Below are 57,671 nucleotides of genomic sequence, written 5' to 3' on the forward strand. Positions count from 1 at the left end.
TATTCAACCGTTCTTAAAAATGTAAAGAATTTTCGAGAATCGTATGTGTTTCACTGTTTAGTTATCAAGGTTGTCTGTCTTGCGACAGCTTGTTTACTTTATCACATCTCTTTTTCTTTGTCAAGCACTTTTTCAAGTTTTTTCAAAGTTTTTCGAACTCTTCCGGATTTCCGAACTGTTCTTCTGATCTGTGATTGTCGGCTCTGTTCAAGCGGCTTGATTACTTTAACATATTTGCTTCAAGTTGTCAAGCACTTTTTCAAGTTTCTTTTTTCTTTCAGAAATCATATTAAATTGTCTCCATTTAGGAAACAATTATTTCCGACAGCTCAACTAATATAACACCGAAAGTTCACCATGTCAACAGTTAATTTCATAATTTGACAAACTTTTTTATTTTCATCCCAGGATCCACCAATCCCACATCAGACATTCATCTCATCTGACACCTGAATTCCAACCATCCTCCCTATCTATCCTTTCTATGATTGTGCAGCATCCATATACCACATATACACAGCTCCCCGGCTTTTCCGTCCCCTTCATACTATATATAGGAAACTTTTCTATTCCACCAAACTAACAGACCACCATCCCACTTCTCCCTCAGCCACCTCGGTCACAGCCAACAGCCAGCAGCCCCAAACAATTCTCTTCGGCGACATTTGCAGGGTCTTTAGAAAATCTTAGTCCGGGAAGATCAGCGTTATTCGCAGATCACTCACTGTCTGAGCCGCTTCGCGGCGAGTTTGAGTAATCTGCGAATGCTTTTAGCTGATCTTCCCGGGCTTAGTTTTTCTTAAGACCCGAAACCGAGCCGAAGAGAATTGTTTGGGGCTGCGTCCCCCTTTTAGCAGACTTCCCGGACTCAACTTTTCTTAAGACCCGAAACCGAGCCGAAGAGAATGATTTGAACTTGCGTCCCCTTAGCTCTCCTTACAAAAACTTCACTATCTCTTCTGTATCTTTCCTTTTCGGCCGTCCAGGCTCTTCCCCCGGAACTCCTACCGCAATAACCGCAACAACAGTCTCCGTCTCCGGAACAGAACAAAATTCTCTGATCTTATCCGCATCCCTAATCCCCATAATAAGAGTTCCATATCCCAGTTCTTCTGCCTTTAATATCAGGTTCTCATTCTGCAGTCCGAGATCATAGCATCCCCATCCATTTCCAAGTTCATTATCCGCAGTTCCATCTTTCTGAAAACCAGCTCTGTTATGTACAAAAGTGCTGACCAGCAACACTGCATTCTCACATTTACCTGCATTCATTTCCGGCAGACATTCCCGTCTGAACTGCTTCACATCCTTTTCATTCATAATACAGTAATAACGTCCTGTCTGAGAATTTTTCCATGAGGGTGCCTCCTGAGCCGCCTTTATCATAGTAAAAATATCCTCTTTGCTTACCCTATTCCCTTCTGCATATTTACGAACTGTTCTTCTCTTCTCAATCAGATTCTGAAATTCCATATTTGCATCCTCCTCGTTCCGTCTCATCTGTGTTACTTTCACTCTGAAATCAGTATACCATACCTTTTTTTAAAAAACTCTCTCTTTCTGTCAAACGGATAAAATCATCCGCTTCGCTACACAGCTCTACACCGAATAACTGCATTCTAATAGATAAGGATCGGATAGCCCCCATCAATCGTATTATAAATCAGCGCTGCCTGATCCTCCGGCAGATTAATACATCCATGACTGCCGTGTCCTGTTTTATAACGATTACCACCAAAAGCTGACTGCCATGATGCATCATGAAGTCCCTGACCATATACAAATGGCATCCAGTATTTCACAGTTGTTGCATATCCATATTCTTCACTGCTCAAAGTAAACGGACTCGCCTTATACGCAATCGGCCAGGCTCCTCTGTATGTTTCACGCTCTGCAGTCGGTGCTCCGCTGACAATATCAGTTTCCGTAACCAGTGCCCCGTCCTTATACAGCCATAAATGCTGAGCATCCAGGCTGACTTCTATATAGCTGCCTGCCAGATCATCCGTACCATTTCTCTGCATTCCACTGCTGCTGTATATCGGTTCTCTTGATATATCTTCGCCACTTTTCAGATCTTCAAGAAGCTGTGCAATTTCCCCGTCCTGATCAATTCTGTAACCATACTCATTATCAGAGACTGTTACCTCGGAGCCTGTGGATGTGTGAAATGTGCGAGGTACATAAATCGTATTATACTTATTTGCCATATCTGATATGTAAGCAGCAGCCGCTTTCTGGTCAACACTGATACCACTGTTCTTAATATTCAGCCAGGAACTGATCGTATCAGAATCCAGTACCTGTGTTTCTGAACCAAAAACATATGTGACTGTCGTACTGCGGTATTTTTTCAGCTGAGAATTCAGCTTCTTCACCTGCTGTTTCATTTCCCCTGACGCTTCAATATCCGGCTGCCTGTAAACTTCTTCATTCAACATGATCTGTACGTCCGAAGCAAGCAGTTCTGTCCTGAATTTCTCATCCAGAGTTTCATCTACATAACTTAACAGCCTGCTTTCATCTATCTGATTTCCTACAACCTGCTTCACTAAAACATATTTCTGTTTCTTCTTACTGTATCGGATATGAGCATCTGTGGAATCTGTTCTTTCTTTGTTATCAAAATTCTCATCTGCAAGTGCATTCTTCTCCTGTGCCTCATCCCTGATAATCTGATAATCTATCGCATAGTCTTTCTGCGATGCAAGTAACTGAAACTTCTGGCTTCTCTGTTGCTGAAGTGCTTTCAGCGCATCCTTCAAAATATCCTGATCCAGACTATATCCCATCTGTGCCAGGGAAATACTGTAAATATCCTCGCCATCTTCATTCAGCGTTACTACTTTGTTCTGAAACGTCTCCGATATCTTCTGCTGCGCTTCCCCTACAGTAAGCTTCGATACATCCAGACCATACACACTGATTTTTCTTCCAAGTGTAGTAGTATCTATATGATGTATATAAGCCAGCAATCCGATTCCTGCTGTCACAGCTACTACAATGCACAAGGCAAGAAATACCTTCAGTTTCTTTTTGTTAAAAGCTTTTTTCTGCTCCATCGTTTGTTCTCCTGCTGCTTTCTGCTATTCTTATTTTTCAACATTATTCTATTATATAGAAACTAAAAAAGCAATTTGTAAAATCCGCTTCGCTACTTGTTTGATTTGATAAAAAAACGTGCAGACACATTTTTTATCGTGACAATACTCAGATTGAGCACTATCTGCCGATTTCAATGTTTCTGCACGTTTTCTATATTTTTCTATATACTATTACATCGTTTTCGAAATAACTATACCACTCGCTTGTCTGCGAATCCGGCTGCACAGGTATAAAAGTCTTGATGTAGCCCGTCGCATCCTACAAGATTAGTATAATTATTTACGAAACGATATACAAGTGAATATTCTTTCTCAATCTATATTCGCCATTACTCAAATCAACAGCTATTCTTTACAAAGCCTTATGATACAATTCCACAATATCCTGTTTCCTGGAGGATCTTGGATTTACTGCAATATTTCCACTCTTTATAGCGTCATCTGCCATGGCATCGATCTTGCTTTCAATCTCCTCATCAGAAATCTCTTCTCCCTTCTTTGCCTGGCGGATGGCTGTGGTCAGGTCTTCCGGGATTCCGATATCTTCGTTTAATTCCCTGATGGCATCCACCAGCATCAGTGGTTCGAATTCATCCTCATATGCAGGGATCGGACTGATATAGTTATAAATCTTCAGATATCTGCCATGATCTGCCAGCGCATTATATTCTACAATTACAGGGAGAAGAACTGCATTTGCCACTCCATGTGCCACATTAAAGAAAGCACTTACCGGATGGCTCATGGCATGGACATTTCCAAGCCTTGCAAAGGAAAAGGCGATTCCCGCAAAGAGAGAGCCTGTAAGCATTGCTTCTGCAGCCTCCAGATCTGTACGTCTTGCCACAAAACGGCGGATATTTCCACCGATCAGTTCCATTGCTTTTTCTGCCATTGCATCAGAAAAAGGAGATGCTGCTGTGGAAACATAAGCCTCCTCCGCATGAATAAATGCATCGATTCCGCAGGCTGCTGCCACAGATGCCGGAGCAGAGGTGAGAAGCTCAGGATCCAGGATCGCATACGCAGGAAGAAGTTCATAACTAAATACAGTCAGCTTATAATCTCTGCTGTGATCAGTGATAACAGAAAATGCCGTAACCTCTGAGCCGGTTCCCGCAGTAGTCGGGATTGCGATCAGCGGAACAATTTTTCCGGGAACCTTATGCGCTCCCTCATATTCTGTAATGCTTCCGCCATATTTAGCCGTAACTCCCACTGCCTTTGCCACATCCATAGGAGAACCACCGCCCAGCGCAACGATAAAATCTGCGCCTGAATCCTTATACGCTTCTGTCGCTTTTTCCACTGTGGTAACAGACGGATTGGCTTCTACATCTGTAAAAATATCCACTTCCATTCCGGCGTCTTTCAGATAATCTGCCGCCTTATCCACAACTCCCATTTTCCGGAGAGTTGGTCCGGAGATCAGCATTGCATGAGAGCCCCCAAGCTTTTTGGCACATTCCGGAAGCTTTGCCAGAGTACCTGCACCGACTGTAATATTCTGAGGAATAAAAAATTCAAATTGATTCATTAATTTTTGCCTCTTTTCCTGTATTTTTTCAATAATTTTTTCAATATTGCAATGTGCAGGGCATCTACCCTGCACAAATTCAAAACTCTGTTACCCAAAACAATTCCAAGCAATAATTGTCATGTCATTTATAGCGTTATGCCATAGAGGAAAGCACCCTGTCAATAGCCGCATCGATTACCACATCAAGCTCTTCATCATCAGCCTCCGGCATAAGACTTGCTGCATCCTCATCAGAGATCAGTTCAATAAGTTTACCAAAGTCTTCTTTATATTTACGTTTACAAATCGCATAAAATACAACTCCAAGTAAGCTCCAGCCGCCTACCATGATCCATTCCTGAAATACCAGACTTCCACCGGAACCCGGAATACAGTAAACCAGAAGCATCAGCCCTGACATGACTACTGCCATAAAGCCTACAAATTTGTAGTGACCTACTTTGTAAGGTCTTGCCATATCCGGTTCCTTTTTACGAAGGATCAGGAAAGATATAGAGACCATACAGTATGCAAGGCAGCATCCGAAGTTACCTGCATCACAGATCCAGACCATCATCGTCCTTCCTGCAAAAGGAGCCAGCATAGTCAGGGCACCGATCAGATACAGAGAATTAACCGGAGTTTTGTGCTTCGGATGAAGCTTTGCAAAAAACGGAGGAATCATGTAGGATTCTGCCATAGAGTACATGGCACGGGAACCGCCAAGGAGGAAGGAGTTCCATGATGTAATAATACCACACATTCCGCCTACAATGATAACCTTGGCCATAACCTTTGTCCCGAAAGCCTTGGCCATGGCATTTGCTGTTACAAGTCCTGTTCCCTGCTGAGACTCAATGATCTCTGCCGGATTCAGGATATAACCTACTGCAAGAATCACCAGTGAGTAAAATACAACTGCCAGCACAACAGAGAGAATCATCATTTTACCGATTTTTTTCAGCGGAACATTGATTTCCTCTGCTGCCTGTGGGATAACGTCAAAACCAATAAAGAAAAACGGAGTGATGACTGCAACCTTAATAATACTTTTCATTGCTTCGCCGGTACCGTTTCCAACAAACATCTGTCCCTGAAGGTTATCCACACTTCCTGTAACCACAGAAGCCACGATCAGAATAATTCCGGCACTGCCGATAATACAGGTAAGAACAGTCTGCAGAACTGCCGCAGTCTTTGCTCCATTAATGTTAATTATCATAATAAGAAAAGCAATCACAATCGCCACGATCAGCCAGGATGCATAAACATCAAAGCCTGCAACTGTATAGAGATATCCTTTCAGGAACCCCGGCCACAGATAAGTGATGATTGTGGGAAATGCACATGCCTCAAAGCAGGCAACACTTACATATCCAAGAATGATCGCCCAAGTACAGATAAAAGAACCTGTAGAACCCATTGCCCTGTAGCTGAATACGTGCTCACCACCACACTGAGGCATGGCTGCTGTAAGCTCTGCGTAAGTCAGACCTACGAAGAAGATCATGATTCCACCGATTGCAAATGCAATAGCTGCACCAAGCACACCACCGGATTCAATCCAGTTACCGGAAGAAACTACCCAGCCCCAGCCGATCATGGCACCAAATGCAATTACAAGTATGTCCCATGCACCAAGTACTTTGTCAAATTCTGATGTTTTCTGTTCCATAGGTCAGGCCTCCTTTTTTCCGTATTTTTTTGCGATCAGGTCTTCCAGATATTCTGCCGTTCCCTGAATTCCCAGAAAATCACTGTTAATAAGAATGTCCCTGTTATGTCTGTCACCACGGTTACTTCCTGTCAGTGCCAGATGTCTCTTATGATAACGCTTGTCTTTCTCATCCAGCAGAAGCTTTGCATCCTTTTCCGAGAGATTATGACTTTCCATAATGTTGTGGACGCGAACATCATTAGGTGCATAAATAAATGCTCTCACCAGTTGGATTCCTTCTGTATCTTTCAGAATATAATCTGCAGACCGTCCGATGATCACGCAGGCTTCTTTCTGCGCCAGCTTCCGGATAATCTGCTTCTGCACATGAATGGCGCGGTCTGTCAGATCCGCATATTTGGAAAAGGAACCTCTCACATCTCCCTGTGCACCTTTACCTGCGATGGTTCCGCCTTCCTCTACTCTGTCCATAATGTCTGTAGGGATGCCTACTTCTTTGATAATTTCATCTACAAGATCACGGTCATAGAATTTAATGCCCAAATCCTGTGCGATCTTCTTACCGATGGCATTGCCCTTGGCTCCATATTCGCAGCCAATCGTAATTACCAGATGCTTCATGCTCTTCCCTCTCACATTCAAATTTTTATAAGATTCTCATATCATAAAAGGGCGCACGAATATAATTCGTGACGCCCTTGTCCTTTTACTGTATCACTCCGTTGCCGGATTTTTATTTTTCCAGTGATTTAATTGTATCTTCGATGATTGCTACAGCTTTATCACACTCTTCTTCTGTAACAATAAGCGGTGGGATCATACGGATGATATGCGCTCCGATGGCTGTGATCAGAAGATGTCTGTCCAGGCAGCCATGTTTCACATCCACTCCGCCGATCGTATCATCAAATTCCACACCTACCAGAAGTCCCTGATGTCTTACTTCTTTTACATGAGGAAGCTTCTCAAGCTTAGCTGCAAAGTAGTCACCCACCTTCTTTGCATTTCCTGCCAGGTCTCTGTCCAGAAGCTCATTCACCTCAGCCAGTGCAGCTGCACAGCTTACCGGATGTCCGCCGAATGTAGTTCCATGGGAACCTGCTGTGAAAGCTTTTGCAACCTCTGCTGTTGCACAGATGGCACCGATCGGCATTCCACCGCCCAGAGCCTTTGCCATAGATACGATATCCGGTTTGATACCATAATTCATATAGGACATAACAGCACCTGTTCTGCACCATCCTGTCTGTACTTCATCGATCAGAAGAAGCATATCGTTCTCATCACAGAATTTACGAAGTCCCTGCATGAATTCCATTGTTGCAGGATGTACACCACCCTCACCCTGTACAGGCTCAACCATAATGGCAATTGTGTTCTCTGTACATGCATCCTTGAAAGCCTGAAGGTCATTGTACGGTGCATAGGAGAAACCATAAGTCATAGGTCCGAATCCAACCTGGCATCCATTACCCGGCTGACCTGTTGCAGACATGGCACCAAAGGTTCTTCCATGGAATCCCATCTTTGCAGTTACGATATGATAACGGTTTGGACCATACTTTTCAATACCATATTTACGGGCCATTTTGATCATTGCTTCGTTAGCCTCTGTACCGGAGTTCTGATAGAAAATCTTGTCCATTCCGATTGTCTCACAGACCTTCTCAGCAAGCAACGCCTGCGGGATTGTATATGGATAGTTAAATGTATGCATGATATCATCTAACTGATCCTTTGCAGCAGCCACAACCTTCGGATTACAGTTTCCTGCGCTGTTTACTGCAATACCGGCGTAAAAATCAAGATATGGAGTTTTATTCTCATCATAAATGTACATGCCCTCCGCTGTCTCTGCAAGGAAATCAAATCTCTCATAAGTCTCGATCATGTACTTGTTTACTTTGTCCTTAATGTCCTGAAAAGTTAATCCTGTGTCTTTTAATTTCATAGCTGTGTCCTCCTGCATCCTTAAGATAATAAAAAAAGCAAAGACAAACTGACCCGTATGGGTAAGCGCCTTTGCTTAACTTTTTCTGTGTATTATTTTGTACATCCTTACAATATCACTGCCCTTATGATTTGTCAACATGTTTTTTTAATCATTTACATTTTTTTACAGAAAGCTCTGTATTTTCATTATTGTATATCCAATATTTCCTGCATATTTGCACGATATCATAAGAGTTTCTTAACAATTCATAACAACACAGCCTCTTCATGAAATGGCAGACTGACAATCCATTTCATATATTCTGTATCTTCAAATGTTCATTTTCTAATATTTTTCGTGCATTATATCGTACATTTTATATCTATAACCTGCATAATCAGGCGGATAAAATCATCTACTTCGCTACTTACTTGATCCTATCAATCCCAGAACATCAATGATAATCCAGAAAGAAGCAGGTACAACAGGCTTTCTCCTTCCCTGTGTTTTGATAAACATGCTCCTGATCCGTTTCAAACTTAAACACCTGATTTCTGTGGATTTCATACTTCTCACCATGACATTCCATAGTAAGCACCCCCTCCATAACAGCCAGATATTCTCTTGTCTTCTCCCCATGACTGCCACTGATATAAACGCCACCTGGTTCCACCTCGATCCGGTACACCTCCACCAGACGGGTATCCTCATAAGGCAGACAGGTCCATACCCTGTACTGTCCTGCTACCTCCTTGGTGGGAACCAGTTCTGCCGGCGTCACCAGACAACAGTCCACCCTCGGTGGCTGAATCAGCTCCTGAAACTCAATCCGCAGACCACTGGTAATCTTCCCCAGCACACCCAGAGAAGGATTGGCAGTCCCCCTCTCAATCTGAGCCAGCATACTCTTACTCACCCCTGTTTGTTCAGACACCTGATCCAGACTCATACTCTTGGATTTCCGGATTCTTTTCAGATTCACCGCCACATTATTTGATAAATAATCCATAAATATCTCCTCCATCCGACACTGTTCTTATATCTTATAGCATATTAAAAAATCATTTCCACAATCTGCAGCCTGTCAGAAAACTACGTTATTTCTTCTTTATATCAGCAATAAAGAAATCTGTCAATTATATAAATACATCTTCTTATCCGGATTTTCTTTTTAGATTACCGAAAAACTAACCAGACTTGAAAGAAATGATGATGCAGACTGATAGCAGCACTGTAAGTAAAAAAAATCTCACACCACAAAGGATGTGAGATTTTTTTTTGCTTATGAGGTTATCATCAAGCTTTGTTAACTGATCCGAATAATTCCATTTTTTCTTTAACAGTAGCTTTGATTGCTTCGAAACCAGGTGCAAGAAGTTTACGTGGATCGTATCCTTTACCCTGCTGGTCTTTGCCTTCTTCAATGTATTTACGTGTAGCTGCTGCAAAAGAAAGCTGGCACTCTGTATTAACATTGATCTTGGATACACCAAGGTCGATAGCTTTCTTGATCATGTCTGCAGGGATACCTGTGCCGCCGTGAAGAACGAGTGGCATATCACCTGTTAACTGCTGGATAGCGTCAAGAGTTTCAAAGCTTAAGCCTTTCCAGTTTGCCGGATATTTTCCGTGGATATTACCGATACCTGCTGCAAGGAAGTCAATGCCAAGGTCAGCGATCATTTTGCATTCCTGAGGGTCTGCACATTCACCCATACCTACAACACCATCTTCTTCACCACCGATGGAACCAACTTCTGCTTCCAGAGACATTCCGTGTTCAGCAACGATCTTAACCAGTTCTTTAGTTTTTGCAACGTTCTCTTCGATCGGATAGTGAGATCCGTCGAACATGATGGATGAGAAACCTGCCTCTACACATTTCAGACATCCTTCATAGCTGCCGTGGTCAAGGTGAAGAGCTACCGGAACTGTGATGTTCAGCTCTTCCATCATTCCATTAACCATGCCAACAACTGTTTTATAACCAGTCATGTATTTACCGGCACCTTCGGACACACCAAGGATCACCGGAGAGTTCAGTTCCTGAGCTGTTAAAAGGATAGCCTTTGTCCACTCAAGGTTGTTGATGTTGAACTGTCCAACTGCATAATGACCAGCTTTTGCTTTTTTCAGCATTTCTGTTGCGCTTACTAACATGATAAATTCCTCCTAATCTGTAGTAACTGTTGTTCTTTCCCAGTCACTCTAATCAATCTTTGATATGGAAGTAAATCTATATCCAGATATGGTTATCTTACCAGATTTCTGCTTTTTCGTCTACTATTTTGCTAAAAAAATGACAAACAAAATTAGACGGATATAATTTTTATTTTTGTAAAAAAAGTTCTTGCATTCTTTGTCTGTTTCATATATAATAAATTTCGGTTCAAGGATGGATTCCCGAGTGGCCAAAGGGGGCAGACTGTAAATCTGTTAGCAACGCTTTCGAAGGTTCGAATCCTTCTCCATCCACTAAGGTTCAGACAATTGTCTGAACCTTTTTTGTATTTATTTTAAAAATTTTATCCCGCAAGCAAGCATCACCTCCAAAAGATTAGTGTTCACCCGCTATTATCGCCAAGACACGCTACACCGCTTTATATAAATCACATACATATTATCCAACACGAAAGATAATATTGAAAACAGAAAGAACAATAACAGCAGCAAAGGCAGTCTCTTATCAAAAAAGAAACTGCCTTTGCTGCTATTCTATATCTTCACTGTTTTTTCTATTGATTCTTATGATGCAATACCATCGCGCCAAATGCCGGCATAGTAATCTTTAATATTCCGGCGGTGGCTGTATATTCTTCCGGCTCTTCCGTGAATCCCTCTGCAGATGTCACAACAATCCTCTTAAGCTTCGTATCTGTAAGACGGCTGATGCCTGCCTGCCATAACTGGATTTCCACATCACGGCTCTCTGCCTGGTTATTTATGATCACGATCACCTGCTCTTTTCTTGAAAATCTTGCATAGCAGAGTCCCTGATAATCATTCCAGAGGAATCCCAGCGAACCTGTCTTTAATACTTCATAGTTCTTATGAATACGGATCATCACTCTGTGGAAATCAATCATCTGATAATCTTCACGTCCCCATGGATACGTACGTCTGTTATCCGGATCTGTAAATCCGCAAAGTCCTGCTTCATCTCCATAATATACTGTCGGTGCACCCGGCCATGTCATCTGGATGGCAACCGCTTCACGCATAACTGCCGGATTTACACCCTCTGATGCAGCTTCTGCGCCTGCATAAGAAATTCGTCCGACTTTGTGATTCGTTCTGGTCAGGAATCTGGAATGGTCATGGTTTGATAACTCGTTCATCGCAGTCTGAAGAGCTGACATATGAAGGGATCTCATATGAGTTTTCATGGCTCCGATAAATGCCTCACTGTTTCCAAGCAGATCCTCACGATATTCATCACTATGTTTCTCCATACCTGTCAGAAACCATGTCAGCGGTTCCATAAACGCATCATAGTTCATGACTGTATCCCATTCATCACCCTGCAGCCATCCTTCCGGATTTCCATAATGTTCAGCCAGAATAATCGCATTTGGATTTGCAGCCTTCACTGCTTTTCGGAAATCCTTCCAGAACTGATGGTTGAAATCATTACTGTGTCCTAAATCTGCTGCCACATCCAGTCTCCATCCATCTACATTGTAAGGTGCTGATACCCATTTCTGTCCAATACGCAGGATGTAATCATACAATTCCCTGGAACCTTCATAATTTAACTTAGGCAGCGTATCATGTGCCCACCAGCCATCATATGTGGTATTATACGGCCAGGCATTCTGATCATTAAAAGAAAAGAAGTTACGGTACGGACTGTCTGCTGAGATATAAGCTCCTTTCGGATATCCTTCCTGATTCTCGTAAATACGCTCTCTGTCCAGCCACTTATTGAAGGAACCACAATGGTTAAATACACCATCCAGGATAATCTTCATTCCTCTTCTGTGAATCTCTGCTGTCAGCTTGGCAAACAGCTCATTGCTGGCTTCCAGATTCTTCTTGTCGGTTACACGCTTAATATATTTCCATGCATGGGAATTATCACTGTCATCGCCGATAAGGATTCCTTCATCACAGTCTTCTACAATCCTGCCATAATGAGGATCTACATAGTCATAATCCTGGCAGTCATATTTATGATTACTTGGAGAGACAAAGATTGGGTTCAGGTAAATAACCTCAACACCCAGATCCTGCAGATAATCAAGTTTATTCATAATTCCCTGCAGGTCACCGCCGTAAAATTCACGCACACCCATCACTGCCGGAATCTTATTCCACTGTTCTACCTGTACACTCTTATCTCCAATATAATGATATTCTCCGGTTACAACATCATTGGTAGGATCTCCGTTTAGGAAGCGGTCTACATAAATCTGGTACATAACCGCACCTTTTGCCCACTTCGGTGTATCAAATCCCGGATAGATTTCGAAATCCATTCTGCCTTCGTGCTTCGTACAGATTCCAAGGTTATTATAATAGCAGGTTACCCATCCATACTGTATCTCAAAATAATAACGGAAGATGTCCTCTCCAATCGTCACCTGGGCAGAATAATAATCAAATCCGTTCTCTGTCTCGCAAATCTCCATCTGCACACGCTGCTCCTGGCTTACCAGATATACAGAATCTACATTATTTCTCTGGGTACGGAATTTGATCGTTACTGTATCTCCTGCCTTTGGTTCTGCAGGTGTTCTGTAATATTCTGTTCCGTCACTGAAAAGCGCCTCTTTATTAAACACAGGACGCATATTCAGGATATACTGCATTCTTTTTTTTATATCTGCTTTTTCATGTTCCATTTCCGTCCAGTCCTCTCTGTCATTTATCATTTTATTATTTTATCCTAAAATAAACCATCTGACAACCATCTGTTTTTCCCAAAAACGCTTATATATTCAGTGATTCTGCACAAGTATATCTTCATTCCTTTCTTTGATTATATATTTTTTCTCTCCGATATTCCATGAAAATCCACATGTTTTATATTTTTCGCAGTTTATCTTTGTGATATTTTTACAAATCCGATATAATGCAGCTATAATTAATTATTATTTTCGGTACAAAAACCTGTTTCCGAAAGTGAGGACATCGTATGAAAAAGATTATTTCAGGAATTTATTTTTCATTTGTGTTTATACTGCTTATATTTCCATGCAGCAGACCTGTTTATGCCGCTGAATCATACAAACGGGTTCTGTTTATCAGTTCCTATTCCTATGCATGGGAAACTGTTTCCCTGCAGATAGACGGGATTCTGGGAATCTGCCTATGTATATTTTATCATAATCTTTCTGGTAATATCTGTCCTGTTGTTTATCATTTACCGGCTTTTCGTTGATGTAAAGAAAGAATCCCAGACTAATCTGCGAATTTCCGAGACAAACCAGAAACTGAAACTGGACTCACATTACGACGCTCTTACCTCTATTTATAACCGGAGAGCGCTTATGGAAGATATTGAAAAATTAATTACCGCAAAGCAGCCCTTGGGCCTGATCATGTACGATCTGGATGACTTTAAACATATCAATGACTATTACGGACATAACGAGGGAGATTCTGTTCTTCATGAAATTGCAGCCCGTTCTCAGAAATGTTGTGATCCCCACTGCACAGGCTACCGTCTGGGCGGTGATGAATTTATGGTGCTGGTACGAAGCGGTGACCTGCAGACCATAGAAAAATATGCCCGCAAATTCCATAAAATCTTCTCCGATCCTTTTCAGGTTGCCTCTGAATCTCTGATGCTCCACTGCAGCATGGGAGCTGCCATGTATGCCATGTATCCTCATGACGGGGACAATGCCTTCACCTTACTTGAAGCAGCAGACAGCGCCATGTATATGGTAAAAAAATCAGGAAAAGACAATATCGTCTTTTCCTGGGATATCTGCTGATCAGCTTATTTTAAGACAGTAAAAAAGCCAGCGGGATAAGCTGGCTTTTTTGGAGAAGGTATTTCTTCTTATGGGGTGTAGCAAAAACTATATAATGTATTGGGGGGTTTTTACGATTTATATAATAGCATGAGGCAAGGAAAAAGTGTGCACAAACTCCACAAAATTTGGCACACTTTTTTGTATATATTATATATTGCTATTTTCTGTTTCGTTTTCTTCTGTTGTAAAAAGTGCTTCAAATTCGTCTCTGTACACCTTTTCCTTCTCGAGAAGAAGCTTTGCACACTTGTGAAGAATGTCCTCATGCTCCAGAATAATCTTCTTCGCCTGGTCGTGACATTCACCGATAATACGGCGGATTTCTTCGTCTATTGCCTTGGCTACGTCTTCACTGTAACTTCTGGTATGAGCCAGGTCTCTTCCGATAAATACTTCATCATCGTCATCACCATAAGAGATCAGACCTAGTCTGTCAGACATACCATATTTCATTACCATACTTCTCGCAGCAGCTGTCGCACGTTTGATATCGTTGGATGCACCCGTCGTAATATCCCCAAAGATAATCTCTTCTGCCACACGTCCACCTAACAGAGTCGTGATATCCTGCAGCATCTGTCCTTTGGTATTAAACATCTCATCATTATCAGGAAGCGGCATGGTATAACCGGCTGCACCCATTCCTGTCGGGATAATGGAAATCGTATAAACAGGATCCATGTCCGGAAGTACATGGAAAAGAATCGCATGTCCGGATTCATGGTAAGCTGTAATTCTCTTCTCTTTCTCAGAGATTACTTTACTCTTCTTCTCTGCACCGATACCGACTTTGATAAAAGCGCCCTTAATATCTGACTGAAGGATAAATCCTCTTCCCTGTCTCGCCGCTTCGATAGCAGCTTCATTCAGAAGATTCTCCAGATCAGCACCAGTAAATCCGGCTGTTGTTCTCGCGATCTGAGCCAGGTCCACATCCTCTCCAAGAGGCTTATCCTTGGCATGAACGCGAAGAATCTCCTCTCGTCCCTTCACATCCGGACGTCCTACTGCAACCTTACGGTCAAAACGTCCCGGACGCAGGATAGCAGGATCTAAGATATCCACACGGTTAGTCGCTGCCATTACAATGATTCCTTCATTTACGCCAAAACCATCCATCTCTACGAGAAGCTGGTTCAATGTCTGCTCTCTCTCATCATGGCCGCCGCCCATACCGGTTCCACGCTGTCTTGCGACTGCGTCAATCTCATCAATAAAAATAATACACGGTGCATGGCGTTTACCTTCTTCAAAAAGGTCACGCACACGTGATGCACCAACACCTACAAACATTTCCACAAAGTCTGAACCGGAAATGGAGAAGAACGGAACTCCAGCTTCTCCGGCTACCGCTTTTGCCAGAAGTGTTTTACCTGTTCCGGGAGGACCTACAAGCAGCACTCCTTTTGGGATTCTTGCACCTACTTTTGTGTATTTCTGCGGAGATTTCAGGAAGTCTACCACTTCCACCAGATCTTCCTTCTCTTCCTGCAGACCTGCAACCTTGTCAAATGTCACTTTCTTATTATCATCCGGGGATGACATTCTCGCGCGGCTCTTTCCAAAATTCATCATCTTGGCATTTCCACCGCCGCCGGCTGACATCTGACGGTTCATCATCATGATCAGAAAGATCACAAGTGCCCCTGTGAGAAGAACAGGAAGCAAAGTTGTCAGAAATACATTATCTCCAGGCACATCCTGAGTTGTAACATCAATATCGTATTTATTCAGCAGTGCGATTGCCTCATTGACATCTGTCACATAGACCTTTCTCTGACCGGAATCAGTGGTATCCACGATCACTGCACCGGTAGGAACTTCTCTGTTCTGCTGAATCGTTGCATCAACCACCTTGTTGTCTTCAAGAGCCTGTTCCAGCTGCTTTTGTGTGTAACTGCTCTGTGAAACCACCTGGTTATTCAGATAGAAATATCCGGCTACCAGAGCAATGATCAGCACCAGATACAGACCAATTCTGCTTGGCTGTTTGTTCACTTAGTTAAATCTCCTTTCAGTCTTCCCCCAGTTCCACTACTCCGATAAATGGAAGATTCCTGTACTTCTGCGCATAATCCAGACCATATCCTACTACGAATTTATCCGGAATATTGAAGCAGCAATAATCAACTTTGACATCTTTGACTCTGCGCTCTGGTTTATCCAGTAATGTACAGAGACGGATGCTGTTTGGATTTCTCTGTTTCAGAATCTCAATAAGATAGCTTAATGTTCTTCCTGAGTCAATGATATCCTCTACAATCAGAACATCTTTGCCTTCCAGTGGCTGGTCAAGGTCTTTGACGATCTTTACAACACCGCTGGACTTTGTGTCGTCGCCGTAGCTGGATACGGACATGAAGTCAAGAGAAACCGGTACAGTAATTCTTTTGGCAAGTTCACATGTAAAGAATACACCGCCTTTTAATACACAGATTAAATGAATCTCTTTACCTGCATAATCCTTGCTGACTTTTGTTGCGATCTGCTTAATACGGGAATCAACTTCCTCTTCGCTGAGTAAAACTTTGATTTTCTCACTCATTTTGATATCCTCCTTGGTAATTTAATACTAACACCTTCCTGGTTTGGGGGTTAATTTTATACCACTCATTCATCCGGCTTCCAACCATCCACAGAACCTCATCCTCACACACGACCAGAGGAATTTTCTCTCTCTGATCTGCCGGGATTTTCGCATCGATCATACAACGATTGAGTTTCTTTGTGTTTCCCTGCGCATTGATGATCATGTAATCTCCGGTTCTTCTGGTTCGAATACACGGATTCTTTTTTATTTTATCATAATCTAGCCATTTCGTATACTTTTTTTCTTCAATCTTCTGTCCTTCATATAAAAATATTTCTGCTGAAAAAGTCCCCAGCGGACAGATAGCCTTTCCCGGAACTATAAGTTCCCACTCTTCTGTTTTCCTTTTTCTTCTCTCTTCTTTATTCAGAAGATAAAGTTTCACGCCATCATAATCTTTTCTTGCCTCCATACAATAGGGCAGGCTGATTTTTCTTCCCGTCTGCATTTCGTAAAGTGCAAGAACCTTCTCATAATGGACTGCGGATATGTCTTTCCGCCTGCCTGCCAGGTTTTCCATCGCCAGCTGTAATGCATAGGTCTGGATAATCTGAGGCTGCATAAAGAATTTTTCTGTAAAATAATATCCTGTATCCGTATGGAATTCTTCCAATATCTGAAGACTCTGGCAAGTAAGATATTCCTCAGCCTGAGAAATCCTCTCCGCTGTTTCAGACATATGTGCCACTGCTTTCGCATTTATTTCCTGCTCCAGCATAGGAAGTATATGATGACGGATCCTGTTTCGGGTATATTCATCTGACAGATTCGTGCTGTCCTGGATATGTGGAATACTCTCTTGCTCTAAATACCGGGCAATTTTTCCTCTGCTTAAACATAAGACCGGACGAATGATCTCTCCTGCCACCGGGCGCATCGTGCAAAGTCCGCGCAGACCGGTTCCGCGACATAAATTATGGATCATGGTTTCTGCCAGATCTTCCTGATTATGCGCCAGCGCGATTTTAACCTTCCTGTCTTCTGTATCGTTGCCCGGATTATTTTCTTTTTTCCACTTTTCTCTATAAAAAGAGATTTCTTTGCCAAAGGCTTCTTTTCTGACAATTCTTCCAGTCTCTTCTTCACCCAGTTTCCATTCCCTGCTCAGTTTCGGCACATCATAATAGTGGATACTGCATGGAATCTGCCATTCTTTGCAGATCTTTTCCACAAAGCTGCTGTCTCTGTCAGCTTCTTGTCCACGTATTCCATGATGTACGTGAACAACCTTCAGTGAAAAATCCACTTCCTCCTGCAATTCTCTTAAAATATGCAGCATTGCCATGGAGTCACTTCCTCCTGATACACCTGCCAGAATCATATCTTTCTTCTTAATCATCTTGTTTTGCTTTATGTAAGCAAGAACTTCTTTCTTCATCATTTATCCTTTTTATGTTTATTTATTTCTTCCACACCCCAGCAACCAGAACAGTCATGTCATCTCTTGCATGGTAATCACTGTACCCCAGCACCCGCTCCAGGATTCCTCTGCCGAAATCCTTCGGTGATTCTTCATGGACATCCATGATGATCTCCTTCATGGTTTCTTCCTCTTTCTGGTCCGGAAGTGCATCCAGCACTCCATCTGTCATCATGATCAGGTAATCTCCATGATAAAGCTTTCTGGATGCCGTCTCAAAATCAATCTGCTGCACAAGTCCTGCTGCCAGGCTTTCCGAAGTGATTGACTCCACCCAGTGATCTCTTTTTATAAAAGTCGATGCCGCCCCTGCCTTCAGAAAATTGCAGATTCCAGTATATAGGTCCACTGCACATATATCTACTGTGGAAAACATGCCCTCCTGGCCTTTTAATACCAGAGCGGAGTTGACCATTTTTGCAGCTGTTTCCTGGGAAAACCCAGATTCCATAAACTGCTCCAAAAGCTCTACAACTGTTTCACTCTCCTTACATGCCTCCATCCCTGAACCCATGCCGTCAGAAAGACACATCACAAATCTGCCCCCGTCTTCCTGTCTGCACACATAATTATCTCCGGAAATTTTTTCCTCTTCTCTGGTCAGCCTGGCTGCCCCGTAAAGAACCTGGTAACTTACATCTTCTATAAAATGAACTGTATGGTATTCTCCATTTACAATGCATCGGCTTCCATTTACAGGTACCATGGAACTTTCGCAGGATTTTGAAAGAAGCTGTGCAATCTCTGTCATGGAAATACACTGCCCGCTTCTGGCACGCATGGTGAGAAAAACCTGTCTGCGGCCTTTCACCTTATCCATCATCCATGCCTGACGAAGAATCACATGATTTTTTCTCAGGCTCTTGCGAAGGTCTTCCTCGAATTGTGGGGTGCACCGCTCCAGATCATACAGATCACTTGCCACATTTTCCATGATTCTGGATACCTCCATCAGCTGCTGTGCCACCGCCAGTCGATTCTCGATCATCCGGTTATCCCACATCAGGTTCTGCTTCTCTCTCTGGAAGTTCTCCGCAACAGCTTCATAATACTGTACAGAACGGGGACATATGCTTGTCCAGTCAGCCCGGATGCTCCGAATATCATCCTCGTTTCCGCTCTCCATAGACCGCACCAGCGCTTCCACGCCTTTGCAGAGTTCCTGTTTATGTTCACCCCAGCAGATTTCCCTCTGATAGCATCTGTAGCAGACTTTGGCATTTGTATCCTCCATGATCCGCTCAACCTGCCTGCTGCTCAGGTAATCTCTGCGATATGGCATTCCATAAAAAGTATCTGCCAGTTTCTGAAAAGATGCTGCGTATTTCTCTACCCGTTCTTTCTGAGGATGACCTTCCTGCAGAGTCAGAAGTTCCTGTGTATCCGGCAGATTTTCCGCTAAAATAGTTTTTGCCATGTCCCGTATGATCAGCATAATGCTGATAACGAGCATGGCAATCATCCATTCCTGCATATTCTTCTTCCCTCCCCCATATGTTCCCCTTACCCGTTACCGTCCACTTCATTCACAATAACACGCTTCGCGTAATACTGCCAGTAAACAGCAATCTTTATACTTCCTGTCAGAGGAATATTATATGAAAAAGGGTTCGAAATATCTGTCAAACCCAGGCGAAAATTTCTCAAAAGTTTTCGACATAATTACCGCTTAGGTAACTAACTTATTATTGTTGTTTCTTGAAAACAGTCTCATTATCTTTCACAAGTCCCAGCTTCTCTCTGGCGACTTCCTCTGTATATTCGTCTGTCTCCATATATTTCTTTAATTTATCAATCTCTTCTGTACGGTTCTGCTCATCTTCAATCTGCTGCTGAAGAGTGGCGGCCTTAGCATCATATCCTGTGAGGCGTTCCTGAAGGTCATTACTTTCTAGCATAAGTCCTCCCAGAAGGACTAAAACAACCAGCGCAATCGCAAGCATTCCAAGAGAGTTATACCTTACTTTTCTCTTTTTCTTTCTTTTCTTAGAATTACCCAATTTGCCAGCCTTTCTTTTATAGCATAATTATACGCTTTATACCATAGAAGTTTACATCTTTTGACCGGAAATAGCAACCATTTTATCAAAAATTTAATAATTATTACAGGAATCTCCAGGATTTTAGTACAACATTTTACAAAAATGTCTCCGATTGTTTTATGACAGGCATATGCTCCCAGCAAAAATCCCAAAACCATAAATAAGCGCAGGATTCCCTCATTTGTTCTGTAAATCTCCGAAAAAACAAAGAATGCGCAGCAAAGCCAGTACAGCAGATCTTCCGCCCCGGCAGCCTTATCTGAATGTGCAAAGACATTTCGAATTGCGATCAGAAGATCATAACACAAAAGGAGAACCGCTCCCGCAGCTATTGTCTGAACCAGTAAAAGTAATTCATGATGAATAAATGTACTCATCTTTTACCGAAACATCCTTTTGAGAAAAGATTCCTCCCTGTTATCTGTATTCTTTGACAGATAAGTAAGACTGTCCACTTTTCCTTCCAGATCTACTTCTCCTTTTTCCAGATCAAGCTGCTTCACATGAAGCTGTTCTCCCTTTATTACAAGTTTACCTGCCTGTGTAAAAAGCAGGATTTCTTTTTCATCAAAGGATTTGACGTCCTTTACTCCGGTAATTCTGCCACCCTGACGGTTCTCCAGCATCAGGCTGTGAGGTGAAAGTATTTTCTTATCTTCCATCGCCGCCTCCTGTTCACCGCCTCCCGTCCTCTTGTCCGGAGACTATGAACTTTTGACATATCACTTATCAATAGTTTATGTTCGTGAACTATAAAATAGACAACAATCTATTACTTTTTTATATCTGCTACCTCTGTCTGTACTATTACTATTTAATAACGTAAACAAATACTCATAATCAGATTGGCAGTTTTTATATTTTCAGACTGTTAAAGATATTTATACATACTCTCTACGTCTTCTTTTTTCACAGTTTCTTTCACATCCAGAACTTCCACTTTTACATTCTTGCTTCCGAACTGGATTTCGATGGTATCTCCTGTCTTTACCTGTACAGAGGCTTTGGCCGGTTTATCATTTACCAGGACTCTTCCCGCGTCGCAGGCTTCGTTTGCCACTGTACGGCGTTTGATCAGACGTGAAACTTTCAGATATTTGTCTAATCGCATATGCTCTTCTCTCCTATATTCTTTATAATCTGATATCAAGGTCATAAAGTCGTTCGTGCTTGCATGTTAAGACTTTTCATCCTGACATCATATCTGTAAGTAACAAAAAGGGGGAACTTTCGTCCCCCCTGGTTATCGCTTTAATTATTTACCGTTAACCATATCTTTTAAAGCTTTTCCAGCTTTGAATTTCGGTGCCTTAGAAGCTTCGATCTTCATTGTTTCACCAGTCTGAGGATTTCTTCCCTCTCTAGCAGCTCTTTCACTTACTTCAAATGTACCAAATCCAACTAACTGGATTTTTCCGCCATTTTTCAGTTCTTTAGAAACGACATCAACGAAAGATTTCAGAACATCTTCTACGTCCTTCTTGGATAAGTTTGTCTCTTTCGCCATAGCTGCTACTAATTCTGTTTTATTCATGGTGTTTCCTCCTCTAATGATCTCTTTCTTGTTTGGTGGCATCTGCCAAAAGCGACAGGGCTCTATCTTCTATATATATACCTTTTTGCCTATATTGTCAAGGTTTTTCAAAAGAATCAGGCAATTCTGTACACCCTCAAAACGCAGTTTTTGGTACATTTATCAATCTCTAAAAATCACCCTGATAATCCTGAAAACATTCATATCCGAAATTTTCCCATTTTTCTCTTTGTCTGATGAGATTCTGAAGCTTTTCCACATTTTTCTCAGAGATCCATACCTTCTTGTGTGAATAATAATGATTGGCAAGCTTCCAGTATTTTTCCGGATATGTGAAACGAACTCTTAAGTATTGCCACTCTTGAGGCGATATCGGACGGATTTTATGATATTCCCGGAGCATTTCCCTCGCAAGCTTCAGGTCCCAGTTGTATTTTTCGAGGATTTTTCTCATAAAGCAATACAAATCTGACATCTGAATATCAAAGCTCCAATGTCCGAAATTCGTCACCGCAGTTTTGTCTGTATCACTTTTCAATATCAAAATATTGTGCTGATTATATTCCCCATGACAGACCTGACCTTCCTTCCAGGCTTTTTCCCTGAGATTTTCATATTCTATCTCTTCTAAGAGTTCTACTGCATACTGCGCTCTCTGTAAAAAGCACTCCACGCTGGCCAGATAGTCTTTTTCAAATACACAGGATGCCCCTTTTTTTCGTATAAATTTGCGGATTTTGCGAAGTTCCTGATTATGTCGGAGATACACATCTTTCAGGGACTTTTCCCTGTATTCCTCCACAGGTTCCATTTTCATTAAAATATGTAACCTTGCCAACGTCCGAACACTTTTTAAGATATCCTCCCGGGATTTAGTATCACACTCTCTCCCTTCATACCAGTGCTGAAGTGTAAATCTTTGTTCATCCTTATCTTTGCTGATCAGACTTTCCTGTGTATTCTGTAAAAAATAATCTGTATTTATACCATTTTTCTGAAGATAGAGCAAAAGTTCCTGTTGTTTTTCCAGCTTCTTTTCAGAGCCACGAAATTCCCTCAAAATTAAAAGTCCTTGCGCTGTATAGCAAAGCAAAGCCCCCCTTGTCCTTGCAGAACGGTCTGCTGTCAGCTCATATTGAGCCAGAGTGCTAAGTCCGTAATCATACAATGACATATCCCCCTCTTATCTTAATACTTTCTATACATATGAAAAAAATCCGGGGGATATACCCTCGGATTTTTAATACTGTTGTTGTCCGTCCTGTTGTTACCGTTCACTTCGTATCCAGTAACGTATTTTGCCATGCATAGACTTTGCAGCTATTTACTTTTCTAACATACTTAGCAATATTTCTTTCTGATTCTTCTCCGGTGCTGCAAGAACTTCTTCCAAAAGACGATTCAGTGTCTCTCCGATTTCCCGTCCCGGCTTATATCCGGCTTCAATCAGATCTTTGCCTGTGACAGCAAGTGTCTTTAACGATACGCACTGATGCTCTTTCAAAATAATTTCGTAAGCTTCTTTCACTTTATCCAGACGCTCCTGCTTTTCAACGCGTTTGTAGTCGCTCTGCGCCTGCATATCCGCCTGCTGCACTTCCAGATAATATGGAAAAAGATCCTCTCCAATGCGATTTACTGCGCGGCGTACCGACTTCGTCGTCCCTTCCGGTCTGTCATCATGCCATTTCACCAGACGGGTCACCTTGCGTATCGTGTCATTGTCGAATTTCAGGCGACGAAGAATCTGCCCCGCCATCTTTTCACCTGCACTTCCATGCGTTTTGAAATGGTCTCTTCCATTCTCATCTGTTTTTCGCACAACGGGTTTACCGATATCGTGAAGCAGCATCGTAATACGAAGAACTCTGTCTGCGCGCACATAGCAGAGACTGTGCAGGATGTGCTCCCCCACCGTATAACAGTGATGAGGAGTATTCTGTGGTGTTTCCATGCAGGCATCAAATTCCGGCAGAAACTCTGCTGTGATTCCTGCTTCATAAGCTACTCTGAGATAATCCGGATGAGGTGACATAAGAAGTTTCACCAGTTCCACCTGAATTCGCTCCGCACTGACATGCTTTAAATTCGGTGCAAGAACCTTTAACGCTTTGCGGGTTTCCTCTTCAATAGTAAATCCCAGCTGTGCACTGAAACGGACTGCACGCATAATACGAAGTGCATCTTCTGTAAAACGCTCCAGCGGATCTCCCACGCAGCGAATGATCTTTTTGTCGATATCTTCCATTCCTCCAAAAAGATCCACCAGACCTCTTAACGGATTATACGCCATGGCATTAATCGTGAAATCCCGGCGTTTCAGATCTTCCTCAAGACTGGCTGTGAAGGTTACCTCCTTCGGATGTCTCCCATCCTCATACTCACCATCTACACGGTAAGTAGTAACCTCATAGCTCTCTTTCTCCATGAGGACAGTCACCGTTCCATGCTGCAGACCAGTGTCTACTGTTCTGTGAAACAGTGCTTTTACCTGTTCCGGCTTCGCAGATGTAGTGATATCCCAGTCATCCGGGTTGCGGCCCAGAATAGAATCACGAACACAGCCACCTACCACATAAGCCTCATATCCTGCATTTTCAAGTATGTGCAAAATTGTTTCCGCGTTTTTTGGTATTTCTAGAATCATATGACCATCCTTATCTTTTTTATTTTGCTACAAAACCGGCACTCAGATTTTTCTGTTGCCGGTTTCCATAAGCAAATCAGACAAATGTCACTCCCTGATCTGTCACTTTCTAATTAGTATGCTCTGCCCCAGTAAACCATCTTCTTAGCCGGTTTTCCGCAGCATACGCAGACATCGCTTAAATGTTCCTGTTCAAATGGCATACATCTGGATGTAGCCTGAACATCCTCTTTGATCTTGTCTTCACATGCGCGGTCACCGCACCACATAGCTTTTACGAAGCCTGGTTTGTTGACAATTGTATCTTTAAATTCTTCGTAGTTTGTAGCAACATAAGTATGAGCATCTCTGTGTGCACGGGCGCGCTCCAGCATATCTTTCTGGATTGTTTCCAGAATCTCCTGTACTTTCTCTACAAGCTCATCAAATGTAACTGTGTATTTCTCTCTTGTATCACGACGGCAAATCACAGCCTGTCCATTCTCGATATCCTTCGGACCGCATTCGATACGGATCGGAATACCACGCATTTCCTGCTCTGCAAATTTGAATCCCGGGCTCTTGTCTGTGTCATCTACTTTTACACGGACTCCTGCTGCCTTTAATGCTGCAAACATTTCGTCTGCTTTCTCCAGAACGCCTTCTTTTCTCTGCTGGATCGGAATGATGACTGCCTGTGTCGGAGCGATTCTCGGAGGCAGCACCAGACCGCTGTTGTCACCATGTACCATGATAATAGCACCGATCATACGTGTTGTCATTCCCCAGGATGTCTGATGTACATACTGAAGTTTGTTCTCTTTATCTGTATACTGGATGCCGAATGCTCTGGCAAATCCGTCACCAAAGTTATGGCTTGTACCGGACTGAAGAGCTTTTCCATCATGCATCAGAGATTCGATTGTGTAAGTAGCCTCTGCACCGGAGAATTTCTCTTTCTCTGTCTTCTGTCCCTTGATAACCGGGATAGCAAGTACTTCTTCACAGAAGTCTGCATAGAGGTTCAACATCTGAATTGTACGTTCTTCTGCTTCTTCAGCTGTAGCATGAGCTGTATGGCCTTCCTGCCATAAGAACTCACGTGAACGAAGGAACGGACGTGTTGTCTTTTCCCATCTTACTACTGAACACCACTGATTGTATACTTTTGGCAGATCTCTGTGAGACTGGATTTCTTTTGCATAGAAATCACAGAATAATGTCTCAGATGTCGGACGTACGCACAGACGCTCCTGAAGCGGATCCAGACCGCCATGAGTTACCCATGCAACTTCCGGTGCGAATCCTTCTACGTGATCTTTCTCTTTCTGAAGAAGAGATTCCGGGATAAAGATTGGCATATATACGTTCTGTACACCTGTCTCTTTGAATCTTCTGTCCAGTTCATGCTGGATGTTCTCCCAGATTGCATATCCTGCAGGTTTGATTGCCATGCAGCCTTTAACGCTGGTATATCCGCACAGTTCAGCTTTCTTTACAACGTCGGTATACCACTGGGCGAAATCGTCTTCCATAGATGTGATGGCTTCTACCAGTTTCTTGTTGTTTGCCATGATTTTTCTCCTTTTTATGTGATTGTGTTGATCCTGTCAGGAACTTTATGCTACAGGAACTTCCGAAAAATCCCCGCATTTTCCTGCTGTTCCATTTTACAGGATATAGTCGCGGCGGAATACGGACAAAAAAAGAAGCCCAGCATCCCTCACAAGGGACCGAAAGGCTTCGGCGGTACCACCCTAATTAGCACTGTGACCAAATGCCTGCACACTGCTCGCTCTTCTTCCGATAACGCAGGAAAAAACGCCGTACTTCAATTGTACGGGGCTCCGAGGCCGGTTCCATAACTTGCGCACAGAATCCTTCCACCACATGGATTCCTCTCTGGGATTACTCCTTATGTACTATTCTCTTCATCGCCGTAAATATTTCGCATTTAGTTTTATTTTATGCGAAATGACAGAGCGTGTCAAGAGTCAAATTACACTTCTATCGTAATCTTTCTCCCTGTCCGGTTATATTTATAATAACGAACTCCCGCTGCATCCAGCATTCTCTTGGACGCGATCACTGCCGGAGTGTCCGCATATTTATCGCAGTCATAAACAATCGTTTTAATTCCGGCCTGAATAATTGCCTTGGCACATTCATTGCAAGGGAAAAGAGAAACATAAAGTTTCGCTCCTTCAAGGCTTCCGCCTCTGTAATTAAGAATCGCGTTCAATTCACTGTGTGTCACATAAAAATACTTTGTATGCAAGTCGTCTCCCTCGCGCGCCCATGGAAACTCATCATCTGAACATCCTTTCGGAAAACCGTTATATCCCATAGACAGAATCTTATTATCCTCACTTACGATACAGGCTCCCACCTGAGAATTCGGATCCTTTGAGCGCATTCCTGACATCATGGCAACTCCCATAAAATATTCATCCCATGATAAATAATCCGTACGTTTGCAGTTTTTATCCATCGTTAACCCCTCCCACTTGCAAAGACAGCCAGAGACTGCCCGAAAAGCCGGGAATATTCCCACTTTATCTTCGAGTCTCTGGCCATATTGTTTTTTCAAATTTATTCCGTCTCCATCTGATTAATTCTTCTGATATGTCTCTCATCATTGGAGAATGGTGTGTTTAAGAATGTATCTACGATCTTTACTGCCAGACCAGGTCCTACAACTCTTCCGCCGAGAGCAAGGATATTGGCATCATTGTGAAGTCGGGTTGCTTCTGCTGTAAAACAGTCCGTACAGACAGCAGCTCTGATTCCCTTGATCTTATTTGCTGTAATAGAAATTCCAATACCTGTTCCGCAGATCAGGATTCCCTTCTCACATTCCCCGTCAAGAATTGCATGCGCAACCTTCTTTGCATATACCGGATAATCTACAGAATCCAGACTGTCACATCCATAATCTTTATATTCGATTCCCTTCTCGTCCAGATATTTCTTAATCTCCAGCTTTAATTCATATCCCCCATGGTCGCACCCTAAAGCTATCATTCTTTTTTTCCTCCTGAAATTTAATTTATTTGTAACTGTTCAGTTTCCTCACAGTTAACAGACCACTGAATAGTTACCTTTATTTCTCACTTTTCTACCCGGATAATTTTATGTCCCGCAGCTTTCAACAGACGATTCATAATTGCCTGTCCCATTCTCGGTGTATAAAATGCCTCTGAATAAATAGATTTCACCGCGCTCTGGTCAAAATCTCTGAGCACCTCATACAGATGATGTGCAATACTCTCTTCTTCTTTCCTGCTTCCGATACTCACTACCAGACCTTCCGGATATCTATTCTTCGTCTCATCCGTAGCAATAATACCAACCTGCTCTCCATGCTCCTTCGCCTGTGCCGCAAGCTGATTAATCTTATCAATAACAGCCTCCTGCGTTCCTTCCACAATAGCCAGATCAGCCTTCGGTGCATAATGACGATACTTCATTCCCGGCGCTTTCGGACGTACTTTACTGTCTGCCGCGATCAGCCCCTTATCCATCCTCACATCACCAAGAGTCTCCTGAAGCATCTCCAGAGAAATATAACCAGGTCTTAAAACCACCGGTACATCCTCTGTAAAATCCACAATCGTAGATTCCAGTCCGATACCTACCTGACCACCGTCAATGATCATCTCAATCGCCTCTCCAAGATCCTCCTCCACATGCTGCGCAGTAGTCGGACTCGGTCTTCCGGAAGTATTTGCACTCGGCGCAGCTACATAACCACCAGCCGCCTTAATCAACTCCTGCGCAATCCTGTCACTCGGAAAACGAACAGCTACACTGTCCAAACCTCCCGTAGTCTCCTGCGGTACCAAGTCAGACTTCGGAAGAATCATAGTAAGCGGTCCCGGCCAGTATTTCTCAGCCAGAATCTTCGCTTTCTCCGGAACCTCTGCCACGATCGGAGCCAGCTTATCAAACTCCGCAATATGCACAATCAGAGGATTGTCTGACGGTCTGCCCTTCGCAGCATAAATTTTCATAGACGCCTGTGGATTCAAAGCATCCCCGCCAAGACCATACACCGTCTCCGTAGGAAATGCCACCAGACCACCCTGTTTTAAAATTTCTCCACCACACCGGATTGCTTCCATATCAAGCTTATCCGCAGTCATGGATACAACTTCTGCTCTCATTAATTTCCTGCCTTCTTTTTATCTCATATATTTTATTACTTTATTTTATCTCATAATGTATATTGTACACGATTTTTACTATTTTGTCTCTATATTTATCAGTATTCCTTTACAACATATCCAAATACATTACTGTTCACACGCCACTATCCCGCGAGGCGTGTGAACAGTAACCGGCCCCAAAGCCGCCATTTGTGCACTACTATTATTTCTCAACCGTCAAAATATAAGTCCCATAATTCTCATCCCGGAACACCACCGTTCCAACAGAATTCAAGACTTCTTCATTCAGCTGCTCCCCGTATTTCTCCCGCTCCGTAGAACCGACAAAAATATAAGAAACATCATACTCTTCCAGGAGTTCTCTCACATATTCTTCATCCGTAGAAGTATAAATACTCTCAATATCCGCACTCTTCTGATTCAGATCCGCAGTATCATCTCTCCAGAGCCATTCGTGTACATACCAGCCCAGCACTGTCGGCAGACCAGTCATAGCAGAAACTCTCTCATATTCACTATAACTGTCCCCATTCGCCTCAAGCACAACCGGTGAACCCTTGACATTCTTCTTCAGCCACTGAATGCCAGCCACATCCTCCGCAAAACTATTCTCCAGGAAAGAGGTCGCATTCAGACCCTTATACTCTGATACATTCCATATATTTCCAAACCATGCATGAACACTGTTTCCAAAATATCCAAATGTCCAGCAAAGCAGCACCAGTCCGATAACAGACAAAATCTTAATTACTTTCTTACGTGCAGTCGCCAGCATCCGGAAAATCCCATATCCCATAGTCATCCCAAATAACATATACGCCTGATAAGTAAGCTTAAACATCGTATTCGCTCTGGCATTTCCGTTTTCGTAAATATCCCTTACGTAAACAAACTCCGGAATCGCGATCAGCCCGATTGCACAAAGTCCCATAATAATCACAAACAGATCCGGCACAGAAATTGCTTTCATCAGTCGGTAGAAACTCCTGTTTGCTCCACCGCGAAGTTTTTCCCAGATAATGCAGATAATCAGCAATACTGTCAGAAATACAGGCAGTCCCCAAAGAATCAAAAGCTGATGAATCATAGAGTGATTCTGTGCAATTCCGACACCCTTAAACATACTGTCAAACTGCAGCGTAAACGGCAGAGAAACCACATAGGAAATCCCAATAATCTCAACAGCCTGTACCACCGTCACCGCCAGTATCTTCTTTACTTTTCCCTCAAACCGGACAATGTTCGTAAAAAGCACCACTCCACCAGTTACAACAAAATAAATGATAAAATCCCAGAAATTTGTAAACCGGAACATTCCTATCATTACTGCTACCAGGATAATATGTGGTATCAACACCTGCCTTTTCCAGAACTGTTTTCTTCCAGGTCTCTCGATCACAGCTTCTCTCATGCGCACACTACGCATCCATGCATACAGAAGCCCAACCAGAAAAAGCACAAACATTACATTTACCACATGTGCATGAAGATCACCCAGCACAAAAGAATAGCATGGAAATTCATGAATCGTCTTGTCTGGCACATCCGGATTATATCCGATATAACGGGTTGCATCCGGGAACCAGTAACTGTCTGCTTCTTTTCCCTGAAGTTTCTGAATCCACGGAATAATCTTACTATAAACCACATAATGCATATTTCCCGCAATCGATACGGAAAGACCGGCAGTGATTCCCGCTAACACCGGCACATATCGTTTCTTTCCTGTCAGATTTCCCTTTAGCTTGTCCACAGACATCTGATAAACCAGTGAAAAAGGAAGAACAAAATCAAATGCCGCCACAAAAGTTCTCATCAGATTGTAGGTAAGCTCTACTTTACTTCCTGTTAATTTCGTGAGAAATACTGCAAAATACTGTCCGCCATAATAATAATTGATAGTACCTTCTGAATACCACAGATCCCTTGCCGGCAGTGTCGTACTCCGCATCATGGCTTCCATAAAACCATAATCCATAAACTTCTCTGTTCCATAAGCCTGCGGACGGAATCCTGCAAAATATGTCCACATCAGAAAGAATGCAAAAAACAGGATTTCCTCCCAGTAAATCAGATTTCCCTTTCCGGTCGGAATACAGTCAATTCCCTTTTTCACCTGAAAACGGTATAAAATACCACATCCAACAGCACACGCCAGAGACACGCCAATACATGTCAGCGCAGTAAACGGCAAAATCTTTACCGTCACAAGCAGCCATGTAAGAAATCCTGTAACCGTAATTGCCAGCACTTTAGAAAACATCCAGCCCTTATCTTCAAATCCTGCAAACAGTCTCCCAGTCAGCGGCATTGCCACCATTCCCATCAGAAACGCCAACAGCCACCATGTCCAGAATGTCCATACATCCCCTTTCAGTAAAAAAGCAGACAGTCCTGCAAGCGCTACCGCCAGAAGCACTCGTGGTGCCCATTTTTTCATCCGTATCTCCTCCTTAATTCGTTTTATATATCCGGATTCTTCCATCCTGAGTCTCATAAACCTTCTTATATGTCGCAGCAATTTTTTCTTCCTGACACACCTGCTGTTCAAACTCAGAGCCTTCTTCAAACAGAATATAAGTAATCTTCTCCTGTTTTACAGTGCTTTTTAAAGTCTCACTGTCGGATGTCGTATAAATCGTTACCGCCTGCGCTGCTCTGTAATTCGTGTCATATCCTGCCGACCATGCATAATACGGCCATCCACAATAAAGCATCACACCAGACATTGTCACCTCATTCATACTATATTCCGGAGTCAGAAGCAGATCATTTTTATCCAGATGTTCTGCAAGCCAGCTGGTAAGATCACTGTTCATATTTACAGCCACACGTCTGCCCGGACCATTTCCCTTCACAATCACCGCAAAATCATAAATTCCGGTTATGCTAAGACATATGGTTAATATTGCTGCCAGTACCTTCCCAGCAAATTTCCTGATTTTTCTATCTCTACCAGTCTTAACGTCTGACTGGCTGGCTTCTTTTTTTATTTCATTTTCTATATCTTCGGTCTTTCTTTCATCTGCAATCTGAACATTCCGATTCACTCTTTCCCCCATCCAGAGATTGCATATTGCCCATGCCCAAAAGATTGTCAGAAACGCATAAGAAATCATGATATATTTATGATTTACATTAATATCCGGTGTCGTCAGAAGTAAAAACGCAAAAATTGTTGGAAAAATAAATCCCAGCAAAATTGCTCTCTCCCGTCTTCTCATAAACCACACCGGCACTAACAGACCAAGGAAAAATACTCCACTCATCCAGAACAGATATTTCACCACTCCCCAGACAGTCTTATCTTCCGCCAGAAATCCCAGATAAATCTGCGGACTCATCGCACTTCCAGAAATAAATATTTTTGTCTGGAGATATGAAAAGAAAATCGTCACTGCGGCCATGATCAGATAATCCAGTTTTCCATCCGAAAAAACTGCAAATCCGCACAGAATCAGCAATCCGCCGATCACTGCGGCCCCATTCCAGAATGCACACAGTCCGAGAAACAATCCCATAAGCAATGCCTGCTCCAGATTTCTGCTTCTCCATCCTTCTTTTGTAAAAAGCCTTTCCTTCATCCAGACGAATCCTTTTTCCTCATGCATTGTCCCAGCTTCCAGCCAGTCCATAAACAGATATAATGCAAGTGTCACCATAAGAAGCCCAAATGGCAGATGTCTCTGATTCAGATAAACATTAAAGTTCCACAATCCCCAATTTTCATTGGTCGTATATCCAATGAAAGAAACATTCTCCGTCAAAGTCTCCAGCAAATTTCCAACCTGTATATGTTCCCACACAAATCTGAAAAAAGCCATTCCACTTCTGAAGAAAAACAGAAAAATCGTTAAAACACCGCAGCACATTTTCCCTGTGATCCGAAGTGCCAGCTGATACAACAGCATAAGAAATCCAGTCAATGAAGTAAGGCTCACGATATTATAAGCAATATCCATGCGCATTCCCAGATATTCCAGATTTCCTGCCAGAAATTGGAACATAAAATGATATTTTACATCTGCTCCTCCATAATGAGGATACTGTGTCGGGAAATTATTCCCCATGGAAAAAGAACGTATCATCGCCGTATGTGGCGCATAGTCTCCATATACAGTCAGTCCAGAATACAGAATTCCATCTTTCATGTAGAAAACATAGAACATCATATATGTAATAAATGCTGCCAGCAGTCCAAACAGAATTAATTCCTTCTTAAATCTGCTTTTATCTGTTATCAGGTTATCCATAGAGAACTTTCTGCTCTTTTTCTTTAATTTCCTGTCCTGATCAATCTGCTCAGTCAGACTTATCTCCATATTTGATCTTACCAAACTTGAATGGCTTCTGTATTTCTGTACTTCGATCAGTATAATAAAGATCAATACACCTGCCATTCCAATAGCATTTCCATATAAAAGTGGATTTTTTACTTTTCCAATCACACTGAAAAACCACGAAATGATATATACTACCCAGGTCAGCAAAAGCGTACCTACTCCAAACGAAGCCGGCAGGATAAGCCAGATACGGTTAATAAAAGAAAACTTCGTTCCCTCTTCTATCAGTATCTTTGAAGCTTTATATCCCAGTATTCCCGCAAGAATCAGATAAATTATTCCAAGCATAATTTCTCCCTGTATGTTTTTACTATATTTATATTCCGACTATTGCATTTGCTATAGTCCACTCAAATCTGTATCAGTATAGCAAAAAACTCTTCTTATTAAAAGTCAGTTCACATAAAATAAACAATTTTATCAATTATCCCTTGCAATCCGTAAAGAATTATCCCACTTATCACTTAAGCAGCTATGTTATAATTTTTTGCTATTTATTCTTACTGAAATACGCATCGATTCCCTCAGATATCGCATCTGCTACTTTAAGCTGATATTCATCTGTCTGGAGCAGCTCTGCCTCCTGTGGATTCGTCAGAAAACCACACTCCACAATATTCAGAACACTTTTACTTCTTTTCAGCAGATAATAAGTCTTATTCCCTTTCGCCACGCGCGGACGCTTTACATCCAGCCTGGTGTTTAATTTCTCCTGAATCAGTTCTGCCAGACTTTTTCCCTGAGCAGAATCTTCATAATAAAATACCTGAGGTCCGTAAACTGCCGAATCCTGATAACTGTTCTGGTGAATGCTGATACATAATACCGGCTTACACTCCTTTACCAGCACAATTCTCCGCTGCATATCCTGTGCTTTCTGGTTTCTGCTTTCCTCATCATAAAGTCCCTTATCCTCTTCCCTTGTCATAATTACGGTAAAACCTTTTTTCTCCAGAATTTCTCTCAGTTTCATGGCAATCTGAAGATTAATTCCTTTTTCCTCCAGTCCTCCCACTCCGATCATTCCCGGGTCCGCGCCGCCATGTCCCGCATCCACCAAAATAGTCTTTAAATTATCAGTTGTTGCCATAGTGCCCGCTACCTGCGCAGCCTGCTTTGATAAGATCAGGAAACTCACAAGAAGCAGACACGCCATAAGCAGCTCCAGTCCATATTTTTTCATAATAAAAAACACCTCCTGAGACATTATCTGCAAGATTCAAAAGCTTATCACTTTCTAATTACTATACTTAATATATGTCTCAAGAGATGTTTTTAGAGCCCATTATATTTCCGGACTTTCATTTGTTTTTCCAATGTATCAACAATAAGTCAAAATCCCATAACCAAAGATGATTTGCAATAGCTTTTGACTCGTAACTGTAAAATACTAAACAGTTATATTTTAATTCAGATTATCACTAATTACCTGCCAGATACCGCTATTTTCAAATCCAAGTTTCCATGCAGAAACTCCTGCAAGATTGTATTTCGACACAAGCTTAACCTTCTCCGCGATTGACTGAGAATCCTCAATCCAGATCTGATAGGTAGAATTATCAATATCATATTTTCCATAATTCTGAGATGTCGTCTTATCCCAATAGGTTTCCACATTATTCTCAGAAATCACCTGCTGCGCCTGATCCATACCAATTGCCTCACTGGTTACATTTCCGCCAGTAGTTCTCCACAATCTGGTATAGAACGGTACTGCATTGATCACACGCTCTGCCGGAACTTCTGCCAGAGTATCCTGAATTCCCTGTTCTACCCATGGAAGAGATGCGACAGAGCCCGCTTCAGATCCCACATAATGTTCATCATATCCCATAATGATCACGTAATCGACAACTCTTCCCTGTTCAGCGCGGTCATAATGACTGGTGAAATCTTCCGGAACCGGATTATCCACAGAAAGGACCAGATTATTCTTATGACATTCTATCGAAAGTTCTCTCAGGAACTCCAGAAAATGAATTCCAACATCTTCGCTGAGAGACTCGAAGTCCACATTGATGCCATCCATTCCCACACTTGTCGCAGCCTGAATCAGCTGACTGATAATATTCTGTCTTGCCGCAGTATTTGAAAGTGTCTCTGTCGTACTTACTTCCTGCGTAAAGTTATCGATCAGCCCCCAGACTTTAAGTCCTTTCTCATGAGCCTGTGCTACGTAATCTGCACTTGATATGTTTGCAATATTTCCAGATGTATCAAGCAGATAGAACCATGTCGGTGAAATTACGTTTACACCTGTCATATTTGCTGTTGCATCTGCAAAGTAAGCATTTGCATCCGTAGAAGTAACCTGATGCCATACCATATTGACCTTTCCATCCATTGTCAGGTATGAATACTGTTCTCTGTCAAAATTTCTGTCGAAAGTTGTCTCCGATGCTTTACCGACATTCTTCTTATCTATATAGCCAATATATCCATCATCTGTGGCTACCTGATCCCAGTTATCCAGTTCCTCAATAAGTCGAAGCTGTGCCCCTTTCTTTACCGAAGTGACGACCGGTGATTTAATTCCTCCGCGGTAACGTATACTTGTATTCTTTTTAACTGGAACAGTCTTTATATTATCAAACTGATACTGTATGGCAATTCTGTATGGCTCCTTACTGATATACGCATCGATATCTGTATACTGCTGTATATAGGTAAGATTCAGATATACCGTATCGTCCTTCAGCCATACCTGGTCACCTGACTCAGATGATGCAGCTACCGTGGTAAGCTCTGATGGAGTTGCATAAAGTACCTGCTGATTCGCAGAATCCCAGTAGTATCTCTGATTCAGATATGTATTGACTACATTCAGAGGCAGATAAACTCTGTCTCCGTCTACCAGACCGCGCTCATCCAGTTTCTCAGTTCCCAGAACTATTGCGATCTCGCCATCTGCCATTTCTCCATAATACTCATTTAAATCCATCTTCTCACCTGATGGGATATACTTCACCACTACATGGCTGACAATTCCAAGTACTGCAACGAGAATGACCAATACCACAACTGCAACTATTGGTTTATATTTTTTATCCATATTTTTCTTCCTTTCGGTGTGATGTTGCTTCTGGTATTAGTATATCATAAATTATTACAATTGTATTGCGAAAAAACATTTTTCATAATTTTTTAGATTATTTAAGATTTCTATGTTTTATGCTGCCCGAAGGCATTATGGACACGGGGGACTTGTCCGGAATCTGTTCGGGCAGCTTTTTCTTTTGTTATTTGTTTTTGACGAAATCAAAATCTACACGAGCGATCCGTCCTTTTTCATCTTCTACGTAATCCCGCATATAGCCACCACCTTCTGCAATCTGACAGGCTTTTGCAATCAATTTGGGGTTACTTGGTGTACCATCAAGGTACAAAGGGATTCCCTGTTCAAAGTAACTCTCAAGTTCTTTTTTCAGTGGTTTACGCAGGACCTTTTTTGTTGCCCGTGATATATTTTCCGTAAGCTTACCTCCTCTCCTTTAAAAATAAGATTTTAGAAAGCACCTCATCGGCTGTTGAAAAAACAATATCCCTGCTGTACTTATCTTATCCTGGGAATTTACCTGTACATTGTCACGGCAGGAACGCCGTATGAATAATCGACAATGAGGTTTTGAAATAAATAGATTACTGTTGCTCAGTAATGTAAGTAAATCATTAGAGTTAATGTTTCAGAGTTACTGGTTTCTTCGTTCTCAGTAACATTTCAAATCTTCGTTTATACGAACCGCAGATTTATTGTTTCTTCTTTTTTTATTATACATGTTTTTTGTTTTGACGCAAGAGTTTTTCTGCATTTATGTAATTTTTACCGTTTTGTTTCCAAAAATTTAATATTTATGCAGATTACTCATCTTTACATTTCGCAGCTCTCTGTTATATAATATAGTGTATAAAATTATATGCTATCAGGGTCAAAAGATTAGAAAGTTGTTCGTGCCTGCACGATAAGACTTTTGAACTTGGGAGCCGCCAAACATGAGGGACTCGTAGTAAATCTGTGGATTCCGAATGTTTGAGAATTGCGGGAGCTGCTTTGCAGCGGAGCAATTCGTAGATAGCAAATTAGAATCAAAAAAACTTTTGATTCTAACTTACCCTTATATATGTAATTTTGCAACGCTATTTAGGATAGGATGTGACAACATGAAGATAGAAAAAATCAATGACAACCAGATACGCTGCACCTTAACAAGAGAAGACCTTGAGAGTCATCAGATCCGTATCAGTGAATTAGCCTATGGTACTGATAAAGCCAAAAAGCTTTTTCGCGACATGATGCAACAGGCGCAGATACAGTTTGGTTTTGAAGCAGATAATATTCCATTAATGATCGAAGCAATTCCGGTAAGCACTGAGAGTATCATCCTGATCATCACCAAAGTAGAAGATCCGGAAGAACTGGATACACGCTTTTCCAAATTTGCGCCATTTAAAGGAAATGAGAAGTCAGATACTGTTCAGCTTGACGGAGCTGACAATATCATCGATATTTTCCAGAAACTTTATGAGGCAAAGGTAAAAAGTTCCCAGGCAAAAGAGAAGAATGCGTCTCAGGGTAACACTGCCGGCGAGAAAGATGATACTCAGGTTCCTGATGTAAATCTTATCCGCCTTTACGAGTTCGGTACACTGGATGATGTAATCGCCGCAGCACATGGACTGAACGGCTATTTCTCAGGTGCTAACACGCTCTATAAGGATCCTGCTGATGAGATTTATAAGCTGGTTGTTCACCAGTCCTCTCTCTCCCCGGAAGACTTTAACAGGGTATGCAATATTCTTACGGAATATGGACGTGGAAGAGCTTTCACAGCTTCAGGTGAAGCATACCTGACAGAACATGGAGAACTTATCTCAGCCTCCGCACTTCAGCAATTAGTGCAGTTATAAGAAATTTTCACAAAAAATGGGATGTCCTGAAATTAATCAGAACATCCCATTTATTACATATTGCTTTAATCAGCCAGCTGATTATTCTCCAAGAAAATCATTGATCTGGTTAACAAGTACATCTGCATCCAGTCCATGAACCATAGCTGCTTCTTCGAGAGATTCCATCTGAGAAGACGGGCATCCAAGGCAGTGCATTCCTGCTCTCATAAGAATTGGTGCGATATTCGCATCTACTTGAAGAAGCTGACCGATCAGCATATCTTTTGTCACTTTAGCCATTGTAAATTTCCTCCTTAATTTTTATTCAGCATTATCGTTTCCATATCCTCTGTCCCGCATTCATCCTGCAAACTCAAGGCATACGTACACTTACTATAGCTTCTGATATTATAATACTATTTTACTCTGGAATCAACCGCAAACGCCTAATTTTATTATCTTTCTTCCCTGAAATATGGAAGTCCCAGCGCGGCAGGCGGCTGATGTTCTTTCTTCTTTCGGAAACTTGTAAATATCAGCACAATGATTGTTACCACATATGGCAATGCCTTAAATACTTCCTGCATGCTTCGTCCCAGTCCCGGAATATACAGATACAGGATATAAAGTGCTCCAAACAGGAATGCTCCCCAGATTGCATTTAATGGTTTCCAAAGTGCAAAGATTACAAGCGCAACTGCAAGCCATCCACGATCTCCAAATCCATTATCTGTCCAGGTACCACCTGAATATTCCATTACGAAATAAAGTCCGCCAAGTCCTGCCAGTCCTGCCCCGATACAGGTAGACAGATATTTATACTTAATAACATTGATACCTGCCGCATCTGCAGTTCCCGGATTCTCACCGATTGCACGAAGGCTTAAACCGGCTCTGGTCTTAAACAGGAAATATGACAATACAACTGCTGCAATGATACATAAATATGTCAGGAATCCATAATTAAAGAAAATCCCTCCGATGACCGGTATCTTAGATAAACCAGGGATTTTCGCCGTATAAGCGCTTCCCGTTACTTTTACGGAAATCTGTCCTACACCACCTGCAAGTTTGGAAATAGAACCACCAAAGAAGTTACCAAATCCTGTACCAAAGATGGTAAGGGCAAGACCTGTTACATTCTGATTTACACGAAGTGTAATAGTCAGAATACTATAGATCAGACCACCGATAGTCGCACACGCAAATGCACATAAAAACGATATTAAAACACCGATAAGTGCATTTGGATTCGGATTGTCTTTCTCATAAAGAAATGCTCCCATCAGACCTGAAATGCCGCCCATATACATAATTCCCGGAATACCCAGATTAAGGTTACCGGATTTCTCTGTCATAATTTCGCCAAGCGCACCATACAGAATACAGATGCCCTGGACAATTGCTTTTTGAATAAAAATTATCAGTACACTCATTGCATCTACCTCCTATTTCTTTGCACGCTTTACTCTGTAATTGATAAAGAATTCTGCACCAATCAGGAAAAACAAAATGATTCCCAGAAGAACATCTGAAGCATTCTCATTCAGACCATACTGAGTTGCAATCTGCACAGCCCCCTGATCCATAAATACGATGCCAAAAGAAACCGCAACCATGATAAATGTGTTAAATTTTGAAAGCCATGCAACGATGATAGCGGTAAAACCTCTGCCACCTGCAGTTGCAGTAGAAATTGTATGGCTTGCACCACTTACGATAACAAAACCTGCGATACCACAGATCGCACCGGAAATAGCCATTGTACGGACAATAACTTTTTTCACCTGAATACCTGCATATCTGGCTGTATTCTCGCTCTCACCAACTACTGCGATCTCATAACCCTGTTTGCAATACTTCAGATAAATAAACATTCCTACTGTCAGAACCAGAACGATCACAACATTCCAGCCATATTTCTGTCCAAAAAGTTCCGGAAGCCATCCGGCCTTTGTAGCCTGATTGATAATGCCGACTGTGTTGGAACCTTTCGGATTTTCCCAGAATACGATGCAATATGTAATAACCTGCATGGAAACATAGTTTAACATCAGAGTAAATAAAGTTTCATTTGTGTTCCAATGTGCCTTAAATACTGCCGGGATCATTCCCCAGATCATTCCGCCAAGTGCACTTGCCGCAAACATTACGATCAAAAGTAATCCTGTCGGCATTTTGTCCCCAGCATAAATCATAACAGCTGCTGAGCAAGCTCCACCGATCAGAATCTGGCCTTCCGCACCGATATTCCAGAATTTCATTTTAAATGCAGGTGCAAGTCCAATGGAAATACACAACAGAACCATTGTGTCTCGTATCGTCTGCCATAGACGACGTTCTGAGCCCATGGCACCATCCCAGATTGCTTTATAAACATCTACCGGATTCATCTTTACCAGTGCAACGATCACCGCACCGCATACAATCAGGGCCAGAAGCAATGCAATAAAGCGGATCAGAAGACGCTCCTGCCATCCGGCTTTATTTCTTCTTTTACTTACCTGTAAGAGAGGTTCTTTCTTCATGCCTGCGTCCCTCCTTTTTCATGTTTCGTCATAAGAAGTCCGATTCCTTCTTTTGTCGCAGTTCTTCCATCTGCGATTCCGCTGATCTTACCTCCACAGAACACTGCGATTCTGTCACACAGTTCAAGAACTACATCCAGATCCTCGATTACACAGACTACTGCAACACCTTTTTCTTTCTGTTCATTTAACAGTCTGTAAATAACATGAGAAGTGTTGACATCCACGCCTCGTGTCGGGAACGCTACCAGAAGAACCTTCGGATTCTGAGCAATTTCTCTTCCCACCAAAACCTTCTGGACATTTCCTCCTGACATCTGACGGACAGGTGCTGAGATACTTGGAGTCATAACCTCAAGCTGCTCCTTGATCTTCAAAGCCAGAGCTTTCGGACCTTTTCGATCCAGGAAAGGACCTTTTCCATTTCGGTAGCTTCGAAGCATCATATTATCAGTCATATCCATATCGCCCACAAGTCCCATACCGATACGGTCTTCCGGTACAAAGGCAAGGCTGATTCCTGCTTTATTGATAGAAATGGAGTCCATTCCGGCAAGTTCCATGCCCTTTCCATTATCGTCAAGCAGGATGATGGAACCACTCTCCAGCTCCTGAAGTCCTGCGATCGCCTCCAGAAATTCTTTCTGTCCGCTTCCGGAAATTCCGGCGATACCAAGAATCTCACCTGTATTTACAGTAAGATCAATGTCATCAAGCGTTTTCACATTGTCTTTATCTTTGCAATTCAGCCCCTTAATGATCAGTCTCGGTTTCACATTCTCTGGCTCAGGACGGTCGATATTCAGGTCTACTCTGCCTCCTACCATCATCTCTGACAGGATCTGTGCATTTGCCTGTGCTGTTTCTACCGTATCTATATATTTTCCTTTTCTTAGAATCGCAACGCGGTCAGATAAAGCCAGCACTTCCTGCAGCTTATGTGTAATGATCATAATGGAACAGCCGTCTTTACGCATATTTCTCAGAATATCAAATAACCGGTCAGCTTCCTGAGGTGTCAGAACCGCAGTCGGCTCATCAAGAATCAGGATTCTTGCCCCACGATATAACATCTTTATGATCTCAACTGTCTGCTTCTGGGATACAGACATTTCGTAAATCTTCTGGGAAAGGTCCAGTTCAAATCCATATTTATCTACCAGTTTCTGGATATCTTCTGTGATCTTCTTCATATCCAGTTTCCCTTTCCCGGGAAGTCCCAGAACAATATTCTCGGCTGCTGTCAGTACATCTACCAGTTTGAAATGCTGATGCACCATACCAATTCCCAGTTCGTAGGAATCTTTTGGCGAGCGGATCGTTACTTCTTTTCCATTTACGAAGATATGTCCTTCGTCCGGATAATAAATTCCATAAATCATATTCATCAGAGTAGTCTTACCGCTTCCATTCTCTCCGAGGATGGCAAGAATCTCTGATTTTCTCAGTGTGAGATTCACATGGTCGTTTGCCTGTACTGAACCGAAACGCTTGGAAATATCTCTAAGTTCAAGTGCATAGTTTTCTCCCACTATCGTTCCCTCCTTTTATCTGTTCATACAAAAAAGCGGAGCTGCCGACAAGCAGCTCCGCCAGTTTCATTCTTTATTCTGTGATAGATGTGATTCCGTCGATTGCAATGTCGAATGCCGGTGCTGAACCATATTCAGATTCATGGAAATATCCGTCAGAAATATATTCTGTTCCGTCTTTCTCATATGTATCAAGTTCTTTACCGTCTACTGTAAATGTAGAAGTGTCAAATACATGAAGAGAACCATCACTGATCGCGTCTTCTACTTCTTTTACTTTCTCTTCTGTGCCTTCAGCTACAGCTTTATCATTGAGAGATGTGATCTTATCTGCGCCTTCTGCAAATCCTTTGCACCAGTCAGTGTCAATAGCTGTTCCATCGATCATGCACTGTACTGCATATGTGTAATATACACCCCAGTCCATAGATGCGGAAGTAAGTGCTGTATTCGGAGCAACAGATGTCATATCAATGTTATAACCAACGCAAGGAACGCCGGCTGCCTCACATGCTGTAGGAGCACCTGTTGTATCTGCGTGCTGGCTGATAAGTACGCAGCCATCAGAAATTAAAGCATCTGCGCATTCTTTTTCAAGGTCAAAGCTTGCCCAGCTGTTTGTATATTTTACTTCCATTGTTGCAGACGGGCATACGCTCTTTGCGCCAAGATAGAAAGAAGTATATCCGGAAATAACCTCTGCATAAGGGAATGCACCTACGTAACCGATCTTACATGCATCCTCTTTTACAGTGCCGTCTTCGATCATCTGATTGAGTTTCAGACCTGCCACTACACCGGATACATAACGTGCTTCATAGATGTTTGTAAAGTAGTTATGCATATTGGAAAGTCCGCTGGATGCTGCCTGAGTTCCTGTCGCATGACAGAACTGTATGTCCGGATACTCTCCTGCTGCTTCCAGGATATAAGTTTCATGTCCAAAGCTGTTTGCAAAAATAATCTGGCATCCCTGGTCTGCAAGGTCTGCTGCTGCATCGTAGCATCCTTCATCTTCACCGATCAGAGTTTTCTCAATAACCTGAGAATCATCAAGACCAAGATTTTCTACCATCTCATCGATTCCAGCCATGTGAGCTGCTGTATAGCCTTCGTTCTCATCACCGATATAAATCGCACCAATCTTGAGATCTTCTTTTGCGATTCCGGCACCACTTTCGCTGTCATCACTCGCAAATACCGGTGCACTCATAGAAACTGCCATTACTGCTGCAAGTCCAATTGCCAATGCTTTTTTCATTCTTCTTCCTCCATTCTCTCTACTGTTTTCTGACTTCTTGTTACAGACTGCTATCCGTCTCACAGTCAGCAGTCCTTACGGAACAAAAGAGGCACAACTTTCTATGTCATGCCTCTTTGCAACTACCTTTACTATACCTTTCTATTTTTAAATTGTCAATAAATTTAGAAAAAACGCATTATTTTTTTGACAGTCTTATTTTTTTTGTATGTTCATAACCTATTTTTCAAAACTTTTCCTATAGCGATTTCAGAAAATAATGCAAATAAGACAGTCCTTCAAAGCACAAAAGACGTGAAAAAAACGCAGTCTCAAAGTAAACACAATCTAACTTGATATTATTTTATAATGTATCTGATTTTATACTTGTAATTCCGACAAAGATATATTAAAATGAGTTCAGAACCCCAATAGGGGCACTAAAACGTTATTATAATAAGGAGGATTATAATTATGGCATATGTAATTTCAGATGAATGTGTAAGCTGTGGAACATGTGAAAGTGAATGTCCTGCAGAAGCTATCTCTCAGGGAGATGAGCATTATGTAATCGACGCTGATGCTTGCTTAGATTGTGGAACATGCGCTGATGCCTGTCCAACAGAAGCTATTCATCCAGCAGAATAATTTATGAATTTAAAAACAGCTTCATTTCTGTTCAATTAGAAATGAAGCTGTTTTTTATTTATTATCTTCTTTTTTCTGTTCCTGCAGATTTCTTTCACTAGTACAGCGAAAATTAAGTTTCTGCTATATTGACGCAGGATGATTTCTTCAGCTGCAAGGCGGAGGAATGAGGCGTAGCGGTGGCTACGGCGATTGACGACAACGCCGCAGATGAAAAATCAGACAAGTCAATATAGCAGTTACTTAATATTCGCTGTACTATTTCAAGTATTTCAATATCTCTCCCAAAATAATTTTTAAAGGTGTCTTTTTCCCTTTTTTTTATTTCCTCTATTCTTTTTCTCCAGCGTAACTGCTGCTTCCTTTCTTGCAAGCTGACGATTGCGTATCGCCTCATCCAGATCTCGGCACTGGTCTTCTCCTTCTTTTTTCATATGTAATTCCTGCGTGATCAGGTGCTCCAGGATTTTCTGAAATTCCAGAAGTTTTTCTCTCTCAGGCTGCTCATCTTCCAGGAGTTTCACTTTACTGTCTGTGCTTCCGGGAGCTGTCCTTGAAATTCTGGGAACCAGTTCTTTAATCGCACGTAAAGCAAGTCCTCTCTTCTTAAGTTCCTTTATATTAGCCAGAAGCGTAATATCATTTCCGGTGTAGTAACGATGTCCCTGCTCGTTTCTGCAGATCCTCAGTTCCAGTTCTTCCTCCCAGTATCGGAGAACTGATGCCCTCACGCCGAGGATTTCCGCTGCCTGTGTCACAGTATACCGTTGCTCCATGCTATCCCTCCTGTCTGCTGACTTGCCGTTTAGATCATAAACCTGATTTGATTAAACAGCAAAGTCTCTCACACTTTATTATAAAAATCCTTATAATGAATTGCAAGAAAATCCCATTGACAAATTCTTCTCCAAATTGTCTCTCAATACCAAAACAGGACGATTGCTCCCGGCATTCGCCTTCTGCATTCGTCCTGTATATTTCTTATTTCACAACTATTCAGAATCCTTTCCTTTGCAATCCAAAACTTCTCGCAAAATAATAGAGTACTGAACAGTAATTTTATTTCTTCATATTTACAAACTGTGTATATCTCGGCAGCCATACCAGTTCAACGGTTCCGATCGGGCCATTTCTCTGCTTTGCAATGATAATCTCCGCGATATCTTTCTTCTCTGTATCTTTATGATAATAGTCATCTCGGTAGATAAACATTACCACATCGGCATCCTGCTCAATGGCTCCTGACTCTCGAAGATCAGAAAGCATCGGTCTGTGATCCGGACGCTGTTCTACCGCACGGCTAAGCTGCGATAATGCGATTACCGGCACACTCAACTCTCTTGCAAGAGCTTTCAGTGAACGGGAAATATCTGAGATCTCCTGCTGACGGGAATCACTTTTACCGCTTCCGCTCATCAGCTGCAGGTAGTCGATCATAATGATCCCAAGATTATGTTCCAGCTTATATTTACGGCATTTGGATCGCATTTCTGCGATAGAGATACCTGGTGTATCGTCAATGATCAGATTCGATTTACCAATAATATCTGCACCTTCTACCAGCTTCGTCCAGTCCTCGTCTTTCAGATTACCGGTTCTCATATTCTGGGAATCGACATGTGATTCCATTGCAAGAAGTCGGTTGACAAGCTGTTCCTTTGACATTTCCAGACTGAATATCGCAACTGTGACATCTTTACGAAACGCCATATACTGGGCAATATTCAGAACGAAAGCTGTCTTTCCCATAGAAGGACGTGCTGCGATCAGAACCAGATCTGACGGGTGCATTCCGGAAGTTTTGTAATCCAGATCCACAAAACCTGTCGGGATACCTGTTACAGAACCTTTCAGTTTCGATGCCTTCTCAATGTTATTGATCGCATTGAGGACAACCTGCTGAATCGGCACATATTCCTCATTGTTACGTCTCTGAAGAATGTTAAACAGCTTTTTCTCCGCTTCCTCCAGAATCACTTCTGTATTCTCTTTTTCCAGATAACAGGTATTTGCAATCTCCTCATTTGCCTTGATCAGTCTTCGCAAAACCGCTTTCTCGCTGACAATGTTCGCATAATACTTCACATTGGCAGATGTAGGGACCGCCGAGATCAGATCTCTTACATATTCCATGCTGCTGATATCCGGCGGCAGTTCCTTCTCTTTTAAACGATTTTGAAGGGTCACCAGATCTACCGGTTTCCCTTCATTACATAACTCTACCATCGCATCAAATATGATGCCATACTGTTTCTGATAAAAATCGTCACTGGTAAGTATCTCAGATGCAACAATAATCGCATCTCTGTCCAGGATCATTGAGCCGATTACAGACTGCTCTGCCTCCATGCTGTGGGGGAGTATTCTTTTAATCAGCGCTTCTTCCATTCTTTATCCCTCCGGGGAAAGCCTACGCTTCTTTTACCCATACTTTAAGAGTTCCGGTTACCTTAGGATGTAATTTCACAGGTACCTGTGTCACACCAAGTACACGAATTGGCTCCGGCAGCTGCAGTTTCTTTTTATCAATGTCCAGATTTAACTGTTTCTTTGCAGCTTCTGAAATTTCTTTGGAAGAAACTGAGCCAAATGTTCTTCCGCCTTCTCCTGTTTTCAGGGTAAGGATGACTTCTTTTGTCTCAAGATCTTTGGCAAATGCCTGTGCTGCTTCATAAACTTCTTTGGCAACTTTCTCTTCATTTGCTTTCTGAAGCTTCAGATCATTTAAATTCTTAGGAGTTGCCTCCAGTCCCAGTTTCTTAGGAAGGATCATATTTCTTGCATATCCGTCACTAACGTTTACAATCTGTCCCTTTTTTCCAAGTGCTTTTACGTCTTCAAGTAAGATTACTTTCATTTTATGTTTTCCTCCTGATATTCCTGATCTATGATGTCTTTGAGCATTCTCTCTACTTCATCCGGAGAAGCCTTTACCTGGGCACCGGCAATGTTCATATGACCACCTCCGCCCATCTTTTCCATCATTACCTGTACATTGATCTCGTCAATTGCACGGGCACTGATATAAATTTCATTATTGTACTGTGTCAGTACAAAAGATGCCTTAACTCCTGCAATATTCAGAAGTTCATTGGCAGCCTGCGCACCTACAACTGTAGGGCTGTCCAGATTCTCGCTCGGACATGTAGAAATAGCAAAACAGTTTCTGTAAATATGGGCTGTCCGTACTGCGTCTGCGCGAGCCTGATAAGATTTCAGATCATCTCTCAACAGCTTACGCACTCTCGTCACATCTGCCCCGCTTCTTCTTAAGAATGCAGCTGCTTCAAAAGTACGGACTCCTGCGCGCGTTGTAAAGTTATTTGTATCAATCACAATTCCCGCATAGAGACAATCGGCCTCAATATTGCGGATGCGCAGATCGTCTGAAAAATACTGTAGGATCTCTGCTACCATCTCGCATGCTGATGATGCATAAGGCTCAACATAAGAAAGCACCGCATTCTCGATTACCTCACTGCCACGTCTGTGATGATCCAGTACAACTACTGTCTTTGTCATATACAGCAGTTCTTCGCATTCGGTATAGCTTGGTCTGTTCGTATCAACTACAACTACTACCGTATTATTATCTATAAGGTCTTTTGCCTGCGCGCTGTCCACAAACATAGATGGCTCATAATCTGAGTTATTCGTGTATTCCGCAATCAGAGGGCGGATGGATTTTGTCGGATCATTTACTACGATATGAACAGGTTTTCCAAGTGTCTTACCTGCACGGTAAATACCGATTCCGGCACCCAGGGCATCCACGTCTGTAATCTTATGCCCCATAACCACAACGCGATCCTTGGTACTCATAAACTCTTTCAGCGCCTGTGCTTTTACACGTGCCTTCACGCGGGTAGCCTTCTCCATCTGCTGGGTTTTACCGCCATAGTAAGTAATATTGTTTCCGTTCTTGATAACAACCTGATCGCCACCGCGTCCAAGCGCCATCTCTATAGCAATTCGGGAATACTCATAGTTCTGAATATAAGTGGCGGCATTAAGTCCGACACCGATACTCAACGTGATTGCCATCTCATTTCCGATATTAACAGTCTTAACTTCATCCAGAATATGGAATCTCTGCTCTTTCAGAGTATCCAGAGAACTCTGGCGCATGATAAGGAAGTATTTATCCTTCTCAAGCTTCTTTACAAGGCCGTCAAAATTGGAAAAATATTTTGTAATCTTTCGATCGATCAATGCAATCAACAGAGAACGTCTCACGTCTTCCACACTCTCCAGTGCTTCTTCGTAGTTATCCAGATAAGCCAATGCCACAACCAGCTTATTATCTTCGTTCTTCTTGATATACTCTTTCAGTTCTGTATCGTCATACATATACATAGCGATAAGACTGACATTTTTGTCTGTATTCTCCAGTATCTCACTGCCTGCCACGATCTCACCAAGTTCTACCCTCTGCATGGAAACACGGTAAATCTTCTCTCCAAACTGGGTACTGATCTCGCTGATTTCCCTCTTGTCTGCAACCGGCAGCTTATCAGCTGTCACATCCGAAAAAATTGTGCTGATATTTTTCTTATAAAACTGATCCTTTCCGGTAAGTTCTGCAAATACCTTATTTGACCAGATCATTCTGCCATTCATATCCATGATGGCATAGGGCAAAGCCAGTTCCTCCAGAATTCTCTTCTCAAGTAAATCGTACTGATTTGCAAAAGCAATCAGCTCATTTACGATAAAAGGTCTGTGACATCGAAGTACCCCGACCGCAATCCCTACATAAATAAGAATTCCGGCCGATACAACGAGTCCGGCCTTCACGCTGACGCAATATACCAGAATATTAAGTACGATCAATAAAGCTGAGAGAATCAAAGGCCATCTCATAAAAGCTTTCATGTGCCCTTTTAATTTCAGTTTATCATTCATATTTTTCTTTCCGTTTTTCATTCTATTAATTTACCTCTGTACAGCAAATCGCGTGAGTGCAACGTTGCTGTTCACTTCATGCCCGGAAACAGTGTCACTACTCTTTCACGCTGTACAGGAACGTGTTGAAAAACGCCCTTTTGTAGGTATTATAACAGATTTCAACAGGATTTACCATACTAACTGCAAAAACGTTGCAGCCCGCTTCATTTCCAGTAGTTTTCCCGTTCCACCTCAAGGCGGTCCTGCCGGGCTTTTATATCATGGGAAGATTGCAGAATGATTTTCTGTGATACAAAAAACCGCTGTCTCCACAATTTTTACTGTGGAAAACAGCGGTTTTATTATTCATCTTCAGAATTAGTCCTGGATGTATGGCATCATAGACATATGACGTGCTCTCTTGATAGCAACTGTCAGTGCTCTCTGATGTTTTGCACAGTTTCCTGTGATTCTTCTTGGGAGGATTTTTCCTCTTTCAGAAACATATTTTCTTAATTTTGCTACATCCTTGTAGTCAATTTCGTTATTCTCTTTACCACAGAATACACAAACTTTTTTTCTTCTGCGGCCGCCTCTTCTCTTCATTGGAGAGTCTGGTCTTTCGCCTCTATTGTAAGCCATGATTGCTTTCCTCCTATTTTATTCTAACAGTTTGTAATAAGCTCTAATTAAACGGCAGTTCTTCATCAATTCCGTCCGGAATGTTCATAAAGCCGTCTGCACTGGCTGCTCCCGGAGCCGGCATGGATGGTGCAGGTGCTGATGTCTGAGGATGGGAAGCCGCGTAATTGTCGCTGGCTGACTTGCTCTCAGCAAACTCCTGTTCCTCAACTACAACCTCTGTTGTGTAGACCTTCTGGCCATCACGATTGGTGTAGCTGCCTGTCTGGATACGTCCTGAAACAACGATCTTAAGTCCCTGACGATAATACTTCTCAGCAAACTCAGCTGTACGTCCAAAGGATATACAGTTGATGAAATCCGCTGTCGCCTCACCGTCACGACGGAATCTTCTGTCTACTGCCAGTGTATATCTGGCAATCGCCAATGCGTTCTCTCCCGCGGAATATCTCACCTCAGGATCTCTTGTTAAGCGTCCCATTAAAATTACTTTGTTCATGTAAATACCTCTTCGTTTCTGCTGTGAATGGTTGAACGGATCAATTAATGGTGCCTTCTAAATCCACTCTGTATAAGATTATGCGTCTTTTCTTACGACTAAGTATCTTAATACGTTGTCCATGATACGAACGTGTCTTTCAACTTCCGCTGGGCACTGTGCGTCTGCTTCAAACTGAATGAAATAGTAGAAGCCTTCATGCATTTTCTGAATTTCGTAAGCTAATTTCTTCTTACCCCATTCTTCTACTTCTGTGATAGTGCCGTTGTAACGTGTGATGTATCCTTTTGCTTTCTCAACAACTGCATCACGTACTTCGTCTTCAACTTTTGCACTAACAACTAATGCTAACTCGTACTTGTTCATGTCTTGCTTTACCTCCTTATGGTCTGTTGGCCCTTTGCCTGTCAAAGAGCAAGGATATAAAATATATCACGATTGTTGATTCTAACATATTTTTTTGTGTCTGTAAAGTGTTATTTTTCTTTTTTTATCAAATTTTTCGTATTTTTTTCTACCATTTTGCGCGGAACCATGATCTGATGTCCGCATCCGGTACATTTCAGTCGAAAATCTGCGCCTACTCTTAAGATTTCCCAGTCTCTGCTGCCGCAGGGATGGACTTTTTTCAGTGTAACTGTATCACCAACTTCATATAGAAATCCCATAATCTCGCTCCTTGTTTTTCTTCATCTTACATTTTTCTATAAATCATTTTCTAATAATGCCTATGCCACACTACATATGACCGACATTCATAATCTGCCCGAACAGCATAAAAATTCTTCAGATATACCATCTGTTATTAATATGTCAGCAGTGAATCTGCGAAAATACCCGTCCGATTGGCTCCTGGATCAGCAGATCTGCATAACTGTCTCTTGGTGTCGGAGACTTATTGATTACCACCAGATGTTCTCCCCGGAAATAATCGATCAGTCCTGCTGCCGGGTAAACTGCCAGAGAAGTTCCCCCGATGATCAGCACCTGCGCTTCTGAGATTGCCTTCACTGCCTCATTGATTGTCTGATTATCCAGACCTTCTTCATACAATACCACATCCGGCTTAATAATTCCACCACATTCACATCTCGGAACACCTGTGGAAGCTTTCATATGTGCAAAACCATAAAATCTGTGGCACTTCATACAATAATTACGATGTACACTTCCATGAAGTTCCAGGACTTTCTTACTGCCGGCCATCTGATGCAGGTTGTCAATATTCTGGGTAATAACAGCTTTGAGCTTGCCTGCCTGTTCCAGTTCTGCCAGTTTCAGATGTGCCGCATTAGGTTTTGCTGTGTCACAGAGCATCTTGTCTCTGTAGAATTTAAAAAATTCTTCCGGTTTTCTCATAAAGAACGTATGACTTAAGATCGTTTCCGGCGGATAGTCATATTTCTGGTGATAAAGACCGTCCTGGCTTCTGAAATCCGGAATTCCACTCTCTGTAGAAACACCGGCACCGCCAAAGAAAACAATATTGTCATATTTGTCCACAAGTTCCTGTAGTTTCTCAACCTCTCCTGCCATTTTTATTCCTCCTTTATCCCCTGCTGAAATATTTCCTTCTTTATATTTCTACCATATTATACACTCTGATTCCATATAAATTTTTTTCAAATATTCTTTCAAATATTATTCCACATCCAGTGTATCTACGCGTTTACCCTGGACTACATAGCGGGTTGCCTCATTTCCTGTACATGTAGATAACGTAATGATCTTGTCTTTCATATTCAGTCCTTCGGCATCTGTCTTAATTTCCGAATATCCTTTAATCTTCTCCAGATACTTTTCAAATTCTTCGCCAGGTCCCTTAAACAGTGTATAGGTATCACTGTTCACCCCTGTTGTATAAGCTGAGATAATCTCATATCTGTAATTCTTTTCAGGTGTAAAGATCCAGAAATATTTACTCTTCTTATAGGTTTCTTCATTCTGGGAAAATTTCTTCAGCTGCGCAAACATAGAGCCGTTTTTCATATTATGACCATATACGATCGTATTGCAGTCACTGAAATCCCCTTTATTCTCATAGTCTACAAAAATAGTTCCTGCAAAGTTATAGTTCTTCTCATAGGTTCTGTGAAGGTAAGTTTCATTGTCCTTTCCATGCACGATCGGATAATTGATATCCGGCACTGCCTCCACATAAATCCATCCGACAACATCATCATTTACACTCTTAAGTGAGGCAAAATCGATATTCATCGGAGCTTTCAGTTCTCCTGCTGACGGCCCTGCTTCTTCACCGTCCGGATCACGTTCAGTCACTGCCATCTGCGCAATCTCATTATACTCATCTGTTCCTTTTTTATATTCCGTATAGATATGAAACAGATTATATCCCGCATAACAGAATACGCAGATTGCCGCGATCAGAACAACCGTCAGTACAATGTCTCCTGCTGTTTTCTTTTTTTTAGGCTGTTTTTCTGACATGCTTCCTCCATTTCCGCTACAATTCTCAGCTGTAGCTTTGCCTTCATTTTGCCACTGGCACACTGCCTTCATATTGCCTGCATTGCCTCTGCGCAGGCTTTCTGTAAATTTTTTTCTTCTTTATTATATAGAAGCATTTCACTATACTGAAAATACTCCGGGCATCCATTCTCTGCAATAAACGTCGTCATCGTATTATCCGCGGTAATTCCTGTCACTAAAAGCAGCATTTCCTGACTGTCACCAAAACTTTCTTTGATAAATAAAAAGGCATTCTGCAATTCTCTGTGCATTTTCTGCACCAGATTTTCCCTTCGTGCAGCCTCTTCCTCAAAGCATTTACAGATTCGTTTAAACCCATTTTCAGCTGACCTTAAATGCTCTTTCTTTGCAACCAGAATATATTCTCTTAATCTGCGGATCGCTGTCTCCTGAAATTTCTGCTCTCTGAGCGAAATCAGCTCCATTTTTATCTTAACCTGCAGGCTGTTATCCTGTTCCTGCGTAAATTCCTCCAACGCCGAAATCCCCGATGGCAGCTGATCCCGCTCTTTCACATCCTGAGAAATTTTTTTCACATGATTTCTCAGATGCAATAACAGTTCATGCAATACCTCAATCTGATGAGTCACATTCTCATATCTCTCCGCCGTCTCTCTCAATGTTCCCTGTATCAGATTTACAACCGCAAACCGTTCTTCAAAAGTCCCGCCTGCCGCCATCTGCTGCTTCTGCTTTAATTTTTCACTGCTAAGTTCTCCATTCAAAATCGCAGGTATCTGGTAATCCTCTCCATATTTTGTATACAACTGGTAAAATCCTGCAAAATCTCTGGCAGTTTCCTCTTTTTGCAGAAATTCTCCCACCATCTCCGCATTAATCTCAATTTCCAGTTTCTCATAACTCTGGATCAGTCTGGAAAGATCTTCCCATCCTCTGGCCGTCACAAAGAACTTGCCATCGACTGTATTCTCAACATTATAAAATCGTTCCTTTTTCATAGAAAGATAGGAAAGAATTGCCTGATGTACATTCTGTCCTCCGGCATATCGCAACCATACCTCACAGTCCGGCTCTATTACCAGCTTACGAACACGATCCAGGGTAACAATATCAAACTCTCTTACCGATTTATTATACTCCGGAGGATTACCTGCTGCTACCAGAACCCATCCTTCCGGAATCTTATGACTTCCAAAAGTCTTATTCTGAAGAAGTGCCAGCATCGCCGGTGCCAGAGTTTCCGATACGCAGTTGATCTCATCAATAAAAAGGATTCCCTCTTTTTTTCCTGTTTTCTCCATACAGTCATAGACAGAAGCTACGATCTCACTCATCGTATAATCTGTAACCATCATTCCCTTACCGCCATAGTTACGTTTCACGATCTCCGGCAGACCGATGGCACTCTGACGGGTATGATGCGTGATCGTATAGGACACAAGCCCAACCCCGCACTCAGAAGCCGCCTGTTCCATAATAGCAGTCTTACCGATTCCCGGAGGACCGATCAGCAGAATTGGTCTCTGACGTACCAGCGGATAAATATAATATCCATTCTCATCCTTCGCTAAATACGCGCGAAGTGTATTACAGATTTCTTTTTTTGCTTCCTGTATATTCATTTCTGTATATGCTCCCGTCAGTTTCTTCGTCTCTCTTTCACTTTGTGATCAGACATTTTGCCCACGCAGGTACCAGTTTCATCTTATCGGTACGCTGCAAAAACACAAACGCAGTCTCATAGTCCGGCTTCTGCCTTGGATAAATCCCGTCACCATCTGTAAAATAAATCAGTGCCCGGAGATTTTTCAGTTCTTTTTTCTCTTTCTCCTGCCTGATCAGTTCAAATACCGGACGGAAATCTGTCCCACCCCGCCCCTGAATCGTCACTTTGCGGCTGTATTCTTTCCATTCTTCCTCAGAATGAATCACATCTACCTTCTGAATGAAACAGTCGCATTGAACGATATAAACTTTCATTCTGCTGAAAAAATTCTCTTTTTCATTCAGAATCGCATACGTCTCTCCCAAAAATCTCCGGACAGTTTCTTTCGAACATGACCCCGAAGTATCAATGGCGATCACCAATTCCTCCAGGCGGTTTACTTCCTTATATTCCAATGGTTCTATCAAAGGAAGATTTCCGTAATATTTCATTCCATAAGAATAAAAAATATAATCAAAGCTCTCTGTGTCCAGTTCGACTTCCTCTCGAAGTCTGCAAAACTGTTTCAAAAATTTCCGGTAATCATATCTGCTTCTGTATATCGCATCCAGTTCTTCCTGACGGTTTATGGTCTGACTCCCGGCTCTGCTCTGGGTTCCGGTTTTATTCTGAGAAGTGTAGGCAAGGATTCTCTCCCATTTTTCCTTTATTCTCCTGCCGCCGGAGGCCTGACCGGAATTCTTTAGCCAGACAGAATGGTCGTCAAAACAATTTTCCAAATGCTCATACACCCTATAATCATTTCCTGTCTGTTTCTTTCTTTTGAGACTGGAAATTTCTCTCTCACTGACTGCTTTATCAATCAATCCTTCTACAAAAGCATCGCATTCTCTGTCCCATTCACTCACATCTTTATCCGGTTTCAGGAAGACATGAAGATACAGGCAGTGCAGCAACATATGTAAATACCCGCTTCTTACCAGAGCAGAATCTTCTACATATTTTTTCATAAGAAATTCCGGATTAAAATAGATTTTCTCTCCGTCTGTGGCAATCGTGGAAATATTGTTATCTGCCTCATATTCCAGACTTGCAAACGCTCCATCGAGGTATGGAAAATCCAGATACAGTTCGTTTCTGCAATTCTGGAGAATCTTCTTTCCAAGAAAATCCTGCTGGTTTTTGTCGCTCATGCCTATCTTTTCCTTTTTCTCTGATCATTTTAATGTTTGTCGCATCTTCTGAAAATATTACAGTGAAAAATCCCTCTTCTGATATCCATATTTCTTATCTTTCAGATGAAGCAGCCATACCAGAGCGCGGAGTTTCGTTTTCTCCTGAGCGTATCTGATAAAAACCATGAGTTCGTTTTCAGAAAACCAGCCGCATTTCTCCAGCTGTTCCATTCTCTCTGTGTCTTCTTTCTCTATCAGAAGCTCCATTGCAGAACGTATCCTGAGTTTCAGATATTTCTGTGCTTCCCGGAATTCTTCTGATTCTCCGGCGGGTATGTTCTGAAAATAAATTTCCAGTGCCTGCTCAAGCTTTTTGTCCTGCATGGTTTTGCTTCCCTTCTCTTTTCAATACAAATGTTTCCTCTTGTGTCACTATTCTCAATATAGCACAAAAATACTTTTTTTTAAAGCTTAACCCGGTCAGTAATCTGCATCATTATGATTTTTCGTTACTGTTCACTCCGTTCACAGTAACGTAGCCAAAATTCATTCCAGATTGCCTGCGGCGTTGTCACCAATCGCCGTAGCCATCGCGCTTTTCTTATCCTGATATGAACTGTTCCTTTTATTCGCCTGTATTTTATGTTATAATCTCACCAGATTATCAATAAGGAGGTTATTAGTCTTATGTCCAGAAAGAACCTTATCGTCGGTCAGTCCGGCGGTCCCACCACTGTTATCAACAGCAGCCTCTACGGAGTTGTATCCGAGGGAAGACGCCATCCGGAAACCATAGACCGCATCTATGGAATGATAAATGGAATCGAAGGATTTTTAAACAATACCATTCTTGATTTCTCAGAAGCACTTCCGGGAGAAAAACTAGATGGATTGAAATTTACTCCTGGAGCCTACCTTGGTTCCTGTCGTTATAAACTGCCTGAATCACTCGAAGACCCGGTTTATCCAAAATTGTTCGAAAAATTCAATGAAATGAATATCGGCTGGTTTTTCTATATTGGCGGAAATGATTCTATGGATACTGTAAGCAAGCTTTCACGCTATGCGGCGCAGATTGGCAGCGATATCCGCATTATCGGAGAGCCAAAGACTATTGATAACGATCTGGTTCATACTGATCACACTCCAGGTTACGGAAGTGCTGCCAGATATGTAGCTTCCACTGTCCGTGAAATCACTACGGATGCCAATGTTTATGAAAAAAAATCTGTAACCATCGTAGAAATCATGGGACGCCACGCCGGATGGCTTACTGCTGCATCAGCTCTTGCACGCAAATATGTAAATGACAATCCTCTTCTTATCTATCTTCCGGAAACTGCATTTGATCAGGAAGCTTTCCTTCATGCTGTAGAGAAATCCTTTGAGAAGAACTGCAATGTTGTTGTTTGTGTATCCGAAGGTATCCATGACGCATCCGGTACCTTTATCTGCGAATACGACAGTTCCGTAGGCACTGACACTTTTGGCCATAAAATGCTTGCAGGATGCGGTAAATATCTTGAAAATCTTGTTCGCAGCCGCCTTGGTGTCAAAGCACGTTCCGTAGAACTTAATGTCTGCCAGCGCTGCTCTGTTTCCATGATGTCTGCCATTGACCAAAAGGAGGCAATTTCTGCAGGTACTTTCGGTGTACAGGCAGCTTTAAACGGAGAAACAGGAAAAATGGTTTCGTTTATCCGTATCAAAACCGCTGACGGCTCCTATTCAATGGAATGTAGCCTGGAGGATGTAAACGAAATCTGTAATGAGGAAAAAACTGTTCCTCAGGAATGGATCTGTAAAGATGGTTCCGATGTTACCGAAGACTTCATAAATTATGCCCTTCCACTGATCCAGGGTGCTGTAGATATCCCTTATGGAGAAGACGGACTTCCTGATTTTGTATATCGCAAATAGCATCTCGTATCAAATATTTACAGATTTATACAATAGAAAACAGCGCAGGATTATTTTCTGTTATACAAAAAAGTGTGCTTCCACATTCCCCTTGTGAACGCACACTTTTTTCTCTTATAAGTCAAGCGAATATTCGCAATCCGCTTCGCTACTTATTGCTTTTCGCAACCTCCTCAGGGGACTTAGTTGATTCGGTTAAATTTTCTAAAAATATATACAGTTTTTCATTCTTTATTCCTCAAATCCCTTATGATCTTCTTCCAGCTTATGCTCGATTTCAACCTTTTTTTTCTCTTCCTCTTTCTTCTCATCCCGTGTTTTCGGAAGAATCACGTTCAGTAATACAGCAATGATAGTTGCAAGAACAACCGGGGATTTGCCAAAGATAGTTGTTACCCATGTCGGGAAGCTTGCCAAAGCTGCAGTTGCCTGGGATACACCCATTCCCAGTGCCGCTGCAAGTCCTACGATAGATGAGTTACGGTAATCCATCTCCGCAGAGGCAACCAGCTTCATACCAGTCATTGCGATAGAGGCAAATACCGATACCGTCGCGCCACCCAGTACACACTGAGGAATCGTTGTCAGAATTGCCGAAAACTTCGGTACAAGACCAGCCACTCCAAGGATTGCAGCTGCCAGACCAAGCACCCA

General features: G+C 42.1%; 52 protein-coding genes, 1 tRNA gene and 1 pseudogene (1 of these 54 running past the window's edge). 5 read left to right on the forward strand and 49 right to left on the reverse strand.

Annotation, left to right across the window (positions count from 1 at the left end):
- Positions 1–936: 936 nt before the first annotated feature.
- The 8 genes from ACTNC0_RS14670 to fba all read right to left on the reverse strand — a co-directional run bounded on the left by ACTNC0_RS14670 (position 937) and on the right by fba (position 10,394).
- The gene (locus tag ACTNC0_RS14670; protein WP_291807801.1) at positions 937–1,473 is read right to left on the reverse strand and encodes a nitroreductase family protein; all 537 of its coding nucleotides are present in this window, start codon (positions 1,471–1,473) and stop codon (positions 937–939) included.
- Between the two features lie 146 nt (positions 1,474–1,619).
- On the reverse strand, positions 1,620–3,062 hold the full coding sequence (locus tag ACTNC0_RS14675; RefSeq protein WP_291807802.1) for a L,D-transpeptidase family protein: 1,443 nt from the start codon (positions 3,060–3,062) through the stop codon (positions 1,620–1,622).
- Between the two features lie 394 nt (positions 3,063–3,456).
- Complete coding sequence (locus ACTNC0_RS14680) at positions 3,457–4,641, reverse strand: iron-containing alcohol dehydrogenase (protein WP_291807803.1); 1,185 nt, start codon at positions 4,639–4,641, stop codon at positions 3,457–3,459.
- A 136-nt stretch (positions 4,642–4,777) separates the two neighbouring features.
- A complete protein-coding gene (locus tag ACTNC0_RS14685; protein WP_441087959.1) occupies positions 4,778–6,298 on the reverse strand; it encodes an APC family permease in 1,521 nt (506 codons plus the stop codon).
- A gap of 3 nt (positions 6,299–6,301) precedes the next feature.
- Positions 6,302–6,922 (reverse strand): cytidylate kinase-like family protein, encoded by a 621-nt coding sequence (locus ACTNC0_RS14690; RefSeq protein WP_022380087.1) that lies wholly within the window; start codon positions 6,920–6,922, stop codon positions 6,302–6,304.
- Between the two features lie 112 nt (positions 6,923–7,034).
- Positions 7,035–8,252 carry an aspartate aminotransferase family protein gene (locus ACTNC0_RS14695; protein ID WP_008706795.1) on the reverse strand — a complete coding sequence of 406 codons (1,218 nt, stop codon included), beginning with the start codon at positions 8,250–8,252 and terminating at the stop codon, positions 7,035–7,037.
- Positions 8,253–8,688: 436 nt separating this feature from the next.
- Entirely contained in the window at positions 8,689–9,243 is a 555-nt protein-coding gene (locus ACTNC0_RS14700) for an XRE family transcriptional regulator (protein ID WP_291807806.1), read from the reverse strand.
- A 287-nt stretch (positions 9,244–9,530) separates the two neighbouring features.
- Positions 9,531–10,394, reverse strand: coding sequence for a class II fructose-1,6-bisphosphate aldolase (gene fba, locus ACTNC0_RS14705; RefSeq protein ID WP_119234298.1), 864 nt, complete (start codon positions 10,392–10,394; stop codon positions 9,531–9,533).
- 233 nt (positions 10,395–10,627) lie between these two features.
- Between fba and ACTNC0_RS14710 the strand changes: the two genes are divergently transcribed.
- A tRNA-Tyr gene (locus tag ACTNC0_RS14710) sits at positions 10,628–10,709 on the forward strand.
- A 260-nt stretch (positions 10,710–10,969) separates the two neighbouring features.
- Here ACTNC0_RS14710 and ACTNC0_RS14715 read toward each other — a convergent pair.
- Positions 10,970–13,078, reverse strand: coding sequence for a glycoside hydrolase family 13 protein (locus tag ACTNC0_RS14715; RefSeq protein WP_441088003.1), 2,109 nt, complete (start codon positions 13,076–13,078; stop codon positions 10,970–10,972).
- A gap of 510 nt (positions 13,079–13,588) precedes the next feature.
- Here ACTNC0_RS14715 and ACTNC0_RS14720 point away from each other — a divergent pair.
- Positions 13,589–14,176, forward strand: coding sequence for a GGDEF domain-containing protein (locus tag ACTNC0_RS14720; protein WP_441087960.1), 588 nt, complete (start codon positions 13,589–13,591; stop codon positions 14,174–14,176).
- Between the two features lie 189 nt (positions 14,177–14,365).
- On the opposite strand, the gene ftsH is transcribed toward ACTNC0_RS14720, so the two are convergent.
- The 21 genes and pseudogenes from ftsH to ACTNC0_RS14825 form a co-directional block, all read right to left on the reverse strand.
- Entirely contained in the window at positions 14,366–16,216 is a 1,851-nt protein-coding gene (ftsH, locus tag ACTNC0_RS14725; RefSeq protein WP_441087962.1) for an ATP-dependent zinc metalloprotease FtsH, read from the reverse strand.
- A 16-nt stretch (positions 16,217–16,232) separates the two neighbouring features.
- Positions 16,233–16,763: a hypoxanthine phosphoribosyltransferase gene (hpt, locus tag ACTNC0_RS14730; RefSeq protein ID WP_441087964.1), complete on the reverse strand. Its 531-nt coding sequence runs from the start codon at positions 16,761–16,763 to the stop codon at positions 16,233–16,235.
- A complete protein-coding gene (gene tilS, locus ACTNC0_RS14735) occupies positions 16,756–18,189 on the reverse strand; it encodes a tRNA lysidine(34) synthetase TilS (RefSeq protein ID WP_441087965.1) in 1,434 nt (477 codons plus the stop codon). Before tilS ends, hpt begins: the two co-directional genes overlap by 8 nt.
- Before the next feature lie 19 nt (positions 18,190–18,208).
- Positions 18,209–18,793 (reverse strand): SpoIIE family protein phosphatase, encoded by a 585-nt coding sequence (locus tag ACTNC0_RS14740; RefSeq protein WP_441088005.1) that lies wholly within the window; start codon positions 18,791–18,793, stop codon positions 18,209–18,211.
- A gap of 45 nt (positions 18,794–18,838) precedes the next feature.
- Positions 18,839–19,714: pseudogene (locus ACTNC0_RS14745) on the reverse strand (SpoIIE family protein phosphatase); the annotation flags it as partial.
- Between the two features lie 199 nt (positions 19,715–19,913).
- The gene (locus ACTNC0_RS14750; RefSeq protein ID WP_441087966.1) at positions 19,914–20,126 is read right to left on the reverse strand and encodes an FtsB family cell division protein; all 213 of its coding nucleotides are present in this window, start codon (positions 20,124–20,126) and stop codon (positions 19,914–19,916) included.
- Positions 20,127–20,188: 62 nt separating this feature from the next.
- The gene (gene yabQ, locus ACTNC0_RS14755; protein ID WP_441087967.1) at positions 20,189–20,647 is read right to left on the reverse strand and encodes a spore cortex biosynthesis protein YabQ; all 459 of its coding nucleotides are present in this window, start codon (positions 20,645–20,647) and stop codon (positions 20,189–20,191) included.
- A 3-nt stretch (positions 20,648–20,650) separates the two neighbouring features.
- Positions 20,651–20,932 carry a sporulation protein YabP gene (gene yabP, locus ACTNC0_RS14760; RefSeq protein ID WP_117677070.1) on the reverse strand — a complete coding sequence of 94 codons (282 nt, stop codon included), beginning with the start codon at positions 20,930–20,932 and terminating at the stop codon, positions 20,651–20,653.
- Between the two features lie 209 nt (positions 20,933–21,141).
- Positions 21,142–21,381, reverse strand: coding sequence for an RNA-binding S4 domain-containing protein (locus tag ACTNC0_RS14765; RefSeq protein ID WP_008707948.1), 240 nt, complete (start codon positions 21,379–21,381; stop codon positions 21,142–21,144).
- Between the two features lie 144 nt (positions 21,382–21,525).
- On the reverse strand, positions 21,526–21,804 hold the full coding sequence (locus ACTNC0_RS14770) for an HU family DNA-binding protein (protein WP_117677071.1): 279 nt from the start codon (positions 21,802–21,804) through the stop codon (positions 21,526–21,528).
- Positions 21,805–21,973: 169 nt separating this feature from the next.
- Positions 21,974–22,978 carry a phosphotransferase gene (locus ACTNC0_RS14775; protein WP_441087968.1) on the reverse strand — a complete coding sequence of 335 codons (1,005 nt, stop codon included), beginning with the start codon at positions 22,976–22,978 and terminating at the stop codon, positions 21,974–21,976.
- A gap of 150 nt (positions 22,979–23,128) precedes the next feature.
- On the reverse strand, positions 23,129–24,451 hold the full coding sequence (locus ACTNC0_RS14780; protein WP_441087969.1) for a CCA tRNA nucleotidyltransferase: 1,323 nt from the start codon (positions 24,449–24,451) through the stop codon (positions 23,129–23,131).
- A gap of 113 nt (positions 24,452–24,564) precedes the next feature.
- The gene (proS, locus tag ACTNC0_RS14785; RefSeq protein WP_119242491.1) at positions 24,565–26,004 is read right to left on the reverse strand and encodes a proline--tRNA ligase; all 1,440 of its coding nucleotides are present in this window, start codon (positions 26,002–26,004) and stop codon (positions 24,565–24,567) included.
- 425 nt (positions 26,005–26,429) lie between these two features.
- Positions 26,430–26,921 (reverse strand): deoxycytidylate deaminase, encoded by a 492-nt coding sequence (locus ACTNC0_RS14790; protein WP_117677074.1) that lies wholly within the window; start codon positions 26,919–26,921, stop codon positions 26,430–26,432.
- A 101-nt stretch (positions 26,922–27,022) separates the two neighbouring features.
- Positions 27,023–27,454 (reverse strand): ribose 5-phosphate isomerase B, encoded by a 432-nt coding sequence (gene rpiB / locus ACTNC0_RS14795; RefSeq protein WP_441087970.1) that lies wholly within the window; start codon positions 27,452–27,454, stop codon positions 27,023–27,025.
- 86 nt (positions 27,455–27,540) lie between these two features.
- On the reverse strand, positions 27,541–28,596 hold the full coding sequence (locus tag ACTNC0_RS14800) for an L-threonylcarbamoyladenylate synthase (RefSeq protein ID WP_441087971.1): 1,056 nt from the start codon (positions 28,594–28,596) through the stop codon (positions 27,541–27,543).
- Positions 28,597–28,801: 205 nt separating this feature from the next.
- Positions 28,802–31,039, reverse strand: a complete 2,238-nt coding sequence (locus tag ACTNC0_RS14805; protein WP_441087972.1) for a DUF2298 domain-containing protein — start codon at positions 31,037–31,039, stop codon at positions 28,802–28,804.
- Positions 31,040–31,052: 13 nt separating this feature from the next.
- Positions 31,053–33,230 carry a hypothetical protein gene (locus ACTNC0_RS14810; protein ID WP_441087973.1) on the reverse strand — a complete coding sequence of 726 codons (2,178 nt, stop codon included), beginning with the start codon at positions 33,228–33,230 and terminating at the stop codon, positions 31,053–31,055.
- A gap of 202 nt (positions 33,231–33,432) precedes the next feature.
- A complete protein-coding gene (locus ACTNC0_RS14815) occupies positions 33,433–34,125 on the reverse strand; it encodes an N-acetylmuramoyl-L-alanine amidase (RefSeq protein WP_441087974.1) in 693 nt (230 codons plus the stop codon).
- A gap of 222 nt (positions 34,126–34,347) precedes the next feature.
- A complete protein-coding gene (locus ACTNC0_RS14820) occupies positions 34,348–35,994 on the reverse strand; it encodes a glycosyl hydrolase family 18 protein (protein WP_441087975.1) in 1,647 nt (548 codons plus the stop codon).
- Positions 35,995–36,181: 187 nt separating this feature from the next.
- Positions 36,182–36,328 carry a hypothetical protein gene (locus tag ACTNC0_RS14825; protein ID WP_441087976.1) on the reverse strand — a complete coding sequence of 49 codons (147 nt, stop codon included), beginning with the start codon at positions 36,326–36,328 and terminating at the stop codon, positions 36,182–36,184.
- A gap of 772 nt (positions 36,329–37,100) precedes the next feature.
- Here ACTNC0_RS14825 and ACTNC0_RS14830 point away from each other — a divergent pair.
- The gene (locus ACTNC0_RS14830; protein WP_441087977.1) at positions 37,101–37,847 is read left to right on the forward strand and encodes an adaptor protein MecA; all 747 of its coding nucleotides are present in this window, start codon (positions 37,101–37,103) and stop codon (positions 37,845–37,847) included.
- Between the two features lie 81 nt (positions 37,848–37,928).
- Here the strand turns inward: ACTNC0_RS14830 and ACTNC0_RS14835 are convergent, their stop codons facing one another.
- The 5 genes from ACTNC0_RS14835 to ACTNC0_RS14855 all read right to left on the reverse strand — a co-directional run bounded on the left by ACTNC0_RS14835 (position 37,929) and on the right by ACTNC0_RS14855 (position 43,114).
- Complete coding sequence (locus ACTNC0_RS14835) at positions 37,929–38,129, reverse strand: DUF1858 domain-containing protein (protein ID WP_117677081.1); 201 nt, start codon at positions 38,127–38,129, stop codon at positions 37,929–37,931.
- Between the two features lie 155 nt (positions 38,130–38,284).
- Entirely contained in the window at positions 38,285–39,265 is a 981-nt protein-coding gene (locus ACTNC0_RS14840; protein ID WP_441087978.1) for an ABC transporter permease, read from the reverse strand.
- 12 nt (positions 39,266–39,277) lie between these two features.
- Positions 39,278–40,357 carry an ABC transporter permease gene (locus ACTNC0_RS14845; protein WP_441087979.1) on the reverse strand — a complete coding sequence of 360 codons (1,080 nt, stop codon included), beginning with the start codon at positions 40,355–40,357 and terminating at the stop codon, positions 39,278–39,280.
- The gene (locus ACTNC0_RS14850) at positions 40,354–41,889 is read right to left on the reverse strand and encodes an ABC transporter ATP-binding protein (protein ID WP_441087980.1); all 1,536 of its coding nucleotides are present in this window, start codon (positions 41,887–41,889) and stop codon (positions 40,354–40,356) included. Before ACTNC0_RS14850 ends, ACTNC0_RS14845 begins: the two co-directional genes overlap by 4 nt.
- A gap of 73 nt (positions 41,890–41,962) precedes the next feature.
- The gene (locus ACTNC0_RS14855) at positions 41,963–43,114 is read right to left on the reverse strand and encodes a BMP family ABC transporter substrate-binding protein (RefSeq protein ID WP_441088007.1); all 1,152 of its coding nucleotides are present in this window, start codon (positions 43,112–43,114) and stop codon (positions 41,963–41,965) included.
- A gap of 489 nt (positions 43,115–43,603) precedes the next feature.
- Here ACTNC0_RS14855 and ACTNC0_RS14860 point away from each other — a divergent pair, with 489 nt between their 5' ends.
- On the forward strand, positions 43,604–43,777 hold the full coding sequence (locus ACTNC0_RS14860; protein WP_008707918.1) for a DUF362 domain-containing protein: 174 nt from the start codon (positions 43,604–43,606) through the stop codon (positions 43,775–43,777).
- A 296-nt stretch (positions 43,778–44,073) separates the two neighbouring features.
- On the opposite strand, the gene ACTNC0_RS14865 is transcribed toward ACTNC0_RS14860, so the two are convergent.
- The 13 genes from ACTNC0_RS14865 to ACTNC0_RS14925 form a co-directional block, all read right to left on the reverse strand.
- Positions 44,074–44,553, reverse strand: a complete 480-nt coding sequence (locus tag ACTNC0_RS14865) for a MerR family transcriptional regulator (protein ID WP_441087981.1) — start codon at positions 44,551–44,553, stop codon at positions 44,074–44,076.
- 283 nt (positions 44,554–44,836) lie between these two features.
- A complete protein-coding gene (dnaB, locus tag ACTNC0_RS14870) occupies positions 44,837–46,165 on the reverse strand; it encodes a replicative DNA helicase (protein WP_441087982.1) in 1,329 nt (442 codons plus the stop codon).
- A gap of 22 nt (positions 46,166–46,187) precedes the next feature.
- Positions 46,188–46,634: a 50S ribosomal protein L9 gene (gene rplI, locus ACTNC0_RS14875; protein WP_117677089.1), complete on the reverse strand. Its 447-nt coding sequence runs from the start codon at positions 46,632–46,634 to the stop codon at positions 46,188–46,190.
- Positions 46,631–48,682 carry a DHH family phosphoesterase gene (locus ACTNC0_RS14880; protein ID WP_441088008.1) on the reverse strand — a complete coding sequence of 684 codons (2,052 nt, stop codon included), beginning with the start codon at positions 48,680–48,682 and terminating at the stop codon, positions 46,631–46,633. The genes rplI and ACTNC0_RS14880 overlap by 4 nt, the downstream gene beginning before the upstream one ends.
- 360 nt (positions 48,683–49,042) lie before the next feature.
- Entirely contained in the window at positions 49,043–49,306 is a 264-nt protein-coding gene (rpsR, locus tag ACTNC0_RS14885) for a 30S ribosomal protein S18 (protein WP_008707906.1), read from the reverse strand.
- Between the two features lie 43 nt (positions 49,307–49,349).
- The gene (locus tag ACTNC0_RS14890; RefSeq protein WP_441087983.1) at positions 49,350–49,805 is read right to left on the reverse strand and encodes a single-stranded DNA-binding protein; all 456 of its coding nucleotides are present in this window, start codon (positions 49,803–49,805) and stop codon (positions 49,350–49,352) included.
- A gap of 78 nt (positions 49,806–49,883) precedes the next feature.
- Positions 49,884–50,171, reverse strand: coding sequence for a 30S ribosomal protein S6 (rpsF, locus tag ACTNC0_RS14895; RefSeq protein WP_020993443.1), 288 nt, complete (start codon positions 50,169–50,171; stop codon positions 49,884–49,886).
- 110 nt (positions 50,172–50,281) lie between these two features.
- Positions 50,282–50,473, reverse strand: coding sequence for a DUF951 domain-containing protein (locus ACTNC0_RS14900; RefSeq protein WP_441087984.1), 192 nt, complete (start codon positions 50,471–50,473; stop codon positions 50,282–50,284).
- 145 nt (positions 50,474–50,618) lie between these two features.
- The gene (locus ACTNC0_RS14905) at positions 50,619–51,341 is read right to left on the reverse strand and encodes an NAD-dependent protein deacylase (protein WP_441087985.1); all 723 of its coding nucleotides are present in this window, start codon (positions 51,339–51,341) and stop codon (positions 50,619–50,621) included.
- Between the two features lie 105 nt (positions 51,342–51,446).
- On the reverse strand, positions 51,447–52,253 hold the full coding sequence (gene srtB, locus ACTNC0_RS14910; RefSeq protein ID WP_117843987.1) for a class B sortase: 807 nt from the start codon (positions 52,251–52,253) through the stop codon (positions 51,447–51,449).
- A gap of 68 nt (positions 52,254–52,321) precedes the next feature.
- Positions 52,322–53,878 carry an AAA family ATPase gene (locus ACTNC0_RS14915; RefSeq protein WP_441087986.1) on the reverse strand — a complete coding sequence of 519 codons (1,557 nt, stop codon included), beginning with the start codon at positions 53,876–53,878 and terminating at the stop codon, positions 52,322–52,324.
- A gap of 37 nt (positions 53,879–53,915) precedes the next feature.
- Entirely contained in the window at positions 53,916–55,115 is a 1,200-nt protein-coding gene (locus ACTNC0_RS14920; RefSeq protein ID WP_441087987.1) for a vWA domain-containing protein, read from the reverse strand.
- 57 nt (positions 55,116–55,172) lie between these two features.
- A complete protein-coding gene (locus ACTNC0_RS14925; RefSeq protein ID WP_117677096.1) occupies positions 55,173–55,481 on the reverse strand; it encodes a hypothetical protein in 309 nt (102 codons plus the stop codon).
- A 303-nt stretch (positions 55,482–55,784) separates the two neighbouring features.
- Between ACTNC0_RS14925 and ACTNC0_RS14930 the strand changes: the two genes are divergently transcribed.
- Positions 55,785–57,017, forward strand: coding sequence for a 6-phosphofructokinase (locus tag ACTNC0_RS14930; RefSeq protein ID WP_441087989.1), 1,233 nt, complete (start codon positions 55,785–55,787; stop codon positions 57,015–57,017).
- Positions 57,018–57,248: 231 nt separating this feature from the next.
- On the opposite strand, the gene ACTNC0_RS14935 is transcribed toward ACTNC0_RS14930, so the two are convergent.
- Positions 57,249–57,671, reverse strand: partial view of a uracil-xanthine permease family protein gene (locus ACTNC0_RS14935; protein WP_441087991.1) — the final stretch only. The gene runs 969 nt beyond the window's last position; only the last 423 of its 1,392 coding nucleotides appear in the window; the start codon falls outside the window, past its right edge — the gene reads right to left on this strand; it ends in the stop codon at positions 57,249–57,251.

The organism is Blautia sp. HCP3S3_B11, assembly GCF_052064435.1.
GTDB lineage: Bacteria > Bacillota > Clostridia > Lachnospirales > Lachnospiraceae > Blautia_A.

Bases quoted from the DNA above. Each gene is read 5' to 3' on its own strand.
- ACTNC0_RS14670 (WP_291807801.1), bottom strand. From the start codon at position 1,473: ATGGAATTTCAGAATCTGATTGAGAAGAGAAGAACAGTTCGTAAATAT.
- ACTNC0_RS14675 (WP_291807802.1), bottom strand. From the start codon at position 3,062: ATGGAGCAGAAAAAAGCTTTTAACAAAAAGAAACTGAAGGTATTTCTT.
- ACTNC0_RS14680 (WP_291807803.1), bottom strand. From the start codon at position 4,641: ATGAATCAATTTGAATTTTTTATTCCTCAGAATATTACAGTCGGTGCA.
- ACTNC0_RS14685 (WP_441087959.1), bottom strand. From the start codon at position 6,298: ATGGAACAGAAAACATCAGAATTTGACAAAGTACTTGGTGCATGGGAC.
- ACTNC0_RS14690 (WP_022380087.1), bottom strand. From the start codon at position 6,922: ATGAAGCATCTGGTAATTACGATTGGCTGCGAATATGGAGCCAAGGGC.
- ACTNC0_RS14695 (WP_008706795.1), bottom strand. From the start codon at position 8,252: ATGAAATTAAAAGACACAGGATTAACTTTTCAGGACATTAAGGACAAA.
- ACTNC0_RS14700 (WP_291807806.1), bottom strand. From the start codon at position 9,243: ATGGATTATTTATCAAATAATGTGGCGGTGAATCTGAAAAGAATCCGG.
- fba (WP_119234298.1), bottom strand. From the start codon at position 10,394: ATGTTAGTAAGCGCAACAGAAATGCTGAAAAAAGCAAAAGCTGGTCAT.
- ACTNC0_RS14715 (WP_441088003.1), bottom strand. From the start codon at position 13,078: ATGGAACATGAAAAAGCAGATATAAAAAAAAGAATGCAGTATATCCTG.
- hpt (WP_441087964.1), bottom strand. From the start codon at position 16,763: ATGAGTGAGAAAATCAAAGTTTTACTCAGCGAAGAGGAAGTTGATTCC.
- tilS (WP_441087965.1), bottom strand. From the start codon at position 18,189: ATGATGAAGAAAGAAGTTCTTGCTTACATAAAGCAAAACAAGATGATT.
- ACTNC0_RS14750 (WP_441087966.1), bottom strand. From the start codon at position 20,126: ATGCTAGAAAGTAATGACCTTCAGGAACGCCTCACAGGATATGATGCT.
- yabQ (WP_441087967.1), bottom strand. From the start codon at position 20,647: ATGAGTACATTTATTCATCATGAATTACTTTTACTGGTTCAGACAATA.
- yabP (WP_117677070.1), bottom strand. From the start codon at position 20,932: ATGGAAGATAAGAAAATACTTTCACCTCACAGCCTGATGCTGGAGAAC.
- ACTNC0_RS14765 (WP_008707948.1), bottom strand. From the start codon at position 21,381: ATGCGATTAGACAAATATCTGAAAGTTTCACGTCTGATCAAACGCCGT.
- ACTNC0_RS14770 (WP_117677071.1), bottom strand. From the start codon at position 21,804: ATGAATAAAACAGAATTAGTAGCAGCTATGGCGAAAGAGACAAACTTA.
- ACTNC0_RS14775 (WP_441087968.1), bottom strand. From the start codon at position 22,978: ATGTCATTGTATGATTACGGACTTAGCACTCTGGCTCAATATGAGCTG.
- ACTNC0_RS14780 (WP_441087969.1), bottom strand. From the start codon at position 24,451: ATGATTCTAGAAATACCAAAAAACGCGGAAACAATTTTGCACATACTT.
- proS (WP_119242491.1), bottom strand. From the start codon at position 26,004: ATGGCAAACAACAAGAAACTGGTAGAAGCCATCACATCTATGGAAGAC.
- ACTNC0_RS14790 (WP_117677074.1), bottom strand. From the start codon at position 26,921: ATGGATAAAAACTGCAAACGTACGGATTATTTATCATGGGATGAATAT.
- rpiB (WP_441087970.1), bottom strand. From the start codon at position 27,454: ATGATAGCTTTAGGGTGCGACCATGGGGGATATGAATTAAAGCTGGAG.
- ACTNC0_RS14800 (WP_441087971.1), bottom strand. From the start codon at position 28,596: ATGAGAGCAGAAGTTGTATCCATGACTGCGGATAAGCTTGATATGGAA.
- ACTNC0_RS14805 (WP_441087972.1), bottom strand. From the start codon at position 31,039: ATGAAAAAATGGGCACCACGAGTGCTTCTGGCGGTAGCGCTTGCAGGA.
- ACTNC0_RS14810 (WP_441087973.1), bottom strand. From the start codon at position 33,230: ATGCTTGGAATAATTTATCTGATTCTTGCGGGAATACTGGGATATAAA.
- ACTNC0_RS14815 (WP_441087974.1), bottom strand. From the start codon at position 34,125: ATGAAAAAATATGGACTGGAGCTGCTTATGGCGTGTCTGCTTCTTGTG.
- ACTNC0_RS14820 (WP_441087975.1), bottom strand. From the start codon at position 35,994: ATGGATAAAAAATATAAACCAATAGTTGCAGTTGTGGTATTGGTCATT.
- ACTNC0_RS14830 (WP_441087977.1), top strand. From the start codon at position 37,101: ATGAAGATAGAAAAAATCAATGACAACCAGATACGCTGCACCTTAACA.
- ACTNC0_RS14835 (WP_117677081.1), bottom strand. From the start codon at position 38,129: ATGGCTAAAGTGACAAAAGATATGCTGATCGGTCAGCTTCTTCAAGTA.
- ACTNC0_RS14840 (WP_441087978.1), bottom strand. From the start codon at position 39,265: ATGAGTGTACTGATAATTTTTATTCAAAAAGCAATTGTCCAGGGCATC.
- ACTNC0_RS14845 (WP_441087979.1), bottom strand. From the start codon at position 40,357: ATGAAGAAAGAACCTCTCTTACAGGTAAGTAAAAGAAGAAATAAAGCC.
- ACTNC0_RS14855 (WP_441088007.1), bottom strand. From the start codon at position 43,114: ATGGCAGTTTCTATGAGTGCACCGGTATTTGCGAGTGATGACAGCGAA.
- ACTNC0_RS14860 (WP_008707918.1), top strand. From the start codon at position 43,604: ATGGCATATGTAATTTCAGATGAATGTGTAAGCTGTGGAACATGTGAA.
- ACTNC0_RS14865 (WP_441087981.1), bottom strand. From the start codon at position 44,553: ATGGAGCAACGGTATACTGTGACACAGGCAGCGGAAATCCTCGGCGTG.
- dnaB (WP_441087982.1), bottom strand. From the start codon at position 46,165: ATGGAAGAAGCGCTGATTAAAAGAATACTCCCCCACAGCATGGAGGCA.
- rplI (WP_117677089.1), bottom strand. From the start codon at position 46,634: ATGAAAGTAATCTTACTTGAAGACGTAAAAGCACTTGGAAAAAAGGGA.
- ACTNC0_RS14880 (WP_441088008.1), bottom strand. From the start codon at position 48,682: ATGAATGATAAACTGAAATTAAAAGGGCACATGAAAGCTTTTATGAGA.
- rpsR (WP_008707906.1), bottom strand. From the start codon at position 49,306: ATGGCTTACAATAGAGGCGAAAGACCAGACTCTCCAATGAAGAGAAGA.
- ACTNC0_RS14890 (WP_441087983.1), bottom strand. From the start codon at position 49,805: ATGAACAAAGTAATTTTAATGGGACGCTTAACAAGAGATCCTGAGGTG.
- rpsF (WP_020993443.1), bottom strand. From the start codon at position 50,171: ATGAACAAGTACGAGTTAGCATTAGTTGTTAGTGCAAAAGTTGAAGAC.
- ACTNC0_RS14900 (WP_441087984.1), bottom strand. From the start codon at position 50,473: ATGGGATTTCTATATGAAGTTGGTGATACAGTTACACTGAAAAAAGTC.
- ACTNC0_RS14905 (WP_441087985.1), bottom strand. From the start codon at position 51,341: ATGGCAGGAGAGGTTGAGAAACTACAGGAACTTGTGGACAAATATGAC.
- srtB (WP_117843987.1), bottom strand. From the start codon at position 52,253: ATGTCAGAAAAACAGCCTAAAAAAAAGAAAACAGCAGGAGACATTGTA.
- ACTNC0_RS14915 (WP_441087986.1), bottom strand. From the start codon at position 53,878: ATGAATATACAGGAAGCAAAAAAAGAAATCTGTAATACACTTCGCGCG.
- ACTNC0_RS14920 (WP_441087987.1), bottom strand. From the start codon at position 55,115: ATGAGCGACAAAAACCAGCAGGATTTTCTTGGAAAGAAGATTCTCCAG.
- ACTNC0_RS14925 (WP_117677096.1), bottom strand. From the start codon at position 55,481: ATGCAGGACAAAAAGCTTGAGCAGGCACTGGAAATTTATTTTCAGAAC.
- ACTNC0_RS14930 (WP_441087989.1), top strand. From the start codon at position 55,785: ATGTCCAGAAAGAACCTTATCGTCGGTCAGTCCGGCGGTCCCACCACT.